The sequence below is a fragment of the Acinetobacter sp. RUH 2624 genome, assembly GCF_000162375.2.
In the GTDB taxonomy this organism is placed as follows: Bacteria; Pseudomonadota; Gammaproteobacteria; order Pseudomonadales; family Moraxellaceae; genus Acinetobacter; species Acinetobacter nosocomialis.
The window spans coordinates 558,270-615,940 of record NZ_KI391939.1 but is presented as its reverse complement, the minus strand read 5'-3'; the positions used below and the strand labels follow the sequence as shown (position 1 = coordinate 615,940).

General features: G+C 35.8%; 54 protein-coding genes, 7 pseudogenes and 1 riboswitch (2 of these 62 cut by a window edge). Of the genes and pseudogenes, 17 read left to right on the top strand and 44 right to left on the bottom strand.

The annotated features are described in order from the left end of the window. Nucleotides 1-319, bottom strand: a pseudogene (locus HMPREF0014_RS26455) (alpha/beta hydrolase); it reaches 757 nt to the left of the window's first position. 101 nt (nt 320-420) lie between these two features. Between HMPREF0014_RS26455 and HMPREF0014_RS09605 the strand changes: the two are divergent. Both HMPREF0014_RS09605 and HMPREF0014_RS09600 read left to right on the top strand, forming a co-directional pair. After that, complete coding sequence (locus HMPREF0014_RS09605) at nt 421-1,452, top strand: AraC family transcriptional regulator (protein ID WP_004887838.1); 1,032 nt, start codon at nt 421-423, stop codon at nt 1,450-1,452. Between the two features lie 129 nt (nt 1,453-1,581). Next, on the top strand, nt 1,582-2,013 hold the full coding sequence (locus HMPREF0014_RS09600; protein ID WP_004887840.1) for an SRPBCC family protein: 432 nt from the start codon (nt 1,582-1,584) through the stop codon (nt 2,011-2,013). 55 nt (nt 2,014-2,068) lie between these two features. Here the strand turns inward: HMPREF0014_RS09600 and HMPREF0014_RS09595 are convergent, their stop codons facing one another. From HMPREF0014_RS09595 to HMPREF0014_RS09500, 19 genes are all read right to left on the bottom strand, one after another. Then, on the bottom strand, nt 2,069-2,623 hold the full coding sequence (locus HMPREF0014_RS09595; protein WP_004887842.1) for a TetR/AcrR family transcriptional regulator: 555 nt from the start codon (nt 2,621-2,623) through the stop codon (nt 2,069-2,071). A 1,465-nt stretch (nt 2,624-4,088) separates the two neighbouring features. Further along, nucleotides 4,089-4,763, bottom strand: a complete 675-nt coding sequence (locus HMPREF0014_RS09585) for a tetratricopeptide repeat protein (protein WP_006580631.1) — start codon at nt 4,761-4,763, stop codon at nt 4,089-4,091. 148 nt (nt 4,764-4,911) lie between these two features. After that, nucleotides 4,912-5,211, bottom strand: a complete 300-nt coding sequence (locus HMPREF0014_RS09580; protein WP_004887849.1) for a hypothetical protein — start codon at nt 5,209-5,211, stop codon at nt 4,912-4,914. A gap of 43 nt (nt 5,212-5,254) precedes the next feature. Continuing rightward, the gene (locus tag HMPREF0014_RS09575; RefSeq protein WP_004887852.1) at nt 5,255-5,566 is read right to left on the bottom strand and encodes a hypothetical protein; all 312 of its coding nucleotides are present in this window, start codon (nt 5,564-5,566) and stop codon (nt 5,255-5,257) included. A 207-nt stretch (nt 5,567-5,773) separates the two neighbouring features. Next, nucleotides 5,774-6,994, bottom strand: coding sequence for a chloride channel protein (locus HMPREF0014_RS09570; RefSeq protein WP_004887853.1), 1,221 nt, complete (start codon nt 6,992-6,994; stop codon nt 5,774-5,776). Nucleotides 6,995-7,296: 302 nt separating this feature from the next. After that, nucleotides 7,297-9,015, bottom strand: coding sequence for a biotin carboxylase N-terminal domain-containing protein (locus HMPREF0014_RS09565; protein ID WP_023188392.1), 1,719 nt, complete (start codon nt 9,013-9,015; stop codon nt 7,297-7,299). Then, nucleotides 9,015-10,598 carry an urea amidolyase family protein gene (locus HMPREF0014_RS09560; RefSeq protein WP_004887858.1) on the bottom strand — a complete coding sequence of 528 codons (1,584 nt, stop codon included), beginning with the start codon at nt 10,596-10,598 and terminating at the stop codon, nt 9,015-9,017. Before HMPREF0014_RS09560 ends, HMPREF0014_RS09565 begins: the two co-directional genes overlap by 1 nt. A 31-nt stretch (nt 10,599-10,629) precedes the next feature. Then, complete coding sequence (locus HMPREF0014_RS09555; RefSeq protein ID WP_004887859.1) at nt 10,630-11,436, bottom strand: putative hydro-lyase; 807 nt, start codon at nt 11,434-11,436, stop codon at nt 10,630-10,632. A gap of 11 nt (nt 11,437-11,447) precedes the next feature. After that, a complete protein-coding gene (locus HMPREF0014_RS09550; protein WP_006580630.1) occupies nt 11,448-12,212 on the bottom strand; it encodes a 5-oxoprolinase subunit PxpA in 765 nt (254 codons plus the stop codon). A 34-nt stretch (nt 12,213-12,246) separates the two neighbouring features. Beyond that, nucleotides 12,247-13,500 carry an NRAMP family divalent metal transporter gene (locus tag HMPREF0014_RS09545; RefSeq protein WP_006580629.1) on the bottom strand — a complete coding sequence of 418 codons (1,254 nt, stop codon included), beginning with the start codon at nt 13,498-13,500 and terminating at the stop codon, nt 12,247-12,249. Nucleotides 13,501-13,846: 346 nt separating this feature from the next. Continuing rightward, the gene (gene mumR, locus HMPREF0014_RS09540; protein ID WP_004887862.1) at nt 13,847-14,758 is read right to left on the bottom strand and encodes a LysR family transcriptional regulator MumR; all 912 of its coding nucleotides are present in this window, start codon (nt 14,756-14,758) and stop codon (nt 13,847-13,849) included. Nucleotides 14,759-14,848: 90 nt separating this feature from the next. Beyond that, entirely contained in the window at nt 14,849-15,028 is a 180-nt protein-coding gene (locus HMPREF0014_RS09535; RefSeq protein WP_004887863.1) for a zf-HC2 domain-containing protein, read from the bottom strand. After that, nucleotides 15,022-15,642, bottom strand: a complete 621-nt coding sequence (locus HMPREF0014_RS09530; RefSeq protein WP_004887864.1) for an RNA polymerase factor sigma-70 — start codon at nt 15,640-15,642, stop codon at nt 15,022-15,024. The genes HMPREF0014_RS09535 and HMPREF0014_RS09530 overlap by 7 nt, the downstream gene beginning before the upstream one ends. Further along, a complete protein-coding gene (locus tag HMPREF0014_RS09525; protein ID WP_004887865.1) occupies nt 15,639-16,400 on the bottom strand; it encodes a putative DNA-binding domain-containing protein in 762 nt (253 codons plus the stop codon). Before HMPREF0014_RS09525 ends, HMPREF0014_RS09530 begins: the two co-directional genes overlap by 4 nt. Continuing rightward, complete coding sequence (locus tag HMPREF0014_RS09520) at nt 16,351-17,214, bottom strand: DUF692 domain-containing protein (protein ID WP_004887866.1); 864 nt, start codon at nt 17,212-17,214, stop codon at nt 16,351-16,353. The genes HMPREF0014_RS09525 and HMPREF0014_RS09520 overlap by 50 nt, the downstream gene beginning before the upstream one ends. 69 nt (nt 17,215-17,283) lie before the next feature. Beyond that, nucleotides 17,284-17,703 carry a DMT family transporter gene (locus tag HMPREF0014_RS09515; protein ID WP_004887867.1) on the bottom strand — a complete coding sequence of 140 codons (420 nt, stop codon included), beginning with the start codon at nt 17,701-17,703 and terminating at the stop codon, nt 17,284-17,286. Next, nucleotides 17,700-18,059, bottom strand: a complete 360-nt coding sequence (locus tag HMPREF0014_RS09510) for an EamA family transporter (protein WP_002048441.1) — start codon at nt 18,057-18,059, stop codon at nt 17,700-17,702. The genes HMPREF0014_RS09515 and HMPREF0014_RS09510 overlap by 4 nt, the downstream gene beginning before the upstream one ends. After that, nucleotides 18,056-18,940, bottom strand: coding sequence for an alpha/beta fold hydrolase (locus HMPREF0014_RS09505; protein WP_004709626.1), 885 nt, complete (start codon nt 18,938-18,940; stop codon nt 18,056-18,058). The genes HMPREF0014_RS09510 and HMPREF0014_RS09505 overlap by 4 nt, the downstream gene beginning before the upstream one ends. Then, the gene (locus tag HMPREF0014_RS09500) at nt 18,937-19,656 is read right to left on the bottom strand and encodes an MtnX-like HAD-IB family phosphatase (RefSeq protein WP_004709628.1); all 720 of its coding nucleotides are present in this window, start codon (nt 19,654-19,656) and stop codon (nt 18,937-18,939) included. The genes HMPREF0014_RS09505 and HMPREF0014_RS09500 overlap by 4 nt, the downstream gene beginning before the upstream one ends. Before the next feature lie 434 nt (nt 19,657-20,090). Between HMPREF0014_RS09500 and HMPREF0014_RS09495 the strand changes: the two genes are divergently transcribed. From HMPREF0014_RS09495 to HMPREF0014_RS09480, 4 genes are all read left to right on the top strand, one after another. Continuing rightward, entirely contained in the window at nt 20,091-20,846 is a 756-nt protein-coding gene (locus tag HMPREF0014_RS09495) for a MipA/OmpV family protein (protein WP_002048463.1), read from the top strand. A 78-nt stretch (nt 20,847-20,924) separates the two neighbouring features. Then, nucleotides 20,925-22,364 (top strand): aminotransferase class III-fold pyridoxal phosphate-dependent enzyme, encoded by a 1,440-nt coding sequence (locus tag HMPREF0014_RS09490; protein ID WP_004887872.1) that lies wholly within the window; start codon nt 20,925-20,927, stop codon nt 22,362-22,364. Between the two features lie 9 nt (nt 22,365-22,373). Further along, nucleotides 22,374-23,441: a GNAT family N-acetyltransferase gene (locus tag HMPREF0014_RS09485; RefSeq protein ID WP_004887875.1), complete on the top strand. Its 1,068-nt coding sequence runs from the start codon at nt 22,374-22,376 to the stop codon at nt 23,439-23,441. Then, a complete protein-coding gene (locus HMPREF0014_RS09480) occupies nt 23,438-24,328 on the top strand; it encodes a hypothetical protein (RefSeq protein ID WP_004887876.1) in 891 nt (296 codons plus the stop codon). The genes HMPREF0014_RS09485 and HMPREF0014_RS09480 overlap by 4 nt, the downstream gene beginning before the upstream one ends. Nucleotides 24,329-24,361: 33 nt before the next feature. On the opposite strand, the gene HMPREF0014_RS09475 is transcribed toward HMPREF0014_RS09480, so the two are convergent. The 8 genes and pseudogenes from HMPREF0014_RS09475 to HMPREF0014_RS09440 all read right to left on the bottom strand — a co-directional run bounded on the left by HMPREF0014_RS09475 (nt 24,362) and on the right by HMPREF0014_RS09440 (nt 30,399). Continuing rightward, nucleotides 24,362-24,679 carry a hypothetical protein gene (locus tag HMPREF0014_RS09475; RefSeq protein ID WP_004887878.1) on the bottom strand — a complete coding sequence of 106 codons (318 nt, stop codon included), beginning with the start codon at nt 24,677-24,679 and terminating at the stop codon, nt 24,362-24,364. Between the two features lie 230 nt (nt 24,680-24,909). Continuing rightward, on the bottom strand, nt 24,910-25,374 hold the full coding sequence (locus tag HMPREF0014_RS09470; protein ID WP_020992204.1) for a hypothetical protein: 465 nt from the start codon (nt 25,372-25,374) through the stop codon (nt 24,910-24,912). 105 nt (nt 25,375-25,479) lie between these two features. Then, complete coding sequence (locus HMPREF0014_RS09465; protein WP_004887883.1) at nt 25,480-25,869, bottom strand: hypothetical protein; 390 nt, start codon at nt 25,867-25,869, stop codon at nt 25,480-25,482. Between the two features lie 96 nt (nt 25,870-25,965). Then, nucleotides 25,966-26,163, bottom strand: a pseudogene (locus HMPREF0014_RS09460) (hypothetical protein); the annotation flags it as partial. A 223-nt stretch (nt 26,164-26,386) separates the two neighbouring features. Further along, nucleotides 26,387-26,922: pseudogene (locus HMPREF0014_RS09455) on the bottom strand (hypothetical protein). A gap of 77 nt (nt 26,923-26,999) precedes the next feature. Beyond that, the gene (locus HMPREF0014_RS09450) at nt 27,000-27,530 is read right to left on the bottom strand and encodes a hypothetical protein (RefSeq protein WP_004887888.1); all 531 of its coding nucleotides are present in this window, start codon (nt 27,528-27,530) and stop codon (nt 27,000-27,002) included. Next, nucleotides 27,503-29,392 (bottom strand): annotated as a pseudogene (locus HMPREF0014_RS09445) (type VI secretion system Vgr family protein); the annotation flags it as partial. The pseudogene HMPREF0014_RS09445 and the gene HMPREF0014_RS09450, both read right to left, overlap by 28 nt. A 446-nt stretch (nt 29,393-29,838) precedes the next feature. After that, a complete protein-coding gene (locus HMPREF0014_RS09440; protein ID WP_004887894.1) occupies nt 29,839-30,399 on the bottom strand; it encodes a helix-turn-helix domain-containing protein in 561 nt (186 codons plus the stop codon). A 687-nt stretch (nt 30,400-31,086) separates the two neighbouring features. Here HMPREF0014_RS09440 and HMPREF0014_RS09435 point away from each other — a divergent pair. The 3 genes from HMPREF0014_RS09435 (at nt 31,087) to HMPREF0014_RS09425 (ending at nt 33,728) form a co-directional block, all read left to right on the top strand. After that, nucleotides 31,087-32,334, top strand: a complete 1,248-nt coding sequence (locus tag HMPREF0014_RS09435) for a serine hydrolase (protein WP_004887896.1) — start codon at nt 31,087-31,089, stop codon at nt 32,332-32,334. Between the two features lie 162 nt (nt 32,335-32,496). Beyond that, on the top strand, nt 32,497-33,174 hold the full coding sequence (locus HMPREF0014_RS09430; RefSeq protein WP_004887898.1) for an HAD family hydrolase: 678 nt from the start codon (nt 32,497-32,499) through the stop codon (nt 33,172-33,174). Nucleotides 33,175-33,299: 125 nt separating this feature from the next. Beyond that, the gene (locus tag HMPREF0014_RS09425; protein ID WP_004887900.1) at nt 33,300-33,728 is read left to right on the top strand and encodes a GNAT family N-acetyltransferase; all 429 of its coding nucleotides are present in this window, start codon (nt 33,300-33,302) and stop codon (nt 33,726-33,728) included. Between the two features lie 95 nt (nt 33,729-33,823). On the opposite strand, the gene HMPREF0014_RS09420 is transcribed toward HMPREF0014_RS09425, so the two are convergent. Then, nucleotides 33,824-34,282 (bottom strand): hypothetical protein, encoded by a 459-nt coding sequence (locus tag HMPREF0014_RS09420; protein WP_002054486.1) that lies wholly within the window; start codon nt 34,280-34,282, stop codon nt 33,824-33,826. Between the two features lie 251 nt (nt 34,283-34,533). After that, a complete protein-coding gene (locus HMPREF0014_RS25295) occupies nt 34,534-34,728 on the bottom strand; it encodes a hypothetical protein (protein ID WP_002054484.1) in 195 nt (64 codons plus the stop codon). A 215-nt stretch (nt 34,729-34,943) separates the two neighbouring features. Between HMPREF0014_RS25295 and HMPREF0014_RS0206175 the strand changes: the two genes are divergently transcribed. Continuing rightward, entirely contained in the window at nt 34,944-35,123 is a 180-nt protein-coding gene (locus HMPREF0014_RS0206175; RefSeq protein WP_006580620.1) for a hypothetical protein, read from the top strand. Between the two features lie 48 nt (nt 35,124-35,171). Here HMPREF0014_RS0206175 and HMPREF0014_RS09415 read toward each other — a convergent pair whose 3' ends face one another. The 3 genes from HMPREF0014_RS09415 to HMPREF0014_RS09405 form a co-directional block, all read right to left on the bottom strand. Further along, nucleotides 35,172-36,497 carry an McrC family protein gene (locus HMPREF0014_RS09415; protein ID WP_004887902.1) on the bottom strand — a complete coding sequence of 442 codons (1,326 nt, stop codon included), beginning with the start codon at nt 36,495-36,497 and terminating at the stop codon, nt 35,172-35,174. 2 nt (nt 36,498-36,499) lie between these two features. Further along, complete coding sequence (locus HMPREF0014_RS09410; RefSeq protein ID WP_006580619.1) at nt 36,500-38,512, bottom strand: AAA family ATPase; 2,013 nt, start codon at nt 38,510-38,512, stop codon at nt 36,500-36,502. A 147-nt stretch (nt 38,513-38,659) separates the two neighbouring features. Next, a complete protein-coding gene (locus tag HMPREF0014_RS09405) occupies nt 38,660-39,571 on the bottom strand; it encodes a WYL domain-containing protein (protein WP_004887908.1) in 912 nt (303 codons plus the stop codon). 271 nt (nt 39,572-39,842) lie between these two features. On the opposite strand from HMPREF0014_RS09405, the gene HMPREF0014_RS09400 reads away from it, so the two are divergent. Both HMPREF0014_RS09400 and HMPREF0014_RS09395 read left to right on the top strand, forming a co-directional pair. Next, nucleotides 39,843-40,541, top strand: a complete 699-nt coding sequence (locus tag HMPREF0014_RS09400; protein WP_004887909.1) for a DUF1826 domain-containing protein — start codon at nt 39,843-39,845, stop codon at nt 40,539-40,541. A gap of 241 nt (nt 40,542-40,782) precedes the next feature. Then, nucleotides 40,783-41,811 (top strand): MerR family transcriptional regulator, encoded by a 1,029-nt coding sequence (locus tag HMPREF0014_RS09395; protein WP_004887910.1) that lies wholly within the window; start codon nt 40,783-40,785, stop codon nt 41,809-41,811. A 78-nt stretch (nt 41,812-41,889) separates the two neighbouring features. On the opposite strand, the gene HMPREF0014_RS09390 is transcribed toward HMPREF0014_RS09395, so the two are convergent. Next, the gene (locus HMPREF0014_RS09390) at nt 41,890-42,102 is read right to left on the bottom strand and encodes a cold-shock protein (protein WP_002054492.1); all 213 of its coding nucleotides are present in this window, start codon (nt 42,100-42,102) and stop codon (nt 41,890-41,892) included. A gap of 754 nt (nt 42,103-42,856) precedes the next feature. On the opposite strand from HMPREF0014_RS09390, the gene HMPREF0014_RS09385 reads away from it, so the two are divergent. Next, entirely contained in the window at nt 42,857-43,579 is a 723-nt protein-coding gene (locus HMPREF0014_RS09385; RefSeq protein WP_004887911.1) for a GMP synthase, read from the top strand. Nucleotides 43,580-43,801: 222 nt separating this feature from the next. Here the strand turns inward: HMPREF0014_RS09385 and metC are convergent. The 3 genes and pseudogenes from metC to HMPREF0014_RS09370 form a co-directional block, all read right to left on the bottom strand. Beyond that, nucleotides 43,802-44,983: pseudogene (gene metC / locus HMPREF0014_RS09380) on the bottom strand (cystathionine beta-lyase). 240 nt (nt 44,984-45,223) lie between these two features. After that, nucleotides 45,224-45,952 carry an AAA family ATPase gene (locus HMPREF0014_RS09375; RefSeq protein WP_006580617.1) on the bottom strand — a complete coding sequence of 243 codons (729 nt, stop codon included), beginning with the start codon at nt 45,950-45,952 and terminating at the stop codon, nt 45,224-45,226. Nucleotides 45,953-45,993: 41 nt separating this feature from the next. Continuing rightward, nucleotides 45,994-46,464, bottom strand: coding sequence for an Lrp/AsnC family transcriptional regulator (locus HMPREF0014_RS09370; RefSeq protein ID WP_004887916.1), 471 nt, complete (start codon nt 46,462-46,464; stop codon nt 45,994-45,996). A gap of 238 nt (nt 46,465-46,702) precedes the next feature. Between HMPREF0014_RS09370 and HMPREF0014_RS09365 the strand changes: the two genes are divergently transcribed. From HMPREF0014_RS09365 to HMPREF0014_RS09355, 3 genes are all read left to right on the top strand, one after another. Continuing rightward, the gene (locus HMPREF0014_RS09365) at nt 46,703-47,023 is read left to right on the top strand and encodes a pyrimidine/purine nucleoside phosphorylase (protein WP_004887918.1); all 321 of its coding nucleotides are present in this window, start codon (nt 46,703-46,705) and stop codon (nt 47,021-47,023) included. Nucleotides 47,024-47,407: 384 nt separating this feature from the next. Beyond that, nucleotides 47,408-49,582 carry a TonB-dependent siderophore receptor gene (locus tag HMPREF0014_RS09360; protein WP_004887919.1) on the top strand — a complete coding sequence of 725 codons (2,175 nt, stop codon included), beginning with the start codon at nt 47,408-47,410 and terminating at the stop codon, nt 49,580-49,582. Nucleotides 49,583-49,630: 48 nt separating this feature from the next. After that, the gene (locus tag HMPREF0014_RS09355; RefSeq protein ID WP_009498856.1) at nt 49,631-50,308 is read left to right on the top strand and encodes a hypothetical protein; all 678 of its coding nucleotides are present in this window, start codon (nt 49,631-49,633) and stop codon (nt 50,306-50,308) included. 53 nt (nt 50,309-50,361) lie between these two features. Here the strand turns inward: HMPREF0014_RS09355 and HMPREF0014_RS09350 are convergent, their stop codons facing one another. Together HMPREF0014_RS09350 and HMPREF0014_RS09345 are read right to left on the bottom strand one after the other, a co-directional pair. After that, nucleotides 50,362-50,832 carry a spore coat U domain-containing protein gene (locus HMPREF0014_RS09350; protein ID WP_004887922.1) on the bottom strand — a complete coding sequence of 157 codons (471 nt, stop codon included), beginning with the start codon at nt 50,830-50,832 and terminating at the stop codon, nt 50,362-50,364. Between the two features lie 395 nt (nt 50,833-51,227). Then, nucleotides 51,228-52,451: an MFS transporter gene (locus HMPREF0014_RS09345; protein WP_004887923.1), complete on the bottom strand. Its 1,224-nt coding sequence runs from the start codon at nt 52,449-52,451 to the stop codon at nt 51,228-51,230. Between the two features lie 205 nt (nt 52,452-52,656). Between HMPREF0014_RS09345 and HMPREF0014_RS09340 the strand changes: the two are divergent. Then, a pseudogene (locus HMPREF0014_RS09340) lies at nt 52,657-53,010 on the top strand (DUF2147 domain-containing protein); the annotation flags it as partial. A gap of 92 nt (nt 53,011-53,102) precedes the next feature. Here the strand turns inward: HMPREF0014_RS09340 and HMPREF0014_RS09335 are convergent. The 5 genes and pseudogenes from HMPREF0014_RS09335 to HMPREF0014_RS09315 all read right to left on the bottom strand — a co-directional run. Next, nucleotides 53,103-54,407, bottom strand: a complete 1,305-nt coding sequence (locus HMPREF0014_RS09335) for an MFS transporter (protein ID WP_004887926.1) — start codon at nt 54,405-54,407, stop codon at nt 53,103-53,105. Between the two features lie 169 nt (nt 54,408-54,576). Continuing rightward, entirely contained in the window at nt 54,577-55,140 is a 564-nt protein-coding gene (locus tag HMPREF0014_RS09330; RefSeq protein ID WP_004887930.1) for a TetR/AcrR family transcriptional regulator, read from the bottom strand. A 636-nt stretch (nt 55,141-55,776) separates the two neighbouring features. Next, nucleotides 55,777-56,001: a hypothetical protein gene (locus HMPREF0014_RS09325; protein WP_004887932.1), complete on the bottom strand. Its 225-nt coding sequence runs from the start codon at nt 55,999-56,001 to the stop codon at nt 55,777-55,779. Between the two features lie 178 nt (nt 56,002-56,179). Next, nucleotides 56,180-56,635 (bottom strand): hypothetical protein, encoded by a 456-nt coding sequence (locus HMPREF0014_RS09320; RefSeq protein WP_004887933.1) that lies wholly within the window; start codon nt 56,633-56,635, stop codon nt 56,180-56,182. Nucleotides 56,636-56,912: 277 nt separating this feature from the next. Then, nucleotides 56,913-57,332 (bottom strand): annotated as a pseudogene (locus HMPREF0014_RS09315) (EAL domain-containing protein); the annotation flags it as partial. Between the two features lie 157 nt (nt 57,333-57,489). Then, nucleotides 57,490-57,671, bottom strand: a riboswitch (yybP-ykoY riboswitch) (it continues 14 nt past the right edge of the window).

Sequence of the window (57,671 nt, the reverse complement as noted above, 5' to 3'; positions counted from 1 at the left end):
TGGTCCCCACACCGTGAAATAAAATCACTTTAATTTTGGCATTGGGATTACGGTAAGTATCCAAATGGATGTTATGACCATTCCAAGACCACCATTCTTCTTTGGGTAACTGGTCTTTAGGAATATGAAATTCTTGAGGAAGGAATTGTTCAATTTGTTGCCAAGCTGCTTGATTTTGATAACCCATGACAGACTCTCCTGATTTTATTTCTTGAGCTGAAGATACACCTGTTACACATACCATTAGGCCAATTACACCTAATTTACTCATTAATTGCCGCATCATATTTATCGGCTTTGCTGGTTGAACGGTATTCATTGTTTTACTACTCGTTGCTATCTGATGAATAAATATTAGGCTTTAGTCTTCTCATCAACCATGCTAGATTGGGACACGCATTTTAGTTTTTAGGCCAACTGATGTTAGAGTTTCAAGATTATTTACGAGCTCCATCTAGCGTACAGCTATTATTAGAACTAGGTGATCAATTAAACATTCAAAGAACACATCTGTTAGCCGGCACTGGTTTAACCCTAACTCGTTTAAATGATACTAACAGTGTTGTTACACCCGATGAAGAACTGGGTGTTATCAATAATTTAATTAAAATTTTATCTGCGCACACCGCAGGTTTAGGTCTCATTACTGGTTTTAACCACCAACTGACAACTTATGGGATTTTGGGTTACGCATTAATGAGTAGTGCAACAGGTTTAGAAGCAATGCAACTTGTGCAACGTTATCTGGCCCTCACCTATACCTTTGTTAAAATAAATTTTCAGCAAAAAAATAAAGAGTGCATGATTTGCTTTACTGAACCTGTGGGCCTAACACAGGAGTTACAACGGTTTGTACTTGAACGTGCGATGGCTGCAACTCTTCGTGTTATTAGCGATATTTATGAAGGTTCATTTCAATTAGATGCATTTCATCTTAAATATGGTGAACCTGAGTCTTGTTTGTTAAATATACCTAAAGAATATTTAGGCGCTCCAATTCAATTTAATCAAAAAGAAAACATTTTAAAATTTAATAGTTCGCAATTACTCCACACTCTACCCCATGCAAAACCGAATACTGCTGCTATGTGTGAAAGGCTGTGTATGGAGCTTATTAGCCAACGCCATACCACCTTAACAACCACAATGATTGTCCGCGATTTTTTAATGAACGCTCCTTCTGGCACATTACTTAATATTAAAGAGATTTCAAATAAGTTAAATATGAGCGAACGGACGCTAAAAAGGAGGTTACAAGACGAGAATATCTCTTTTAGAGCACTTCAAAATGAAACCTTGCATCGACGTGCCGACTCCCTTTTAGCGCAAAATCTAAATTTAGGCCAAGTGGCAGAAATATTAGGCTTCTCAGATTTATCTACTTTTTCTCAAGCTTATAAACGTTGGACTGGCGTTGCTCCAAGTCATTATAAAAAGCAAATGATTAAATAAACTCTATTTAGGATTTTTAGTTTTTATCCGGAGTTACTCCGACGAACTAGAATTCCACCCTAGTGAAAAGCGTGCTAATATCCAAATTCTGACAATTACTCATGTCAAATTTATTTTAGAGGGAACAAGATGTTAAAAACTCAAAAAATCAACATCGTACAAGAATTTGATGCACCCATAGATAAAGTCTTTGCGACCTTAAGTGAACACGAAAATTTAAGCAAAATTTTTGCCCCTGCTAAAGTTACTCGCATTAGTAATGGAAAGGATGCACGCAATGGTGTTGGCTCTGCTCGCAAGATGACTATTCCGTTTACACCTTCATTTGTTGAAACAAATTTAGTCTATAAAGAAAATGAACTGATCGAGTACGCGATCACAAGTGGCATTAGCCCAATTAAGGCACATCGTGGTGTGATGCAATTTACTGACTTGGGAAATAACCGAACTCGTTTGAATTACACTATCAGCTTTAAAGGCCGCGTTCCTTTTATTGGCCCGATTATTAAAGCGGCCTTACAAAATGGCGTGAGCCGTGGACTTAAAAAACTTAAATTTTAAGAAGCCAATATCATAAGAAAGCCCAATGATGGGCTTTCTCATTTTAGATTGAATACTAAGATAGGGTTATTAAAAAATATTCTAATAATTTATCTCGTTCATCTGTTTCCTCTTTACTTAAAAGCTGAACCATTGCCCCATCAATCTCAAATAAAAACATGTGAGCATCTTCGATTAAAGCTGTGGGTTTAATAGTTAAAAGTAGGTCATGTATTTGGGTCACTAACCAGTTTCTATAATCCACCACCACTCTGTAAGCAGTTGGATAAAACTTTTCAATCTCCAAAATGGCCTTAAAAGGCAAACGGTACAGTCCTTCGAGATTGGCATGGAGATAAAATATTTTTCTTAGCTTATCAAATACCATAAGTTCACGATATGAATGAATAATAGATAACACCTCTTCTATTAACCCATCTTTTTGAAAGGTTAAGCACATTTCAATGAACCTTTCTTTTGAATGAAAATGTTTATAAAACGTGGCCTTATTCACTTTGGATTCGGCAATAATTCGGTCAACACCGACTTTGTGAAATCCATACTCCATAAATAAATCTTTTGCTGTATGAAGCACTCTGAGTGCTCTAAATGAAGCTTCTAAATTTGGCATAGTTATACCGTTTAAAATAATTTTTTGTTGTATGTAAAAGAGATAGAAATGCCGTCACTCTTAAATTGAGTGCTAAAAACAGGCATGCAAAAGCGGCACAATAAAGGTGTGCTCGCCTATCTCAGGTTTATTGTTGCTATGATTTTTGAGTCGTAACGATTCTTAAGGTGTAGAAAACCTAGAGTCGATTAAACCGATTTAGAGAGTATTTAAACGGTATAAATAGAGAGATTTTGGCAAAGGCCAAAAATTGAGAAGAATTTGTACGCACGAGCGAACTCCTTTGGCTATAAAAGAAGTTTCACCGCATTACTGCTAAATAATGGTGGCGAAACGAAAGAGGGTTAGCAGACTGGAGCCAAAGAATCCAGCACACCCGAAGGTGTCCCCCTCCCGTTCCGCCGCAGAGGGGGCACGCAGGGATTTCCACAAAAAAGTTAGACTTTTTCGTGTACTTTGGCTTATGGTCTGCTAAAACCAACTGGCAATGTAGGCCAGCCCGCAAAGGATAGTATTCGCTTTTCTTGTCGTCAAGCGCAGAAAATATAGTTTGTATTAAGTTCGAGCATTTCAGTTAGATTTTAAACTTAATTGAATATGGGTATATAGAAAATAGTTATAAAAATTAAAAAATATAAAATTTCGATAGGTAAAAATTTATTAAAAGTAAACTCAGATATAAATGAATATAAAGTTTAATCTCTACAAAATAATGATAGTGATAGATAGAATGAAGAAGGGTTAGCAGACCAGACATCTAGAATCTGGCACATCAAAAGATGTCCCCTTTTCACTCTACCCGAGAAAAGCATAGTATTCACTTTTGTTATCGTCAAGCGTGGGAAATGACAATCGTATTAAAGTAGGGCGGTTGGGGAATAAAATTTATTTAATAGGTTTAAGTTATAATTTAGATCATTATGAAATTTCTAATATTTTTAGTATGATATATTTTCATTACAAAATAATTAGATTCAACTAATGACATTAAAGACTTTATATATCGAGTTCTATTATGGAGAATATTCAGCTCAAGAAAGAACGGAAAAGATTAATAAATACATTAAAGAAAATGAAGATGTTCACATAGATTTTTTTACCGAATTACTACTAACATTTAATGATTATAATTCTTTATTACTGCGAATCGTAAACTTAACAGATCCTATTTTTTCATATAATTGTATTGAAGCAGAAATATTAGCAGCTCGATTTTTTTTTAGATATTTTAAATAATTATCAAGAAAACAACCTAAGCCCAGTTCAGCTATGTACTATTTTCAATAATTTAGAAACAGGTTTTATGGGCGCACCAAGAAATCTTCCAGACAACATAATTTATTACCCTACTTGGCTCGAATCTTTCTACGATGCTTGCGATTGGTGCGATGAAACATGGACTTTAGAGAATTCTCCTCACCTAATTGAAGCCACAAAACAGCAAGTCCATATCATAGAAAAATGGCTATTCTTCAAATAGTGATAAGGCATCCTTATTGCCATTTTCGGCTGCTTTTCTTAGCCACTTTTCGGCTAATTCATTGTTTTGCGGTACACCCTCACCTTTATAGTACATCATCCCTACTGTAAATTGCGCTTCATCATTTTCCTGTTGAGCAGCTTTGCTATACCATTCGAACGCTTTTTTATAATCTTGATTTACACCTATCCCAAGAGCATATACGGCCCCCAAGTTATTTTGTGCTTTTTCATTTCCTTGCTCAGCCGCTTTGCTATATAACTCAAAGGCTTTTTTATTATTTAGCTCTACGCCCTTACCTTGTGCATAAAGTGCTGCAAGATTATTTTGTGCAGCAGCTTTGCTATACCATTCGAATGCTTTTTTATAATTTTGCTCTACCCCTTGTCCAAGAGCATACATTGCTCCCAAGTTATTCTGTGCCTCTGCATTTCCTTGATTAGCAGCTTTACTATACCATTCAAAGGCCTTTTTATAATCTTGAGGAACAACTTCTCCCTCTACATATAATTCACCAAGTTTTGCTTGAGCTCCTGCATCACCTCTTTCTGCTAAACGAGAAATATCTTTAAAATCTGGTTGATGACTACAAGCTAATAAATTGATTGCTACGAAAATAATGGCGATTTTTTGAAGTTTTTTTCTTAAAATAAAAAACATAATAAATATTAAATTGCTTGTGATGAGAAATATATCGAATGAATTTTAGCATAAATTCTCAAACATGAAAAAATTTAAAGTTCTAGTTTAATGGCTATAGTAATTTAATGAAATTATAAATTATCTATAATCCTTTAATTAGATTACTTTAAAAGACATCATGCCGAATAGCCCACACAACCAAAATTAAAATAAACGTAACAAGTGAACTTAAAGATGAAGATATTAATAAAGAAAAAAGTGCTAAGTGATTAGGGCCATCTTTAGTAAAAAATTGCGCATTGGTCCAATCTTTAGGAAATAAAATTGCTAAAATAAATAGAGTGATAATAAAAAATGATAAAAACCATATTGGCACTAAATAGCGAAGCTTCCACCGTGCTTTAACTACAAAATAGCCAACTCCATATAAGCATATAAAAAAAATAGCGAAATCTAATATAGACATAACACCCTCTTTAATATTAATTTTTACATTAACTAGTTACCCCTCATTTAAAATTATTATCTTCCGGATGAAATCCAAAAAATATTGCTCCGACTACCCATCCTGATAGATATATAAGCTTACCTAGTTCTGTTATTCCAGCAAAAAGTATGCCCCATAATATAAACCCTCCCGTTAAAATTAGAGAGAATAAAATAAAGAACAAAACAGCTAAAAGAAAAAAGACAAAGTATTTATTTAAAAATTTATCAACAGCAGATATAAAAATAGATAAAGACTTTTGAATTAAAAATATAGTATATCGGCCAACAAGTAACCCTACAAAAAAAGTAAGTATCATAATAACTATTGACACTGCTTAAGTTATTCCTTTTTTTAATATTAAAATAATTTTCTATTTCTCATTATAGTCCCCAACAAGAGATAGAACTACATTTCTTTTCATTTGCTTATCACTTTTTATTAAGCATTTAATATGCCAATTTTTATCATTTTTATTAAAAAAGAAGATTTAATAGGAGTTAAGCAACCTAAAACCACTCAACTCCTTAGAAAGGCTTAATCAATCCATCAACTTTTTACGGCGATACAACCCACAATTTCCAGAAAATAGCGCTGCCAATAAACAGGTAATAATGGCATAAGTCGCAACATTCATTCCAAATAACTCAACAGCTAAAATAATTGAGGTTAACGGAGCCTTACTCGCCCCTGAAAACAGACTTACTAAACCCAAGCCAGCAAGTAATGAGAGTGGTAGGTTTAAAACTGCGCCTAAAGCATTCCCTAATGTTGCACCCACATAGAACAATGGCGTAATTTCACCACCTTTAAAGCCCGAACCTAAAGTGATGGCTGTAAAAACAGTCTTGTTAAAAAAGTCGTAAAACTCAATCGGTACATAAAAAGATGAAATAATTTTATCTGTACCTAAACCGTTGTACTGCTGATGTGCAGTGAACAACGTAAGCAGCATAATAATAATACCGCCGACCATCGTTCTTAATGGCAAATAACGAATGTATTTATAAAAGAGGTCACTTGCCAAGTGAATGGCTGCAATAAAGAAGCGCGCAGCCAAACCAAAAACTAATCCTGCCGCAATTAAGCTCATGAGTGTGCCAAAATGAATGGCTGGAAACTCGCTAATTACATAAAAAACGTGCGGATGCACAATTTCAAATAGCTCAGGAATGGTCGATGCAATCAGCGCCGACACAAAACATGGAAAAATAGCTGAGTATCTTAAATTACCTAAAGCGGTAATTTCTAAACCATAAATTGCACCCGCCAAAGGCAGACCAAACACCCCAGCAAAACCCGCGCCAATACTGGCGATTAAACAGATTTTTCGGTTGTCTTCCGAGATTTTTAATATATAGCTTAAATGGTCAATTAAGGCACCTGAAAGCTGAACCGCTGGCGCCTCACGCCCTGCCGAACCACCAAACAACTGCGTTAAAATTGAGGTAATAAAAATGATAGGGCTCATTCGTTTTGGAATAAACGATTTGGGTTGATGAATCTCATCTATGAGTAAATGTGTTCCCCGTTCAATTGGCGAACCATATTTTTTAATGAGATAGCCAATACCAAAGCCCACAAAAGGCAGAAAGTAGATGAGCCAGTGATGCAGACTGCGGACTTTGTTTGAAATATCAAAAGCCACAAAGATTAGAGTGGATGCCAGCCCGGCAACGACTCCAATCACAATTGATATGACGAGCCAATAGACACTGTATTTTAGAATTTGATCGTATTCAGATGAAGGTAGAATTTTCATTCGCTTTCTTCAATTCGCCTGTGAGTGAGTGCCAAATTCTCAAATTTTTTTATGCTGCCAGTTCATTAAGTGAGAAATGCTTAAACTGGGCTAAAAATTAAAGCTCGCATAAGCGAGCTTCAAATACAGTGATCAATATTTATACCACCAATCTGTGACAAATATCTCATAACCCGTTCTGGCTTTCAAGTTGAAAATGGTTAATGAAAACCTAAAATATGCCTGATTGAGTTAATTAATAAGCACTCGATTTGACCTGATCAAGCTAAAAACATTCTCAGGCCAAATAACCTATTCAAATTTTAATTAATGCTGGCAATCATGGTTTCAGCATGGCAGGTTGCGCCCTTCTCTGCACTAATCTGAATAACACCACTCCGGTGTGCAAGTACCTGAACTTCCATTTTCATGGCTTCCATAATGGCAACCACTTGGCCTTCTGTCACTTGCTCACCATTTTCCACTTTCCAAGCGCTAATCACACCATTAATAGGCGCAAGTAAATGCTCGGCACCCACTTCTGGCTCGGCAATCTGCGCTTGAGCTGCGGTTACTGGGCCTTGTGCAAACATACCCGCAGGTAAACCTAAACGGTGTAACTTGCCATCAATTTCAATGTAGCTGAGTAACATCGGTTGTTGATGATTTGGAATGCCACGTTTAGTCGGCTTTAACTCTTGCTTAAAGTCATTTTCGATCCAACGCGTATGTACATTAAATTCATTTGTAAAGTCGGGTTCATTAAGTACCGCACGGTGAAAGTCTAAAACTGAAGCTACACCTTCAATTTTAAATTGCTTCAAAGCACGTTTGGCACGGGCAATTGCAATTTCACGGGTTGGACCAGTCACAATCAGTTTTGCCATGAGTGAGTCGAAGTGACTAGACACTAGAGAACCAGTGCGCACACCTGTATCGACGCGTACACCATTACCAAATGGTGCTTCAAATAAACTCAACACACCAAAGGCTGGAATAAACCCGCGAGCTGGGTCTTCGGCATTTATACGAAACTCAATCGCATGACCTTGTGCCTTTGGTGTTTCTTTAATAGAAAGCTCATGGCCCTGTGCAACACGAATTTGTTCAACTACCAAATCGACTTTTGAAGTTTCTTCAGTCACTGGGTGTTCAACTTGCAAACGCGTATTTACTTCTAAGAATGAAAGCTTGCCGTCACGACTCAGTAAGTATTCAACTGTTCCCGCACCCACGTAGTTTGCAGCCTGACAGATATTTTTTGCCGAGCTTAAAATTTGCTGGAAAATCTCATCACTAATAAATGGCGCTGGTGCTTCTTCGACTAACTTTTGGTTACGGCGTTGCAACGAACAATCACGTGTACCAAGCACAACAATGTTGCCATGTTGGTCGGCAATCACTTGCGCTTCTACATGGCGCGGTTTATCGAGATATTGCTCCACAAAACATTCACCACGACCAAAGGCAGCTTTTGCCTCGCGTACTGCCGACTCATAAAGCTCTTTCACTTCTTCGAGTTTCCACGCGACTTTTAAACCACGGCCACCACCACCAAATGCGGCTTTAATAGCAATCGGTAAACCAAACTGCTTGGCAAACTCTAAAGCTTCATCTGCATTGTTGAGTGGGTCTTGCGTACCCTGAACTAACGGCGCACCCACCGAAGCAGCAATTTTACGCGCTTCGATTTTATCGCCTAGTTTTTCAATGGCACTTGGAGATGGCCCTACCCATTTTAAGCCCGCATCAATCACGGCTTGGGCAAACTCAGCACGTTCAGATAAAAAGCCATAACCCGGATGCACCATCGTCGCTTTCGATTTTTTTGCAACTTCAATAATAGCAGGAATATTTAAATAGGTTTCACTGGCGGTCGCACCAGCCAAGCCCCATGCTTCATCTGCAAGTTCGACATGCATGCTACCAATGTCGTCATCTGCATATAACGCGACCGATGAAATTCCCATATCACGGCAAGCATGGATAATACGAACAGCAATTTCACCACGATTAGCAATCAATAATTTTTCTGTATTCATCATTCATTCTCAAAATCTGTAAATTCGGCAATTTTTTTAAATTTGATGTGGCAACCTGCCGGAATCTGTGCCACCAAGTCCCAATGGTGTTTAGCAACAGAGGCAATGACCGGATATCCGCCCGTTAAAGGATGATCATTCATAAACAAAACGGGCTGACCACTCGGTGGAATCTGTAATGCACCAATGCAAGTGCCTTCACTTTCCAGTTCATGGGTAATTTTGCGAGTTAGGGGCTGTTCACCTGAAAGCCTTAGCCCAACTCGGTTGCTTTCATTGGTCACGAGCCATTCTTGCTGACAGAGCAGTTCAATACTGTCTTGTTCGAACCAGTCTGTGCGTGGCCCCATCACAATATCTAGCTCAACCATTTCACCAGCTCGTGGCAAATCGCTTTTGCCCACTTCATTTACATTAATGTTGGCTGTCTTCACCTGCCCTTGGTAAATAGTATCTCCGAGCTTTAATGGTTCTGGTCCTAACACTGCCAAGCTGTCAAACGAAGCACTATTAAGTACTGGTTCAACGTCTATACCACCACGAACGGCCAGATAGTTTCTTAAGCCTGCTGTTGGGGGCTGAATTTGAAACTCATCGCCTTCATCCAAATCAATCGGTTGATAACTTGCAAAGTCTGCGGTTTGACCATCGGTAAATTTCACACGAATGTTTGAAATAGCCCCAGCCACCGCAATAACACCCGCATGCTGCATTTTGGCTTTTAGGCCTCCATTTAAAACTTCAATGACGGGTGCATCGGTTGGATTACCGACAATACGATTGGCACTATGCATTGCAGACAAGTCCATTGCTCCCGCTACGCCAACACCAATATTGGTCTGGTTTAAACGCCCTTCGTCTTGAATAAGCATTTGTAAACTTGGCGCAGTAATCGTAAACAGCGGTACAGATTGTTTCGGTTTAACCTTAGGCGTAATTTGCTGCGGCACAGTCACTGTTGTTGGGTTATGCGTAACATCCTCAAAATGTACAGTCATGCCCGGTAACAGCAATGCAGGATTTTTACGCTCTAAATCCCACATTTTTTCCGAGGTGATCCCAATAAGCTGCCAACCACCCGGACTGTCTTTTGGATAAATACCAGAGTATTTTCCAGCCAAACCCAAAGAGCCTGACGATATTTTTTTACGTGGAACCGTTAAGCGCGGAATATCGGTAAAAGGCTTATCGGGACTGCTCATATACGCAAAGCCCGGCGCAAACCCAATAAAAGCCACATTCCACACGCTTTGGTGATGTTTTCTAATCACATCGGCAATGGACAGCCCTTGCAACTCGGCAACCTGAGCAAGGTCTTCGCCATCATAACGAATCGGCACAATCACTTCTTGGCCGCTACGCTCAAATCCAGAATCAACTTTGAGGCTCTGAATTGAAGCAACTAGCGTTTTAAAATTGGTTTCGATCTCATTAAAAAAAACCAAAATTGTTTTTGCAGCGGGGACTAAGTCTTTAATTCCATTCAATTGCGTATTTTGCAATTTATTGTACAACGCCAAAGTTTCCTCTAAACTCGCAAGCTCAATTAGAAAACAATCGGCGTTTACCGATAAAAAACGCATTTGCTTATCCTTTTAATTCTTCTTTAGCTATTTAGCTCATCCAAGCGCGGTCAGGAATATCGGTAATAAACATGTAACCCGGTGCATGACTAATGGCAAAAGGAATTTTCGAGTTCATCACTGCTGCTTGCGGTGTTACCCCACATGCCCAAAACACGGGAATTTCACCTGCTTCAATACGAGAAGCATCACCAAAGTCTGGCTTATTTACATCCTTAATGCCTAAGCTTTCAGGGTGCCCGATATGGACAGGTGCCCCATGTACACTTGGCATACGTGCTGTAATTTTTACTGCTTCACTAATTTGATGAGATGGAATTGGTCGCATGGAAACCACCATATTTCCTGAAATGCGCCCTGCCGGTTCACACTTGATATTACTCAGATACATCGGCACATTGGTGTCGTCATGAATGTGGCGAACTTCAATACCTGCTTCTTGTAAAGCGGTTTCAAATGAAAAACTGCAACCAATTAAGAAAGTCACCAAATCAGGATGAGCATTATAAATCTCTCTTGCATCAGTCACTTCGTCGACCATTTCGCCATCTTTCCAAATGCGATAACGCGGAAAGTCGGTTCGAATGTCTGAGTCTGCTGCAAGCTTAGTTGCATAGATGCCTTCTTCGAGCACATCAAGCACTGGACAGCTTTGCGGGTTACGGTGTGCATAAAGCAAAAAATCATACGCCCAATCTTTTGGCACCGAAATCATGTTGACCTGTGTCATACCCGCAGCCATGCCCGCTGTTGGTTTATCAAAACCTGCACGGATTTTTAAACGTGCATCTAATGCGGCTTCAAGCTGAGCTGGGTCGACTTTAATATCCTTATACATTGCGCTCTTCCTTATGCTTTATTTACAAATGGGCGAATTTCAATATTGTTTTTTACAAGCTCGGCTTTAATGGCTACCGACATCTCTAGTGCGCCGTCAGTATCACCATGTAAGCAAATCGTATCAGCCTGAATTGGGGTAAATACACCATCAATTGACTCGACCCCACCATTTTTAAGCATAGACACCACACGGCTCGCAACAAATGCCGAGTCGTGTAAAACTGCACCTTCTAAACGGCGGGAAACCAATGAGCCATCACTGTTATATGCACGGTCTGCAAATGCTTCGGACACAACTTTTAAACCCGCAGCTCGTGCCTGTTCGACTAAGTTCGACCCAGCTAAAGCAACTAGTACGAGTTCAGGGTTATACATTTTAATAGCGTCAATCACTGCGGCTGCCTGAGCTTGGTCATGGGCAATGGTGTTGTAGAGCGCACCGTGTGGTTTAACATACTGCACTTTTGAGCCAGCTACTTTAGCCAAACCATCGAGCGCAGAAATTTGGTAAAGCACATCGGCAATAAGCTCGTCACGCGACAAATCCATATTACGGCGACCAAAGCCTACAAGGTCTGGGTAAGACACATGAGCACCTATGGTCACGCCAAGTTCAACTGCTTTACGAACCGTTTTTAAAATGCCGAGCGGGTCACCAGCATGAAAACCACAAGCAATATTGGCACTGGTCACGACAGGTAAAATCTGGTCATCATTACCCATTTTCCATGAGCCAAAGCTTTCACCCAAATCACTATTTAAATCTACAAACATGGCATTATTCCTTTATCAATTCATGTCGTCTGGCTTAAAGTTTGGTCAAATAGTTAAACACTGTCGTAAATGACATATAACCCATCCACCACGTTAACAGACATGTTAATCCACCTAAAATAAGCAACCACTTTGGATAGTTATAATTACCCATTAAATCTTTACGGCACGCAGCTACGTATACAAAAATTGTAAGACCAATTGGCAATACCAAACCGTTAAAACCACCCACAAAAATGAGTAGACCTGCCGGAGTTGCACCCAATAACACATAGAGCAATAAAGCCAATGCGATAAAGGTAATGGTCGTATAGTTGGTCTGTTTTGGCGTTAAGTTCTTTTTAAAGGCGGTAAAGAATGAAACCGAAGTATATGCGGCACCAATCGTACTGCTAATACCCGCGGCCCAGAAAATTAAACCAAATAATTTAAAACCGAATGTACCTGCTGCATATTGAAATGCTTGGGCTGCCGGATTGGCGTCATGGCTGGCTAAATCAATATGGGCACCGCTCACCACCACCCCTAAGAATGCCAAGAACAACACATAACGCATAATACCTACTACAACAATGCCTTTGGTTGCAGCTTTAGCAACTTCATCAATATTTTCAGGACCAACAGCACCTTTATCGAGTAAACGGTGCGCACCTGCATAACAGATATAGCCACCCACTGTACCGCCCACAATCGTGGTAATAATGGCGAAGTCGATATGATCTGGAGCAAATGTTTGATGTACAGCTTGACCAACTGGAGGCATCACAATGACGGCAACAATAATAATCAGGAGAATTTTAAGCAGTCCCAACACGATCATGCTTTTATCCATGGCGAGCGTTGCTTTTTTAGAAGCAAAAATTAAAATCGCTAACGCCCCACTTAAAATACCGCCCCACTTTGTATCTAGACCAAAAAGTGCATTTAAACCTAAAGCTGCACCTGCAATATTACCGACACTAAAGAAAAAGCCACCCAAAATCACCAGAAACGCCAGTAAATAACCACTACCCGGTAAGGCTTTATTGGCAATATCAGATGCACGCATCTGGGTAAGTGTCACCACTCGCCAAATATTTTGTTGGACGACATAATCAATCAGAATAGAAACTAAAATGGCAAAGCCAAATGCCGCACCTAACTTAACTGTAAATACAGCAGTTTGGGTTAAAAATCCTGGCCCCATTGCAGAGGTCGCCATCATAAAGATTGAGGCAACAATGGCCCATTGGCGATCTGATATAAAAGAAGATTTCAGTAAAGACATATTAATGCGTTCCTCATCCATTTGAGCTTAACAACGCTATTTTCAAGTTGAATCAAGAACACCATTTTTGTCCTAAACGATATTCTTTAATCCTTTAAAATGACAAAGATTCCCTATTCCCCAATCAACACAATCGGTGATCAAATCTTGTGTCTAAAATAAAAACATAGCTAATCCCTACGAACAATAAGACTTTTTACAGAAATTTAAAATTTTAAATAATTGATTTTTATAGTTTTATATTCAAACTAAAATACAGGATAAATTTTACTTATCGATGTACATAAGCTGTTTTTATGGTTTTACATATAAAACAGCTTTTTTAAACAAGGAAGAATAAGAATAAATGATACTCAAAAAAAAAAGCTTATTTTTTGATTTGCTCATTAAGCCTTTTCATAGCACTCGCCGAGACTTTAACAGCAACCTCGGTTAATTTTTCTTTCAAGGCAACATCGTTACCGTGAATATAAATAGACGTGAAATGAAAGGTTTTTAAGCGAATAGGTGTATTTAATATTTCCAATCGTCCGTCGGTAATTTCCTTTAATGCCGTTAAAGTTGGCACTACCGCAATACCTAAGCCTTGCTCGGCGAGACACAATAAAGTCGCTAAAGAATAGCTAGTAATTGACAGTGGTTCATCAATCCCTTTTTCTTTCATTCTTGCCTTTAATTCTTTATAGGGGTAGGTAATTTTTGGATAGGTTAAAATGGTATGTGACATCAAGGTTTTAAAAGACATTTGTCCAATTCCACCTTTAAATGATGGCGCTGCCAAAAAACTTAACTCGAAATCACAAAGTGCTTGTTCAATACACTCAAAAGCCAACGTTGGCCCGAGTAAAAAGGCCATGTCCAAGTCCCCAGTACGTACCCCTTCTTGTAAGTTAGGTGTCAGATCCACCACAATTTCGACTGAAACTTTTGGGAACTCTTGTTGAACTTTTTCGATATATTCGACTAGCCATGTATACACAATCGTTTCGGAAACGCCTAAACGTATAGTTCCTGTGAGATGCTGATTTTCAGTAAGCTCTGCAACTAGGTCGGTTTCTAAACGCATAAACTTTTCGGCATATTTAAATAATGTTCTGCCTTTATGGGTCAATTTAAACTGTCGCAAGCTTCGGTCTAAAACTTTAAAACCTAATTCATTTTCAAGAGATGTGACTTTTTGAGATACCGCAGGCTGTGTCGTTTGTAATTTAGTCGCGGCCTTATTGAAGCTATTTAAAGTCACAACCCAATAAAATGCTTCAAGATTCTTTAAATTCACGTTTCATCCTGTCTTAAAAATTCCTTTACTTTTATAGTATGGGAATTTTTAGCGTGTTAAGGCTAGCAATAAATAAATTTTTAACTAAAGTTAGCCATCCAAATTTTTAAATGCTTTAGAAAGCTGACTAATTATTTTGATCTGTTTTGCATAACGACGGCATGATCGGCATGCCAATAAATGTAATTGCAAACTACTTTGCTCACGTAAAAACAAAGGTCTATCTTGTTTCTCAGACAAAAGTTGAGTGGCTTGTCGACATGTCAACATGAACAATCCTCCTTCAATAACCATTTATTTTCTAAGCATTCGCGTAATCGGGTACGACTTCGATACATCAACACATTAAAGTTGGAAATAGATAACTCTAGCTTGCTACAAATCTCATTAGAACTCAGCTCTATCACTTCTCTCATCATAAAAACTTGAGCATATTTGGCTGGTAAATGATCTAAGCAAGCTTCAAAAATTATCCAAAAATCTGACTGCTCTATCATTTCTTCAGGGCTTTGCCATGCTTGAGGTGCTTCATATTTATGCCAGTGTCCTGAAGCATCAAATAATTCATCAACACTGAGTTCACTTTCTTCGTCTTTAAATAATTCAGACATGGCAACCAAGCGCGACTTTTGCCGAAGTACATCAATAATTTTATTTTTTAAAATAGAAAATACCCATGTTTTGAACGCAGCTCGTCCTTTAAATGAATCTAAATGTTGAAAAGCGCTCGTTAATGCTTCTTGCACCACATCTTCAGCTTGCGCAAGTGAGGACAACTGTAAAAAAGCAAATTTAATCATTTGCTGCCTTAAATCTTGTAAAAAGGCTGGGCTATGCAGTTGATCCCCTAGATCGTCATGATGTGATGCCGCGGCTGAAGTCATCCTTGTACCTCTTTAAAATCATGGGGAATTTGAATTAATTGTAGTCGAGTTAAGAGGTTTTTGAGTTCTTGAATTTGTAGATAAATTTCAGGCTCAGACAAGTCAGTAAGTACAGAATGAATGAGTGTGAAAATATCATGGTCAGTTAACGCTATATTTTGCGTTAACTGTTCAATCAGCATAGCAAACAAAGGCGAAAGCTGTTCAATACATACTTTATCTTGTTCATCGCGCCAGACCATTACTGCACCTGGTGCAAGTTCAACTTGTTCTGGCGTCATTAAGGTCGTCCACGTATAAACGGGATATTGATAAACCAATACCCATACTTTGGTGGTTAACTGCCAAGCACAATTTTCGTGTAAAACATCATTTTCAATTTCGACAGTATCTAAATACAGTTCAAGCCATTCAAACTGCAATAACTCAGCCAACCAAGGATATTCTTGCAATATCGGATGCTGTTGCTCTGTTAAATACTCTCTAAATTCTAAAGAAATATCATTATATAAAGGTGAGCGGCTCTTACCTTTTTGAAAGAACTCTAACAGCAATTGTTGCCACTTTAATTCTGGCAACATCGCACGAGCTACCGGATAAACTAACTCAATAAATGAGCTGACATTATTAAAAAGTAAGTCCCGATAAATTTGCATTCGTTGAGCAGGAAGTGCTTGAGGTATTTCCAAATCAGGATCACGAATCCATTCACAAAACTGTCGTTGCATGGTTTGGAAGGATATTTGATTTCCCTTCATAGCCACTCTCCTGTTGTTGAATGAGTTTAATTTTGGCGAGTTCCTCTTCTAATTCTTGCCATGATGGAATATTAAAGTCGCGTTCTAATAAAGTCGGTTTTACTCCACACACTTGATAGGTATATCTCAATAGCTCCCAAACACGGTCACAAACTTCTGCCCCATGGGTATCGATTAATAAGTTCTTCTGAACTTTTTCATGCCCAGCAATATGTAAATAACGGATTCTTTCTTTTGGCATTTTCTGGATAAAACCAAATGCATCGCTACCATGATTGATACTGTTGACATAGACATTATTTACATCAAGGAGCAAATCACAGTCTGCATGTTGCATTACTTCACGGATAAATTCAGCTTCACTCATTTCGGCATTCGGCATTAAATAAGTAGAAACATTCTCTATAACTAATCTTTTTCCTAAAATATCCTGCACACGTAAAATACGTTCAGCCACATATTTAACAGCGGCTTCTGTCATCGGTATGGGCAACAAATCGTATAAATAGCCGCCGTCATTTGTATAACTTAAATGTTCAGAATAAATTGGTACATCATATTGTTCTAAAAAGTGTTTTACTTTACCTATAAATTCGAGATTAAGCGGATGCGGCCCTCCAATAGATAATGACAAGCCGTGACAAATTAACGGCGCTTTTTCAGCACACTGTGCAAGTAGTTTTGCATGTCGACCACCAAAACCTAACCAGTTTTCTGGGGCAACTTCGATAAAGTCCGGATATGTTTTTGCAGCTAGAAACGAATCTATAAAGTCACGTCTCAAACCAAGCCCCACACCATTCAACTCCATCATGGTGATTACTCCTTTTGGAAATGATGCCGACACTTACTAGAAGGCCGACATCATCCATGATTAGATTGTTTACTTGGCGCCACACTTGCCATCAGCAACTTTTTTATCTGCCCGACTATGGCTCTCTTCTTCGTCTTTAGCCAAGAAGCAAACACCTGCAAAAATAAGAATAGCGCCAGTAACTTTTGTAAATGTTAGCGGTTCATTAAACAGCCAAATCGACAAAAACATGACCGTGATGAGTTCTAAATGTGAAGCTGCAAAAGCCGGCCCTATAGGCGCATGCTTTAATAAGTTCATCCAGATAAAAAAGGCACCTATATATCCAATAAAAGCCCCATAAATCCAAGGATGTCCAAAAACTCGGAACAGCCAATCTACATCAAAAGTTAAAGGCATCGCATGAATGGAAGCTAACTTAAAACTGATTTGAGCCAATGTATCGAAGAGCATTAATATTAAAAAACCAATAATATAAAATTTTTTCATGCCCCAATCCCAACAATAGTGACACCGACCGCAATCAGAACTACACCAATTAAGCGATTTCGAGTTAGTTTTTCATTAAAGAATAAGCGCCCAGCAAGCATAATCACGACAATGTTGATACAGCCTAACATGACCCCAATAGAGAGTGGAACTAACGAGAGGAAAGCAAGCCAAACGACAAACTCAAAGATATAGCAAAAAATACCGAGCCATATCCATGGACGTTTCGCCATGAACCACCAATGCTCAAGCCCTTCATTGGTTTTACTTTCATGAGCAGCGGCCTTAAAAGCCAACTGCCCAACAGTATCAATCAAAATGGTTAGCATCCATACACTGAACACCACAATATTCATAAAAGCTCACCAATTTTTTCAGGTGAAGTTTTACGTTCGTGATGAGTTGATGGATGCTCTGACTGCTTTTTTGGATGTTGGTATTGTTCAATAAATCGAATGGATTCTTCAATGACTTGTTTACGGTCATTATCAATCGTGATCATGTGATAGCTGTTATAAAGCCAGATTAAGGTCTTAGGACCCTTCACTTTGGCATAAATTAACTCACTATTTCTTCGGTGAGCAATATCATCGTCATAGGCATGTAATAACAGACATGGAGCCGTAATATTTGATAAGTTTTTACGAACATTACGCGAAAGACGCTGTAACTGGAACAATGAATGCCACGGGTTTCCCGGTAAACCTGCTTCACTACTTTCACCGCTATTCATAGCCTGAACAATACGCGAACGTAATACCTCATTTTTGATTCCGTATGGTTCAGCTTCGTCAAAGGTATTATTACGGCAGATATTTAAATAATGAACACTCGGCAAAACAATAGGCGCAAGCACTTTTGACCACAAAGGAATGCTCCAGCCATCGTATTGAAAGGTTGGACTATAGGCAATTACGCCATCGACAGGATAAGCTGAGGCATACTTTAATGCCAATAAAGATCCCATCGATAAGCCTGCCACAAATAGCTGATCTGTATGCTCTCTTAGCTTTTCTGCGGCTGCAACTACACTATTAAACCAGTCTTCCCATCGGCTATTTACCAAATCTTCGACATCACCACAGTGTCCAGCCAACTGCACGCCATATACACTATAGCCAGCTTGATGAAGTACACGTGCAATTCCTCTCATTTCATTTGGCGTACCCGTCAAACCATGAATAAGTAAAATACCAGTTCGGTTCCCCGATAAAAAGAATGAGTTGTCTTTTATCATGTAATCACCGTCACTGGAGTGTCTATTCCAAAATCACTGCTTAATAGCTTAGCCAAGGGTTGATAAATTTCTACAAAGTTTTCAAACTTTGTATGGAAAATATGGTTTTCTCTACAATGGTCTATCAAAGATTTTTTTGCAAAAACATAATCTGCATTTCCGGCTAGACAATAGTCTGAACGCCCATCTCCAATCAAAATAATTTGATTTTGAGGTTTCTGGTTTGCAATCTTACATTTGCAAGTTCCACTTTGACTTATGCAGCTCGCTTCTTGATTTGGAAACTCGAGTCGCCATGATCTCTCACCTGTCTGAACGAGATGGTTTGCAATTACAGGCAAATGTTCCAAATTATATTTTTTTAGAATATGACGAATAACAAAATCAAGCCCATCACTTACAATCGTCAACGGAATTTTATACTGGGCAGTAATCTTTACTAATTCAATAAAGCCGAGGTCAATTTCAATTTGGTCAAGACATTGCTGCAACTCATCAATAGAGACATCTAATAGCTCAATTTGTTTTTGCATACAGACTTTGGAACCAATTTTGCCTTGCTCCCACTCTTCCTCAATTTCTTCCCAACCAGCTTTTGCATAAGTTTCAAGCAAATAGTCCGTCGTATCTTTTAAGCTGATTGTCCCATCAAAGTCACATAAAATATGCCAAGGTACAGTGTGATCTGTATAGTAATGCTGGTTGACCATGAACATAAAATGCCTCACACGAATAATTTAAGAATTTTTATAAAAAACACCGTCTGACTTTAGGTGGGAAATCTTAAAAATTTCTTTAATTAAAAATATTTCAAAAAAATATGAAAAAATGATTATATTATTCTGTAATTTACAAAATTATAGGTCGTTAATAATTTAACTCAAAAATGTTGAGCCACTTCTTAAAATAAAAAAATAATTAATAAAAATCAAAAATTTAATAAAATAAAATGTATAAACAATCAATCATTATACCTTCTTCAAAAATCTATTTTTATGCAAAATTAAAGGGTTTTAATAGAAAAATACAAAATTAAGATTTTTTTAATTTTTCATTAAGATTTGTATAAGAATTAACTTTTATATTCAAGAAAATTTTGAACAGAACACAACCAGAAAACGATTATTTTTTCACCCTAGAAAGACTGATTATGATTAAACCATTGAAAAAAATCTCCATAGCAGTAGCAATAACCAGTAGTTGTTTTTACTGCCCTGCTTATGCACAAGAAAGCTCCTCACCAGATTTAACAATGGGTTTTAACTATTCTGTAAATTTTCAAGCTTATAAAGGTCATAAAACCTATCAAACAATTTTACCTGTTTTTTTCTATGACAATGACAAATTCTATATTGAAGGCGACGATGCCGGTTATTACCTCTTCAAAGATGACAAAAATCAATTACGCCTCGATGGACACTATGATGGCAACTCATATGATCCAAGTGGTGAACTTTACTTATTAGATAAGCGCAAATGGTCTGTTCTAGCGGGTGCAAGTTATATGCGTATTACACCGTATGGCGGATTTAAAGCACGGCTTAATACCGATGTCCTGTCCCGTAGTAAAGGTACTATCTTAAGGGCTTCTTATCTTGCTGAGCTAGACAAAGGCAATTTGACCGTCTATCCGGAAGCTGGTTTCCAATGGAACAACGCAAAATATAACCAGTATTACTACGGCGTCAGTGATGCTGAAAGTAAACGCAGTGGTATCGCAGCATATGAACCGGGCCAGAGTATATCGCCTTTTGTGAGCATGACAGCCAACTACAAACTTTCCAAACACGTAAACGCTTTTAGTTCTGTTGAATTTAACTATCTATCAAACGAACAGTTTAAAAGTCCAATGGTAAAAAAACGCACAGATATTACACCTGCTGTGGGGCTTACCTTTACTTTTTAACTCTAACCAATTTTTTCACTCAGCCTCTGTATCTAAAACATACATACTGAAAATACCAACCGTAAAAGGAATAGAAGTATGAACAACAATCATACATTCAAGCAAGAAAGCGCTTCTGCAACTAGTTCTAATAATCGCGTTCCACTTAATGAAGCGCAACTTCTAGCAGATGAGGCAAAGTATTGTTCACACGGCGATACAGTACACTATGTAAACCCACCTAAAATTTTTACGGATTGTCAGGGCAGCTATATTTTTGATGACCAGAATATCCCCTATCTAGACTTACAAATGTGGTATTCAGCGGTTAACTTTGGTTATAAAAACCCACGTTTAGATCAAGCGCTCATCGACCAAATTCATAAACTTCCTCAAATTGCCAGCCAATATTTGCACCCAACTAAAATTGAACTCAGCAAAGTCATTGCTGAAGACATGCTTAAAAAAACAGGTGTACAAGGTCGTGTTCACTATAACGTAGGTGGTTCTCAAGCAATTGAAGATTCATTAAAGCTTGTACGTAACTTCTGCAAAGGCAAAAGCCGTATGTTTGCCTTCGAAGGTGGTTACCATGGCCGTACTTTAGGTGCATCTTCAATTACTTCAAGCTACCGCTACCGCCGCCGCTATGGTCATTTTGGTGAGCGTGCTCAGTTCATTCCATTCCCATATCCGTTCCGTCGTCCTAAAGGTATGACACCAGAAGAATATGCAGATAAGTTAGTTGCCGAATTCGCACGTCTTTTTGAAAATGAATACCACGGTGTGTGGGACCCTAAAGTTCGTGAAAGTGAATTTGCGGCTTTTTATATTGAAACAATTCAGGGTACTGGCGGTTACGTTATTCCACCGAAAAACTTCTATAAAGGCCTGAAAAAAGTTCTAGATGACCACGGTATTTTATTGGTTGTCGATGAAATCCAAATGGGCTTCTACCGTACCGGTAAACTTTGGTCTTTCGAACATTTCGATATTACGCCAGACGTTGTTGCATTTGGTAAAGCGTTGACCAACGGATTAAACCCACTTGCCGGTATTTGGGCAAAAGAAGAAATGATTAATCCTGAAACGTTCCCAGTGGGTTCAACTCACTCAACGTTTGCTTCTAACCCGCTTGGTACGGCAGTTGGTCTTGAAGTCATGAACATGTTGGCTGAAAAAGACTACGAAAAACAAATCATGGAAAGTGGTGCTTATTTCCTAGAAGGTCTAAAAGACTTGCAATCACGTCATCCAGAAATTGGTGATGTTGATGGATTAGGACTAGCATTACGTGCAGAAATTTGTCAGGCTGATGGCTTTACTCCAAACAAAGAATTGTTGGATAAAATGGTCGATATCGGTCTTTCAGGTACCCTTGAATACCAAGGTCAACAATGTGGTTTGGTGTTAGATGTAGGCGGTTATTACAAGAACGTAATTACATTCGCACCTTCACTAGAGATCTCAAGAGCCGAAATCGATCAAGCGATGGTATTACTTGACCAATTATTAGTTCGAGCTAAACGGGAAATATAAAATTAATTTATGACTATAAACCTGAATCAGTTAGAACCTCAGGCGGTGGTGGATGCTTTTTTAAAGCATCCACCTTTAAGTTTTCAGGTTCATTCGCCTAGCGATTTTTTACCTTATTTTTATACAGAGTTTGATTTATTAACGACTCTAGATACAGACCTTCTTAAAAAAATTAAATCATTACCAGGCTATCAAATCTGGGGAAAACTCCTTCATTTTAAAACGTGTTTTATCGGGACAACGGTCACAGAATACAGCTTATTACCTAATGGACTTCCTCTGGACTCAATAGCAGATTTTTTAAAAAATAATGACCAGAAAATTAAGTTAGGTATTATTAAAGATCTTCCTTTAGACTCACCTTTGCTCAGCGATCTTGAAAATAATTACAGTCAAACTTTTATTCAAGAAGCAGAAAAAAAAGGTTTTCTATCTGTAGAAGGACAAGCTTTAGCTTATGTTCCTATCGATTTTTTAAGCCGTGAAGAATATCTTTCTCGACTCTCTAAACCACGCCGTAAAAACTTTAAACGTAAACTCAAAAGTTTAAATGAATTAAACATTGAACAGTTATGTACGGGCGATGAACGCTTTAATGATCATGAGTTTAGAACATATTTATATGAACTCTATCTGGCCGTTTATCACCAAAGCGAAATACATTTTGACCTACTCAGCCCTGAGTTTTTTTCAGAAATTCTTCAAGATGTACACAGTGGCGGTAAAGTCTTTTTATATTGGGCAGATACAACCCTAGTCGGTTATAACATTTGTTATGAATACAAAGACAATCTGGTTGATAAATATATTGGTCTCAATTACCCGCTCGCAAAAGACTACAATTTATATTTTATTAGCTGGTTCGTAAATTTAGACTATGCCCTAGCCAACAACCTCAAATTTTACATCGCAGGCTGGACTGACCCTGAAGTCAAAGCTCAACTAGGGGCTAAATTTACATTTACTCGACATCTGGTATGGATACATTCACCTGCCTTACGTTTTATTTTAAAGAAATTACGTCCTTTATTTGAAGCAGATCATCAGTGGCATGTTAAACAGGAAACACGATCATGAGTTCAGTAAATAACAGAACACCTGTCGTTTTAAACTTTGATGATTCTGCTGGTGATCCTGATGATGCTGTACGCGTTGATCTCACCTCATGGCAAGAAATCATTCGCTTTGGTTGTAAATTAAAAGAGTTCGACGAGTTACGTACACATCTAAACCAACATTTACATTCAAAGTTGGGTTGTGTCCTGTTAGGTAGTGGTGATTATCACCATGTTACCCAGCTTTTACTGGAAAGATTGCCATCTGCTGAGCCAATTCATCTGATTGTCTGTGATAACCACCCTGACAATATGCGTTACCCTTTTGGTATTCACTGTGGCTCCTGGGTGTATTGGGCAAGTAAACTTCCACAAGTTGCCAGAATAGATGTACTTGGAATTAGCTCAAGTGATATTGGATGGCTACATGCAGTAGAAAACCATTGGTCACCGCTCTATAAAGGAAAGCTGCATTACTGGAGTATTCAGCAAAATGCATCATGGGTGCGTTTTACAGGCAAAAAGAAAGCATGGCAAAACTTCGATCATCCAGATGAGTTACTAACTGCATTTCTCACAGAAATAAAAGCATCGAACTTACCTGTTTATTTATCGATTGATAAGGATGTGCTGTCGAGCGAAGTCGTCATGACAAACTGGGATCAAGGTAAGTTTCTAGAGAAGCACTTACAGAGCTTGATTGAAGCGTGTAAGGGTCGATTAGTAGCTGCGGATATTACAGGTGACGTTTCAGCCTATCATTATAAAAACTACTTTAAACGGTTTTTAGCAGCTTCGGATGGGCAACAAGAACCGACTGCCGAAGAACTCTCAAACTGGCAATTAGAACAGAAAGCTCTGAACCTACGGTTAATTCATGCCATAGATTCAGCTTGGTCAGATCAATAAGAAAAATCCCACAAGCTGTGGGTTTTCTCTTAATTACTTCGCTGCGTTTACGCCAACGATAAATTGGCTACAATTCGAGCCTTCAGAAGCATTGCCTAACTGCTTTTCAGAAAACTTAAATTTTGATGCCACAGAAGCATAATCTTTCTTAAGGGTTTGACCTGTAAGCTCACCTAACTCTTTTACTTGTTCAGGCTTTAAAATCTCGTGTTTAACTGCTTGATTGACCATTACACATGCAGTGGTCATCGCATCATAACGTGCGGCAGTTTTCGAATAACCTAACGCACCGATCACACCACCAACAATTAAACCGACTACTACAGCCAAAGTTACATGCATTTTATTCATTTTAAATACCTAAAAATCAAACTAAAAACGAGCACTTTAAGAGTTTGTGCTCAAGTAGAATTAAGATAACTTCTTTTATTTGATATAAAAAGTTAGATTCTGTCAGATTTATTGATAGTTGAGTTGTCGTAAAGACATTACCATGCTCTCTGTAAGTATGGATGTTTACTCTTTCTATTCAATACATAAGAAATATCCGTGTTTGGACTTAAATTTAAAAATTAATCACATCATTTTTTGTTAGTTAGAATATTCCCATAAAAAAAAGTTTCCTCATATGAAAAAATAATTTTTCCTTTGTTAACTAGATAAACAATACAATCATCATCACTGGGATAAAAAAAATCACTCCATGCTTTTATAAGTATACTTGATGGAATAATTGCACAATTACTCCTTCCCCAAAAAAAAATTAATAATTCAGTTGGTTGCAATTTTTGAACAAAAAAATCTCTCGACTTATCATCTTCATCAAAATCCAAATCTTTTTTTTCAGCTAGTAAAAAATAATTTTCTTTAATTTCCATCAGGTTATTAAACGAAAATAAAGAATCCCAAAGTTTTTTTGACTCATCTTTTATCAAGAAAATAATTTTATATTTATCCTCATCTGATAAAGAACAATCAACTGAATTAAAACGCCATGTTATGGGATATTTCTTTTCATCAAAAATTAATGTTTGATTATTCATCATAAAAACACTCCACTCCCCAATCATTTAGTGCTACTATCTTTAATGTAATCACTAAATTTTACATATAGAATATTATACGGAGTTTAGATATCTTTTAATGATGCTCTAACCCTCTCCATCATAATAAACAGAAATACCCTGAAATATCAATCCACTCAATTCTACAGAAAAATTAAATTTCCCATTTTTTGACTTTATAATAATGCCATTATCAGTCTTTTTAACATTTAATTCTTTATAACCATTAAGCAACCACTCAGTTATCAAAACATCTCCGGTTATTTTCCCTTTAGTTTTAATAACAATAGTATTATAATCAACACCCCAAACTCCATATTTCTCAACAGAAATATCTGGTTCTTTATTCACATGAAATTCGATATCACAGTACCCTGACAAGTCAATACTAAATCTCCCTATTAAGATAGAGGAAGTTATATCACCAGAATACAATTTCTTTAAAAAAACATTATTAGTCATTTCATCAATAATCATAAATTAACTACCACCTTTAGGTTTAAAGTATTGTAATACCTATATCTTAGGAGGATGGATATTTAATTGATAATTAAAGTTGATTTCTAACTTTTCATAACCGAACTCATGACCATTAACAATATTTTGCTGGGTTAAACGTCCCATCGTATCGTAATGTTGTTCTTGGCTAATTCCGTTGGCATAGTGACGTACAATTTCACGGTGTAAATCATCACGCTCAAAGCTAATAAGGTCTTGACCATTCACTATTAAACTTTGTACATGACCGCTACCATACGAAACACTATTAATGTTTTGGTATCCCAAGAAATTTATTTCAAGTTCAAATTTATTAACAATATCTACAATTTTTTGTTTACTACGTAGATATAAGTTTTATCAGTATCTCTAACAATATAATTAGACAAGTAGATTTTTTAAGAGCTCAAAAATCATTCTATTAAACATCTTATTTTAAAGTAGTACTTCAAATATATAGAAGTACTACTTTTAATTTTGGAATACCCTTTATACCTTAACCATAAAAAAATTCTAAAAAATAGTCTACATCCAATACTACATTTTCTTTTATAAGGGTTTTCTTTAGTTCTTCTAAGAAACCTGTCTTATATCCTCCATTTTCACCTCTAGGGTTAGAGTCATATAAATCAATAATTAAATTTTGTATAACATTAATTTGCAAAAAAAATCAAATAAATTTTTAGCAATGATATGTAATTCATCGCCTGAAATACATGCTCCTATCTCGCCACTATTATGATTTATGTATACAATATTTACATCATGCTGTGTTAAGAATACTGTAGCACTTTCCCCATCGAATATATCTTCAAACATATATTGAATATTGTCTAACGAATCTTTTCCTAAAAAATCATTTATATTCCCTCCTAGATCAATATTAAAATCATTTTCAGGAATACAACTTAAATAGCTTTTAAACAGATCATCATTAACAGAATTAACCTGATTAATAAGGAATCCTTCACCATAAATTATTTCATTACATTCACCAACTTCCTCTAATAATTTTTTAAAACAAACTTGCACTATTAAGACTCCCTATTTAATACAATTAAATAGTATCAAATATTTTATCTAAAAATCATTAAAACCCAACACAAAAACTAAAAATATTTAAAGGGATATCTTTCATATAAACCTTCATTAATAGAATTGACTAATTTCTTAAATTGATCTTGTTCAACTTTATTAAGCTCTTCGTTTATATCCAATTCTTCTTCAAGTTGTTGATAAGAAAATGCCATTTTAAGAAAGTCTTCAAAAGTAATTCTCATATCTATAAACTGATTAATATTCAAATACTCCCCTTGGTTATGGTCATAAAACAAGATATTATTTTTTTCCTTACCTATAAACCATTCATCACCTTGACCGGTACGACCAATTATCCAAACTTTCTCACTAATTTCAGGATAATTTTCATGAAGATATTGATTTTCTTTTAATGCTGTTTCGTACCCCAAAATTATAATATCAGGTGTAATTTCTATTTCTCTATATTTACCTAAAAAAGATAAATAATTATCATCGAGCTGAGGTAGTTTGCCAAATTTCTTTATTTCGCTAGTTCTTTCAAATAATTTCGCTTTAATTTCTTGATCTGTCAACCTTGTCCCGCGCGCAAAGCTCCCCATTGGTCCGTACGCAGTTCAAAACCCTCTCCGCGGTCTTCACCTTCCGCTTTATCTTTAGGATGACTGAGTTTCCCCAGATTTAACTGGCTTGCACCATGACTGCTTTGTAGCTGGGTACTAATTTGGCCCGGGGTATCATCAAATCTGAGTTGTCCAAAACCACCACCCGACACTTCTTTGGAACGGATACCACTCAGCTTTTTAGTATCGGGAAGTTTACCTTTGTTATCAAACTTGGTTGGATGACGCTGTGCCTCATGAATTCGGCCCATCACAAATGGTCGGTCTATATCACCATTAAAGAAGTCAATAACGACAATTTCACCAACACGCGGTAAAAAACGCGCACCATAACCTTCTCCAGCCCACGGCGTTAAAACGTCAATCCAAGCTGAATCGGTGTCATTATTATTGGCTCCTGCACCCCCATCATGGCTATGATCATCACTACGGGTAAACAGGAAACGGACTTTAATACGTCCCCATTCATCTACATAAATTTCTTCACCTTCAGGACCCACCACTTTTGCGCGTTGTGGATGAGTAACCGGACTATGAGTTTGTGGGTTATAAGCTGGCGTTGTTGGAATATGACGACGTTGTAAAATCAACTGATTCGCTTGGCGTTCATCACTGTTCTCGGGGTTTTGTATTGACCAGTTACTTTTCGCCAATAGACCATTAATTTGGTCATTTAAGTCTTTAGGTAAGTTATTCTGATTAAAGAAATTTTTAGAAACAATCAAAAAGCTTTTATCTGAGCCTTCATGCTGGTCTATTTCTGGGTGTTCATTGAGTTCGAAATAGTAACCCACATAGGCATCGCGGACTGTCGTTTGCGCAATAAAGCGTTTAGACTGTGCATCGTAATAATTGTTGAGGTTCTGGTTTAAGCGTTCAACTTGTTGATTTCCAGATTTAGTTACACCATCCTCACCCTTTAAGTCACCAGTCCATGCAGGCGCATAGTTCCAAGCTTGCTCTAAGCCAAGTGTAGCATTGTCATATTGTTCACTATGCTGATGCTTACTTTGAACGCTTCCAACTCCTTCTTCTTGTTCTAATATTTCTGCTTGCCAACGTTGTATATGCATAACGTTCGGTTGAAGAGAACGTTCGGCAGTTAGGCGAGTCATACTGTCGTATTGCTCCACTGCACTACTACGATGGTAACGAATCGTTTTACGGTCTAAGGGCTGATATTCACTATTGGCATCAATCAACCTGAGTTTCTGAGCTTGAATAGATGTATCGGTACTTGGAACAATATGCTGAGCTTCATCAATCAGCCAGTTAATCCCTTCACTACGAAGTAAGCGTGTGAGAAAGTCCCAATCACTTTCGTTATGTTGCATAACAAAAGGACGAACATCATAAGTTTTTGTTAAACCACTTAAATCTAAACTTAAACTTGCAGCAAATAGCGGATTTTTAACTTGCCATTCTTTAAAGAGTATTTCCCATATTTCAACGACGCTTTTATTCATAAATACGCGCGAATTGCGACGATATTTCCATAATGCGGTTGGGTCTTCTAAGGTCAGCTTATATAAAGTTAGACTGCCATCTGACTGGCCCTGTTGAGCATGAGTAATAATGCCTGTAACGCGAGTTAATTCACCTCGCTCCGTCACTATATCTACAGCGGCCTGACTGCCAATGAAAGATTTTAGTTGAATCGTTGCATTAGTTGATAGGCATAAAAGTTCTGCTTTTAAACCATCATTGAGTGCATGTACACCATCAATTCTTTGCAGAAATACTTGGTCATTCAATATCGGAGAAGTAAATTGAATGTGAATAGCACGTTTCTGTGGGCTAATGCCCAAACTATCTAAAACTTGATGAATACTGTTCAACATCTTTATAGGACTGAATTATATTTAGCATTATTTTACAAAGCACGTACAGATCTGTCCATTTAATTAATAATTAATTTTACATTTAAATTAACTATAAAAAATTATTCTATCTACTCGAATATTTTTCTAACGGAGCAAGATCAAATAATTTTTTAATTTTTCTATATTAAACCTTATTTATAAAGTATTAATTATTAAAAATAGAACAATAAATCAATTACTTAAAAATGTATAAGCAATAAATAAACTTATACATTTCGTTTGTTAGGTCAGATTGCAAAAATATCACAATCCTATGTTATATATAGCATTTTTTAATTTCAACATAAGTATTCTTTTATAAAAAAATACATCTAAAAATATTTTTACTGATAGATTTATTCTAAAATAATTTAGAAATTTTAAATTATAATTAGAAACAATTTTTAACATTTCTTAACACTCCTTTAAGTCTGACTAAAATGTATTAAAACTCGCTCAATTCTTCCTTCTCTTACATCTGAATTATCTGAACTTAAAAGCTGAATAATGGCGCCTTCAATCATATATAAAAACAATTTGGCATCATGAAATGAAGCATCAGTGTTAACTATTCTAAGCTGGCTATAAATTTCATTGGTCAGCCAAGTTCTGTATTTAATAGCGATTTGGTAAGCGTTTGAATAAGTATTCTTAGTTTCAAAAATGGCTTTAAATAATAGATAGTACGGCCCTTCTAAATCGATATGTAAGTTATATAGTTTGTTGAGTTTATCTGTCACGCTTGTGTTGTGGTCATATTCAACCATTGCAACAACTTTGTCTTGTAGCCGTTCTTTTTGTACTAGTAGACAGATTTCAATAAACCGCGCTTTAGACTGAAAATAATGATAAAAAGTCATTTTTGTAATTTCAGACTCTTTCACAATTCTATCTACACCGACGAGATGGAATCCGTGATGATGAAATAAATCAATTCCCTTATTTACAACTTTTAAAGCACGTGTAGAAAGTACTAAAGGTGACATAGTTTTACCGTTATAAATTCTTGTTGTTTCTAAATGAGATACTTTTTTGGGAGAAAAAAGGCACAGCAAAGCCGTAAAGACTGTGCTTGGCACATCTCAAGTTTTATTGTTGATACAAATTTTTGAGCCGTAATGACTTAAAGTCTGAAAACCCAAAAGGCTATCAAACTGTTTAAAGATGATTTAAGTGGTGTCGTTATAGCTTTTGGCATAGGCTGCCAAGAAATAATGGATGTGCAAAGCCAACTCCTTTTTATTGGGAGTTCTGCCAGACATTAAAATTATGGTGGCAGAACGAAAGGGGGTTAGCAGACTGGCCGAAAAAACCCAGCACACCCGAAGGTGTCCCCCTCCCGTTCCGCCGCAGAGGGGGCACGAGGGTTCGTCACTAAAAGATTGCTCTTTTAATGCTTTTCGGAACGGTCTGCTAAAACCGACTGGCAATGTGGCCAGCAGGCAAAGAATAGTGTCCAAGTCTCTTGCCGTCAAGCACACAAAATGACATTTGCTTTAAATTAGATCATTAAAAAAGTAAGGCTAAATAATTTAGCTTTATTATTAAAATTTGGTTTATAAAATCGAAGAAATTTATATAGATATATGATTTTTGATAGGTCAAAATGAACGTTTATTTTTAAAGACATTTATAAAAAATTATAGATGAGACCGAGTATAAGAGGACATTGAATGAAGAACTTTCTAACTAAGAAAATGTACGCGTCTAGAGCTTTATTTTTTGCTGTAGGCGTTATGGCTTTAAATGTGTCCCCTATTGTTGTTTCTACTGCTCATGCAGCAGCAGAACAAAAAATAGATACTTTATCTAGTAAGCTTTCATCAATTTTTGCAGATAAACCCATAGAAGCTTCTTTATTTAGCTCTCAATTTTTAGGACAAGTTTCCATCACACAAATTCAAAAAATCGTTGATGACTTAAAAGTATCTTTAGGCACTCTTAAAAGTATTAATGTTTCTAATGGTTCAGGAACGATTGATTTTGAAAAAGGAGAATTACCTGTTTCAATTAGCTTAGATCAGCAAGGGCAAATTAGTACCCTTTGGTTTAGCGCACCTCATTTTAAGATAGTAAGCTTAGATGAAACAGTCAAAGGTTTACATGAAAATGCAGTCGGTAAAACCTCTCTTTTAGTTGTTGTAGATAACAAACCTGTGATTGTTGAAAATGATAAAACCCCTATGGCTGTAGGCTCGACTTTTAAGTTACTCGTTTTAAAAGCATATGAAGATGCGATAAAAAAAGGCGAATTAAAAAGAGAAACTATTGTTTCTTTAAAAGAAAAAAATCGCTCATTACCAACAGGAGTTTTACAAAACCTACCTGCTGGTACACCTGTAAATCTCGAGCTTCTCGCGCAGTTAATGATACAAATTAGCGATAACACAGCGACCGATAGCCTTATAGAGGTATTAAAAAAGCCTCGTATAGAAGCGTTGTCACCTAGAAACTCTCCTATGCTGACCACACGAGAACTATTTCAACTGATTGATTCGAGTAATGAACAGCTCAGAAATAAGTTTAAAACAGGTACAAAATCGGCTCGTTTAGAAGTGCTCTCTGAGCTAGATAAACTGCCATTACCAAGTGTGAGTAGCATTGGAAAATCGGCTACTTGGCAAGATGCTGAATGGTATATGTCAGCCAATGAGATTTGTCCTCTTCTTGAAAGTGTTCAAAATGCCCCTGCTCTGAACAGTTCTTTAAATCCACTGTTTAAAAATTTAAATTGGCAAAAAATTGGTTTTAAAGGTGGTTCCGAATACGGCGTGATTAACTTTTCAGTAATTGGAAACACTCAAAAAGGCCATAAAGTTTGTGCAGTATTTACCGCAAATGGAAATGAGCCACAACCTGAGTCAAAACTAGCAATATTATTTACAAGCTTACTTCAAGCAGTTGATTCTATAAATCCTTAACTATAAAGACCCATCATGACTAGAAGACTTTTAGTAACGCCTTATGAGGGGTTGTTTTTGATTTGGAGTTATTCAGAAAAGAATCGTAAAAGTATTTTAATTAAACTGAACAATAGATAGAAATTCGCTATAAGTATTAATCTATTTCTTAAAGATTTTAAAATGAAAAAAGTACTTTTGTTTGACCTAGACCAAACCATTCTTAATCGCAATGAATCGCTTATAAAATTTCTAAATTGGCAAGTAAACTTCTTCAAATTAGTACCACAAGAATTAAAAGAGTCTTTTATTAAAAGCTTCATCAAGTTAGATAACAATGGAAGTGTTTGGAAAGATATTGTTTATGATCAATTAATTAAAAACTTTAATATCAAAAGATATGATACAAATGAATTGCTACAGTCTTATATTAATAATTTTAATAAATTCTCTACAGCTTTTGAAAATGCTCAAAAAATCATTCAAAACCTTCATGCTCAAGGATATACATTGGGCTTAGTATCAAACGGAAAAACACCGTTTCAAGAACATAATTTTTATGCTTTAGGAATAACAGATTATTTTTCAACTATCGTGATTTCTGAAGCCATAGGTTTAAGAAAACCTGACCCAGCAATTTATCTATATACTTGCACTCAATTGGGCTGTAACCCATCCGATGACATTTTTATTGGAGACAATCCCAAAGCAGATATAGAAGGCGCCAAAAAAGTGGGTATGCAAACAATATTTTTCCACCCAACTCTCACTCTTGAACACCCTCTTTCTGATGCAAGTATTCATCATTACGATGAACTTGAAGAAACAATTAAGAGATTAGTTACTAATCCCCTTTATTAAGCCAATCAATATTATAAAAAGCTTAATTTAAATGCTTTGATAAAGTATTTAGCCTATTTTGAGTTTTATAGCTATCATCGAAAAGCCAAACTTAAAAATTACAGATAGTACTTATAGGAAGAGTAATGGAAATTTCATTAAGACTTGCTAACGCTGCCGATCTCAAAGCTATAAACGAACGTTATGCCGAGGTTGATTTTGTACCATCACATGAAGATGAACTTATTGTACTAGCTTCTATTGGCGAGAAAACTGTTGGTCAAGGTAGAGTTGTCTCCATTGATTCGAACAGCGGTGAACTCGGTGGAATTTATGTTTTTCCTGGCAATGAAGGGTTAGGAATTGCTCGTAAAGTGGTCGATTTTCTAATTAAAAACTCGGAATTTTCCAAGCTTTACTGTTTACCCTTTGCTGAACTGGAAGGCTTTTACGGATCAATGGGTTTTAACCCTGTAAAAGATATGGTTCAGGTTCCCAAAGCTGTACTCAAAAAACATGAGTGGTGTAATAGTAATTACGACAAACCAGTTTTACTTTTACAAAGAAGTGAATGAGGCAATACCCATAAAAAAAACCGCCCCAGAAGGCGGTCGCTGAGTATAACCAGCAGGTATATAGAAGTATGGTGGACGAATACTTCTATATTCTTTTATGAAGGAGCTTTATTAGATTTCATAAAATCTTCAGATTTAAAATAATTAATGATCATATCTGCATGCTCTTCTTTTGGAGGAGCAACTGTCACAGGAAGCGATTCTTTAGACATTTTAAATCCGTGTGGGATTAACTGTGAAATTGGCGGGAATTTAGGTTTTCCTCCTTCTGTAACCCGTTCAATAAAACTGGCTAACCAGAGTAAATACTCTCCTTCATTTTCAAACTTTGGCATTACACTTACATCAACTTTAACCTTGCACTCACTAAGCGGTTTAGTTAATTGCTCATCAAAATCGATATAATTAAACTTAAGTTTGAATTCAGTTCCTTTAATGGCCTTACGAATCTGACTGATTAAACAATTCAGATTTTGTGTAAGGTCATTGGTGAATAAGTCATCTTTTTTAATATTCTTATAAACCTTTTCAGCCACGGCTAAATATTTTGGCATTTTTAACCTCCTCAATCTCAATTGTTATAAAGTTTTGATCTTAAAATGATTTATGGTTCTGATTATGGTGAAACAAATGTTAAGGAGTGAAATGTTATTATTGTTGAATGTAAGTAGTTAAAGCTTTCTGTAAGTTGCACCAAAAAAACACCGAAAAAAATTATGGTTTTGTTAAATCCTCCGCAATATTTTTTAAATTATTCTCTTCTTTTGAAACATTTATTTTCAATTAAAATTTACCATTTGGTAAATTAATACGATCTCATTTGCTGATCGCGTCTTACCAGTCCTAAAACTGATCTACGCACCCTAATTTCTTCTTCAGAAAATGGCAGATGTTGTTTCAACTCATCAATAGAAAGAGAATTATTTTCTATTAAAAAACAGTCTTGTTCGGTCGTCCATTGAGAAACTACCGATTCAGTTTGCTTGTAGTAACGTTTCATATGTCCTAGTAAATTGATGAGGCTAAAAAGCTTATAAATAGAACAGGCTTTTTAGTTTTCGAGCAGAAAGAAGAGTAAGAATACTACCGAAATACACAACAATAGAAAAGCCAAACATCACTGTAAAGCATTGTTTGGCACCTGTTAAAAATTAGCTTAATCCAAGTTTAATTGCTGTCATACCTGGCAATGATTATGATGTACATGTAAACCAGATGAAATTCTCTGTCCTTAACAATGGGTTAGTTCGGGCTAAAGGAAAGAACTTTGGTGAAAACTCTCAAGTAGATTTTAAAGTTCAGTGTGATGGGAAAAATTGTCAAATTGATGATATTTACACTCCTGATAGCTATAAAAAAGAAGTAATAGCGATTGTCAAAAATAATCAGTGTTAATAAATATTATTCAGAAGTAAAAGCTACGCTAAGTAGCTTTTACTTAATTTAAGAATGTAATCCAGCGATCATCAAATTATCTAAAATAAGTTCACTACGTTCTAAATCAAATGGAATTACCCAAATTTTTGGTTGTAGTCCAGTCTTCAATAAGTCATGAAGTTTAAACTCAAAAGGCTTTAGTGCTATCTGGAAATTTTTATGTTTTGGATAGATTAATACGATATCTGATGTGTGGCCCTGATACATATGATTATAGGCAAACATCTGATACATATCGCTTTGTTTTATCCCAAATTTTTCCTCAATATTATTGCTATTAATAAGTTTCCATTTAGTATCAAGTATCAAATATTTTTTAGACTTTGATTGTTCACAATAATATTGGATAGCTAAATCTGGTATTAAATTAAATATATCTTTTGAATTATATTGAGCTAAATATTTACTAGATTTCTGAGTCTCAAGCTTTGCTCCTTTTACAAGTTGCTTTGATAATTGTATTTCTACATATTTTTCAAATAACTTTTCCATAGGAAATAGAATACTTTTTGCCTGATTAATACCTTTTACAGCAAATGGGATTTCATTGCCTAAAATCAATTCACACCAATACCTTATATCGGAATAATGCGACATTAGTCGATCATTTTTCCATTTTTTAAAATCTTCCCTATAATTTGTAGATTGAGGCACTTCTGAGAACAGTAAATGAAACTCATGTGATGTTCGCCACAAATCAGCAGTCTTAGCTCTTTTACAGACCACATCAATACATGACCGAATCAACCGATTCTCTGCCCGATTTGACGTAAAAATATCATGTTTTATACTTAATTGATGTTGCCTTGTTAAAGGTTTTCGCATTTGTTGTGCTGTATCTAACTGTCCTCGTAAGAAGTTTTCTTCAGCCTCTACTCGCTGATAATCAAATCGTATCCCTGTACGATAAAGTTTCTGCAAAGCATCTAAAAATTGTGCATAGAACCAGTCTGTTAGAGGTACTTTGAATTTTTCAATCGAGGCAAGACCTGTATCACGCTGTGGCAACTGTAAAACCTGTTTCAAGATTTTAATCAAGATAGCCCTAGCATTACCATTATCCTCTACTGAATCAGCATGTTTTGGTAAGATCTCAATTTCAGTGCCGCATGGGGTTTCAATAACTCCAACAAAATTCTGTACTTGAATTTCCGATGCTGTTCTACCTAACTTTAAAATTCGCTGCCCATTTCTGAGCAGTTCCTGATTCAGTTGAAATAGGTAATCAAAACCACTCTGTGAAATTTCTGCAAAATCCATTTTCTGATTCTGCTGAGGAGGATTTTGTGAAACTCTTAAATATGCATATTCACGGATAGTGATATTCGACATAATCACAATCCACTTAACTCATTTCTGACTTCGGATGTTTCATCATAAATTGCAATATACTTCTTCACATCACTGAATGCTTCAGCCTTAATTTCCCAAATATTACGATTAATCAAGCTTTGATCTTTAAATAATCTATTTTGCGAACTTAGCTCATACTTTTTATGAAGCATTCCATTCCCATTTAAAACCGCATCAATCTTTTCCCAATCGTCAAAGAAATATTCCTGTAATTGTGGAATGATTTTTTGCTGAAAAATTTTAGCTAATTTTTGGATTTCTGGTTCTACTATTAAAGGCATGAAATTGGCATGTCCAATACAGTGGTCTCTATCTAATAGTATTTCGATGCGTTGATTTATTACAGTCAGTAATTTCACAATATTAATACCATCAATCTCTATGTCGTTCTCTTCCTGATCTCTTAACAACTCAGGTTTTGGTGGCATTTCAATAAAATCAAAACGTCGACGTAACGCAACATCCAGCCCAGTTAGAGAACGGTCTGAACTATTCATTGTCCCAATAATATAAAGATTATTAGGAATACTAAATTCTTCTTTTGAGTAAGGCAAAATTGTACTTAACTCTTCATCATTACCTTGACGTTTAGAATCTTCAATTTGGGTAATCAACTCACCAAAAATACGGGAAATATTCCCTCTATTAATTTCATCAATAATTAATACATAAGGTTTAGGTTTTGCATAAGCAGATACACTAGCTTTTAGTTCAGCTCGAAGAGCTTTTGCTATCGCCCATTCATAACTTTTCTGATCAATAATTTCCTCATTCTGTAATTTTAAGTAATTACGAATATGTCTTAACGACAAACTGATATCTATATCTTTTTGAGTTAAGGCAAATAAAGTGCCTTGCTGATTTGCAAAAACTCGTATTTCTTTGCCTGCTTTAGTATGAAAAACAAGTTTTTTCTCTTTTGCTTTCCTTATTAATCGTTCAATAGCTTGATTAATACTTTCATCTTCTATTTGAATACTATTTGAGCGCTTAGCTTCATACTCCATTCGAGCATCATCACAAAGTTCTTTAAACAAACCAGGTTTAACATCATAACTTAGTCCTTTATCATTAGCCTCAGCTCGAATACCCTCAACAAAATCTTCATAACTAAAACTTTGGTGAAAAGTTATAAATTTAATTTGTCCAATTTCTTTATAGTGATCAAATATTTTTTTTAGCTCAGTACGATCTGGATAAAGTTCATCTAACTCTTCAAAAGTTTTATTCAATAAAATACTGAGTGAATGATTAATTGTATGGTAAGTTTTACCAGTACCAGCTGCACCAAATAAAATACGATTTAATGGTCTAATCAACGAATCTTTATCACATTTTGTTTCGTTATCATCTGAAGTAATTGAGTCATGCTGGCTAAATTCCTCCATAGCACTCTTTTTAGGGTTAGCATTTAAATATTGTTCAGCTAATTTATTTCCATATTCCTGAATGGGAATATTTTTATCCTTTTTTCCTAAAAGATACTTATATGCTTGGGAATAAGTAAAATTATTATTTCCACTCAAAAAATCCAACCATGTCTTTGAAAAGATAGGAACAATATTTGGATTTTTTTGATCCTGGTATAAATATGCAATTTTCCATTTTAATACTGGAGAAAAGTCAATCTGGTCTATAGCTTCCATTTCGCCTAATTGACTTGCTTTAATAGTTTCCAATATTCTTTTCTTAACTTCATCAAATGCTTTTTCTTTAGTTTGACCATATTTTTCTAACCATGCATAGTCAGTCTCATAAATTTTACCTTTACCATTCTCTTTCTCATCAGAAGCATTTCTGTGGTAAATACCAAATTTAAATGCAGACCCACCTAAAATATTAGCGATAAGTTTAGTCTTATGTTCAAGCCAATAGCCAAATGTATCAATATTACCTACCTGGGAATACTCTGGCAGAGTCATTTTCTGAACTTTTTCTACTGACCATTGATTTAAAAATTCATTCCAAAGAGTTTGGATTTGCTGCTCACTCATTTCACTTACATCACTTCTATAAGTTGTGCTTAAAATTAAAGCTGACTTTTAATAAAAAATATTTAATGCCTATACTAAATGATAGTAATTAGGACAGTTGACAGGTTATGTCCTATATAGTGTTTCTAATGCAAATTTACTTATAGATTATATCTCTAGATATAGCTTTAGATCATTTTCCACACTATATTGGAGCTCAATAGGTGAGATTACCTTAACATGAGGTATCCAGAATCTAATTAGTGATTTAATCTGATCTTGATGTACTATACGACTTGAAATAATCAGGCTTCCATCATCATTTTTTTTCATAATTTGTTGCTCAGGAAAAAGCTGTCTTTGTTCGAAATGTTCAGCAGCTTGATATTGAACTGACAATACTATTTCTTTTTTTTCCTTGCCAAACCAAATACTCTCCTCATTTTCTAATTGTTTTATTATTTCTATATCAGATTCAAATGGATCTAAATGATGTTGTATTTGGCAATCTTTGCCAATTCTACTCAAGCGATACGCTCGTAGCCCTAACTGATCATTTCTTACCGCTGCTAAGTACCAACTACCGTGGTGATGTATAAGTTTATATGGCTGTACTGTACGTAACTTGCTGTTGTATTGAAAAGCTATATGTTTTCGACCTTGTATTGCTTCGCGAATTAATTTAAATAGCTCTGAAAAATGAGTTGTGTTTTCAAAAAAATAACCTTTTGCCGCATAAACTTCAGATGAACGGCTATCGAGTAATTCTCTTAGAAATGATAGATCCAAATTCGGATATAAACCCGTAATTCCAGAAAGCTGAGCAAAATTTTGGATATCTTGAGGGCTAATTTTACCAACATAGTTTGCTCCTAAATAAAACTTCTTTGTTTTTTCATCTATAACTAAAGGTAAACCTGCGATTGATAGCCTTTCTATATCTCGTTGTATAGTTTTTTTAGATACACTAAAATCTAAAGTCAATTCATAAGGGTCTAAATGCTCTCCTCTATTTAAACGGGTTATAATATTTGCAAGTCGCTCTGCTAAACGCTCATGAGCTTTTAAACTTTTTGACATCTTTTGAACTAAACACTTTTAAGTTTACTAATTTAATTATATTGTAGGATGTTATTCCCTTGATATACTACAAATAATTATAAATTTTATATTTTTCAATAGATAGTGAAGATAATTTATCAATATTTTACTTAGATCTTGCTATCCAATTTTCTTTTCTAAAATAACTATTCATAGTAAATAATTTATACCAAGTACAATTCAAAATCTTGGCAATATTTTTATAGAATTACGTGTATATTATATGACTAATTTATACGTTAATTCCAATATGACCAATACACTTTCTGAGCACAAACAAGTTGAAGTGGTAACTACTTTTGCTGAGCTTGTAAATACACAGTTTCAGGGGGATAAGAACGCTATTTGTTGGGTCAGAAATTTGGCAGGCGACTTTAAAGAAATTGTGGCAAAACTTCAGTTAAAAGAAAATATTACTGAAATTTCTATTGAAGATTTATTAGCACTGCCGCTTTCAGAACAAGGTGATTTGGCTCGAGACATTATTTTAAAGGACATACAGCTCTTAACTGATATGGGTGCATCACCTGTACTGAACTTACTTAAATATTATGAGCGTGATGATGAGCTAGATTTTATTTCAACAGATGTCTATTCATTTCACGTTGATCGCTCCCCTATTGAAACCGATACGTTCTTATGTACTTATCACGGTGCAGCTAGCGATATTGTGCCTAATGATCAAGTTGAACAAAAAGTTTTAATTCCAGAAATTAGAGAAAAGCTTAGAGCTTTACACGACGGGTCAGAAGCCGAATTTGAAAGCTTTTTAGCAGAGTATTTCTTTGATTTACATTATCAACCTAAATCCAATGCACAACCTATAAATTTAGGTACGGGACACTTGTGGCGTTTGGCGGTAGACCATCCCACTCAAAAGGTTTTACCGTGTGTGCATAGAGCACCTGTTGAAAATGACGGTGAATATCGGTTGCTACTTATCTGTTAATTTCCGACATGTTGCTAATTTTAAAGACTTAAATATCTGTTCTTTCATTATTAAATTGGCTTAAAGTCAATTTATATTAAAAAGGATTTCTAATTTCCCGTCGTTCAGTCCAATAATGAATAAAATAAATTTGAATATTTACTAAACCGAAAAAAATTAAAAATATTGAGCTAAAGTAGTTGACCCTCACGTAACGTAAGCCCCTAGCATAAAACACGCCTAAGGAAGAAGGAGCAAAAAGATGCTGTTAAAAGTTGGTGAATTGGCTAAGCAAACAGGACTTACTGTCCGTGCTCTTCATCACTATGACGATATCGGTTTACTTCAGCCTTCGGTCCGTTCTGATGCTGGTTATCGACTATATACCCGTAAAGACATTACCCGTTTGCATCAGATTCAAGCATTACGGGGACTGGGAATGTCGTTAGCCGAAATCCATACGGTTCTTGAAGACCCCAATCTTGCACTTCTACCAATTATTGATCAGCAGATTCAAGCAATAGATCAGAGATTGAACGAGCAAAAGAATTTGCGAAATCAACTCAGCAAATTGAAATCTCAAATTATAAGTGGTGAAGAGCTTGGATTGGAGGATTGGCTAAAAACACTGGAGCTTATAGCAATGTTTGAGAAATACTTTACAAAAGAAGAGCTTGAAAAACTTACTTTCTTACAAGCAGGTACTAAAAGTCATCAAGAGTGGCAAGAATTAACACTGGCAGCAAATGCATTATTTAATGCAGGTGAACCATTTAACAGTGAAGCAGCTCAAGATTTAGCACGAAAGTGGATGAAAACTCTTGAGCATAATACGAGGGCTAACCCAGAATGGCTTGTTAAATTAAATACCATAAATTCAGCCGAGCCTGAATTTCAGGAAAAATTAGGGGTAACACCCGAAGTTGTTGAGTTTTTACTTCAAGCGTTTTCTGAAAGTAAGCTGAGTATTTTTGCCCGTTATTTATCTGATGATGAGTTTAATTTTCTCAAAGAAAATTACATTCGTGAGATGAAAAAATGGCCTCAATTATTGGTCGATATTGAAAAATTGATTGATGCCGAGGTCAAACCAGATAGTGAAGGCGCGCAGCGTTTAGCAAAACAATGGCTTGCTATGTTACAAGGCTATGCTGGCAATAACCCAAGTACTCAAACAAAAATTCGTACTGCAATGCAAAATGAACCAAGCCTTGCTGACGGTACTTGGCTCAAACCAGTTACTCTACAATTTCTGGAAAAAGCCGTAGCAGCCTTAATGCGTAGTGCCTAGTTATAAGGAAAAGCTAAATCTTATTGACAAAAAAAAAGCCCTCTTTAGAGGGCTTTTTTATTTATTCTACAGAAATAATTACTGTGGAATAATGTTAGTAGCGCTAGGGCCTTTTTGACCTTGCACAACATTAAAAGTCACACGTTGACCTTCATGTAAAGTTTTGAAGCCAGAAGATGCGATTTCTTTGAAGTGAGCAAAAACGTCTGGACCTGAATCTTGTTGAATGAAACCGAAACCTTTAGTTTCGTTGAACCACTTAACTGTACCAGTAGCTGTGTTGTTAGACATGATATACATCCTATTGAATTTTAAGAACTTAAAGTCATGAGACATGACGGGTTTAACTTGGAAAAAATAACGAATTGAGCTTAAGATCTTAAAAACGGAGGATTATGAATAAAGCTTCGATACTAAAAGAGGATTTACTAAACTAATAAGTCTTTTTTCTAGTTAAGCTAATTATACACTAAAAAATCACTTATACAAACATTTTATATGAATTATTTATTACGGTTATTCTAAATATTTGTTTACATCTGTACAAATAATTACACATTATTATCTAAACATATAACATTTTATTTGTTATGTAGACTTTTAAAAAATGATATTTATAATCATTTGAAAGTTTGTTTTACACTCTCGGTATTTATTAATTACAATAACTTAGGCTATCTATCCGCCCTCCTCTATAAAATGCATTAATATTATTAGTATTTAGATCTATTCCATATCTTTTCATTTCACAAATATAGGACAACATAATTATCTTTTAAAACTCTATTAGAATAAATATAAATTACATTAAATTTAAAATAAAAAATTCTAGTTTTTAATATATTTTAACCAATTCGGTTAAAACTATGTTTAAAGCATATAGGCTCCTGCCAAATTTATTTAATTTAAACACTCCCTACTCTCACTGGACCATATAACTTTAAAAAACTGGATGTATTCATTAGACCATAGGCTTCGTAACCTATAGATGGCTTAAATCTAGCAATGAATCTATCACTACACTCTTTAAATTTTGAGGACTATTATGCGCCTACATTTTATTGTTCATGAAAATTTTGAAGCACCGGGTGCATATGAAATTTGGGGGCAAACTAATAACTTTGAAATGACATATTCAAGAGTGTATTTAAACGAACAATTACCCTCTACAGTTGAAAATATTGATTTTCTTATTGTGATGGGTGGTCCACAAAGTCCTGATACGACAGTTGAAATGTGCCCTCATTTTAATTCGCTCGCAGAACAAGCTGTCATAAAGAAAGCTATAGAGGCGAATAAAGTTGTGTTAGGTATATGTTTGGGTTCACAACTCATTGGTGAAGCTTTAGGTGGTCAATTTGAACATAGTCCTGAAAGAGAGATTGGTAAGTTTCCTATCATGCTGACTGAATATGGCGTTAAAGATTCTCTATTTTCACACTTAGGAAAAATGACAGAAGTTGGCCACTGGCACAATGACATGCCCGGGTTAACAAGCAATACCAAAATTATTGCTTTTAGTGCAGGTTGTCCGCGGCAAATCGTGGAATATTCGAAATTAGTCTATGGCTTGCAGTGTCATATGGAGCTAACGCCTGAAGTCGTTGAACTACTCATTCAACACTCAGCAACTGAACTCGACCAAGCCCCTGCTTATAAATTTGTTAATACCCGTGAGGAATTGAGAAATCATGACTATCAAGAAATGAACCAAAACTTGTTTATTTTCCTAGATAAATTAAAAGATGAGTATTTAAAACTTAACTAAATCACGGCAAAGCCCTTTTAATAGGGCTTTCTTTCATAAAATTAGATGATCTATAAAGTTTAAATTCCCTTTTGCACTGACAGTAAACGAACATAATTTCGCAGCAACAAAATCCCAAGTAATAGATGGTCGCACTGGTAGCCAAGGTCTAACAAAATAATAGCGTCTGTCACACATGAAACAGCTGACGTGCAGAAAGTTAGCTTTTAGGTTTTAAGACGGCTATATAACATTTTCAACACGCATTTGTTCTGCACACTGTAGGGCGTATTGCAAATCTTTTTGTAAATCGACCACAGATTCCAGCCCAATATTTAAGCGCACTAAATAGCCATCTTTAGGTAAATTGGTATGTGTTCGATAAGCTTGCCCAACAGGTAAAATCAAACTTTCAAACCCTCCCCAAGACAAACCAATATGAAATAATTGCAACGAATCAAAGAATTTTTGCACATATGAAGGTTCAGATTCTTTTAAGTAAAAAGCAAATACTCCAGATGAACCATCAAAATCTCTCAACCACAAATCATGATAAGGACTTGTTTCTAAAGCAGGATGAAGCACTTCTTTAATAGCCGGATGTGTTGCTAGAAATCGGGCAATAGTTAAAGCACTATCTTGATGCTGCTTTAACCTTACCGCCAAACTTCGCAAGCCACGTGATGCCAAATAAATATCGTCTGGGCTTGTGGTCTCACCAAACAAATGACCTGTTTTAGTGAGTTGTTGGTATGTTTCGGCATTTGCAGTAGCCACACCCATGAGTATGTCAGAATGGCCACCAATGTATTTGGTTACGGACTGAATAGAAATATCAGCACCGTGCTTTAATGGTTGAAAAAGTAATGGCGTTGCCCAAGAGTTATCGACTAATACTTTTGCGCCGTATTGATGACTAATTGCAGAAATCGCTGCAACATCACTCAATTCAAATGTCATTGAACCAGGTGACTCAATAAACACCGCAGTGGTACGATCATTAATTTTTTCGGTTAATGCTTCAAGATTGGTAGAGTCAAAATATTCAACACTTACCCCCATTTAGACCAATATATTGTCAGCAAAATTTCGTGTTGGACCATAGATATTATCGGCAATCAAGACATGACTATTTGCCTCTACACAAGCCATAAGTGCATGTGTACAAGCCGACAACCCAGATGGAAATACCATACTACCCGCACCGCCTTCAAGCGCACTGATTGCACTTTCAAAAGATTTAGCTGTTGCGGCGCCGAAACGGCCATAATGTCGATATACCCCACCATTTCGCTTAAATTCTTCCCACTCACTAAAGCTATTTACAACAATAGTAGAACCACGAAAAACAGGTGTGTTGACTAGACCATCAAAGCGCTCGGGTGTTCGTCCTAAATTAATGACATCTGTACTGAATTGATTCACTTTTATATTCCGAGAAACATATCAACTTTATTACCAATTCATGATAGTGAGGTTTCCATGGATATAAATTTTAATTTTTTCTACTTTTTATCTTTAAATTAGATTTATATTTCCTATTTTTACTTAAAATTAGAATTTAAATCCAATACTTATTTCTTAGGGTAAAATATTATTTTATAACGCTCTATGCATTGATCTACTTGTTGTTCGAACTAGCTCTTATGAAAGGTACTTCTCACACTATCCTTCATCTATGATTTGCTGGATACGCTTTTGGTAATTATTTAAAAAATCATGTGTCACACGGAAATGTTCCGTTTGTTCATACTGGATTTCACGAATCCCTGTGTCAGAAAATTGATAGATTTTAGCGTTAGGGTAAGCTAGTAAAATTGGGGAATGCGTTGCAATAATGAGTTGTGACTGGCTTTTGCATAATTCATGAATAGCCGACAAAGCTACAAATTGCATGGTAGGTGAAAGAGCAGCTTCAGGTTCATCTAATAAATAAAGCCCCTCACCTTGTAATTTATGAGTGAGCAACTTTAAAAAACTTTCACCATGAGAACAAGCATGGATATTGCCACCATAACTTTTTACATAGTTCAATTCATTCATATATGTGCCAATATTGTAATAACTCTCAGCTCTTAAAAAATAATAGTCTTTCGGCTTTTTAAAGCTTTTAATCATTCTTAAATACTGAAATAAATTTGATGAACTACTGGCTGAATTAAGCCGCACGTTTAGAGTGCCGCCTTCTTCGGAAAAGCCAAGTGCCAAAGCGATGGCTTCCATAATAGTCGACTTACCAGAACCATTTTCGCCAACAAAAAAAGTAACGTCTGGATGGAAGGTTAATTGTTCAATATCATTAACGGCTGGTATCGAAAATGGATAAATTGACCAGTCTGCCTGCATATTTGCTTTAATTTGTACCGAACGTAAATAAGGTTTAGCTTGTAGCATTTTGGCTGGTCCTTAATTTTTAATAGTATCTTCAGTTTTTATTAGAAAAAATTTAAAGGAAGTTCTGTCGTATATTTAATTTGCTCCATGGCAAAACTCGAACTCACATCTGCCAACCCTTTAATTTCAATTAATTTTTTATAAACTTTATCGTATTCAGCAACATCCGATACGGCGACTTTAAGTAAATAATCTGTTTCACCTGCCATTCTATATACTTCAATCACCTCATCTATGTTATAGATATGAGAGTGAAATTTCTCAATCCACTCAATATTGTGTTGTGCAGTTTTAATAAACACCATCACAATCACATTAATGTTGAGTTTTTTACGATCTAGCAAAGCGACTTTTGCACGAATAATACCTTTTTCTTCCATCTTATGTATTCTGCGCCAGCAAGCCGTATTGCTTAATCCCACTTTTTCAGCAATATCACCGATTGCCAATGTGCAGTCCTTCTGTAGAAGATCTAATATTACACGGTCATATTTATCTAAATTTAACTTCATACCTTCAAGCTTCTCTGCACAATGTATTTGCAATAAATCAAATCAATAAACAACATATTAAATTATTATTCTAATTTTAATAAAAAGATATTTGCCCTACATTTTAAACAATCACCTCATATTCGAAATGCATTTATTTCTAGTGTCCATCTAACAATCTATTTTTAAAGCTTGAAAGTTGAGATGAGCTTTTATTATTATCTTGTACATATTCGGTACAATAAAAGAGACAAGAAAAATGCCAAATCAATTTGATGCTGTTTCTATAACAAAAAAAGCGAATGTTCATTACGAGGGACACTCCATTAGTCATGTTATTGAACTTGAAGATGGTACAAAAAAGACTTTAGGGGTGATTCTTCCAACAGAAAAAGCTTTAACTTTTAAAACCCACGTTTCAGAACGCATTGAGATCATTTCAGGCAAATGTAGTATTCAAATTGGCGATGATCCGGAGACTAAAATCTATTCAAGTGGTGAATCTTTTAAGGTTCCAGAAAATAGTAAATTTAAAATTATTACAGATGAAGTGATTGATTACGTCTGTCATTTAGAATGAATCAACATTACAAAGTTATAGCTTTCATAGGATGTGTTTTTTCTATGAACCTTCCTATCTTTTTTTAAATTAGGCAAGATGAAGTTTAAATTTTCAGTACCTAAGCATTGTTACGATTATCTATAAGCTTCCACCACCATCAACATTGAGAACTTGACCAGTAATAAAACCTGCATGATCTGACAGTAAAAAGATAATCTAATTAAAAAGTTAAATTATTATTAATTTTTCCCACCCCTTTATTCACTCCAAACCATTGCAAATGAGTCTCATTTATATATACTTTACTCACTTTTTTTGAGTCTAGTCAGCACTCTTGTTTGTTCGCTTGAATAGTCGCTCTTTTTTAGCCTTTCACGATTTTTATATCACTTAGGTATACTTATGTTTGCTTTCTCCCCGCGTAAAAATTTAATTACTGTTGAAATTTTAAAACATAGTAGCCCCTTACTCTTATCCCTCATTCCAATGATGTCTTGGGCAGAAGCAACCGCAATTCAACCGGCACAACTAGAAACGATTAAGGTTCAGGCTGAAGCAGACACAAGTTATATCGCAACACAAACGGCGTCGACGCTAAGAGGCAAACAAAAAAATCTAGAAAGCCCGCAAACTGTAAACGTCGTATCTAAGCAATACATGAAAGATTATTTACCTGCGAACTTGGACAATGCACTGACCCAAGTCAGCGGCATTACACAGGGTAATACTTTAGGGGGTACACAAGACACCGTAATGAAACGCGGTTTTGGTGATAACCGTGACGGTTCAGTTACCGTAAATGGTATGCCAATTGTGCAAGGCCGAACCATGAATGCGGCCGTTGAACAAGTTGAAGTCTTAAAAGGTCCTTCTTCATTACTCTATGGCATTATGGACCCGGGTGGTGTGGTCAATGTCATTACAAAGAAACCTGAGACGACTCAGAAAACTGAACTTTCCGTTTACGGCTCAAGCTTTGCTGCGGGCAAAAATGGTTTAGGTGCAAGCATAGATACTACGGGTGCAATTGGTGACAGTAATTTTGCTTATCGCTTTATTGCCGATCATTCTGATGCGGACTACTGGCGTAATTTTGGTAATCTCAAACAGACTTTAATTGCTCCGTCTGTAGCATGGGATAATGGTCAAACTAAAGTGAACCTGAGTTATCAATATCGTCACTTTGATGTACCTTTTGACCGCTCTACCGTTTTTGACCCGAAAACCAATAAAGCCCTACCGATCTCTAAATACCAACGTCTAGATGAAGCTTTTAACCAAATGAAAGGTGAAGATCATTTGGCGCAATTGTTAGTTGACCATCAAATTAATGATAACTGGTCAGCTCACTTTGGTTATACCTACAACTACGAAACTTATGATGCCAACCAGTTACGTGTGACCAAGTTAGATACAACTAAACACACCGTGACACGCCGTACCGATGCGACTTTAAATGCACAAAGCGTAGATAGTAATGCTCAAGCTTATATTAATGGTTCAACCAACCTGTTCGGTTTAAAGCATGATATTCAATTCGGTTCAGACATCGAATATCGTAAGTATTTCCGTCCAGATATGGTTCGTAGTAAAACTACTTCCACAATAGATTATTTAAATCCAAGTTTTGGAACTGTCGAACCATCTCGTGAGATTAGCAAAGATGATAGTGATCAAACCGATAAACTGCATACCTATGGTTTTTATGTACAAGATGCAATTCACCTAAATGAAAAATGGATTGCAGTGCTTGGTGGACGTTACCTGAACTATCAGCAAACTGCTGGCCGTGGCAGACCATTTAAAGAAAATACCAACACCAATGATGATGCTTGGCTTCCACATGCAGGTTTAGTTTATAAATGGAATGACCAGCTTTCATTCTATGGTAGTTATACCGAGTCACTTAAGCCGTCTTCTTCTATTGCACCTTTGGGTGGCGATGCTGTTATTAACTCTGATGTTCAACCGGAACAAGCCAAGTCTTATGAAGTTGGTGCGAAATATGAGTTAAATGACCGTGTTAAAGCAAACTTTGCACTCTATGATATTAAAAAACGTAACGTTTTAGCTAAAGTGACTAACTCATCAACTGGTGAAGTTGAACTGCATACTACAGGTGCAGTACGTTCTAAAGGTGTTGAACTCGACCTAACAGGACGTGTAACCGATCAGCTTGATGCGACCCTTACCTATGCTTATACAGATGCGAAAGTAACTGAAGATGAAAGTGGCCTTGAGGGCAATCGCTTAAATAATGTAGCGAAAAATACTGCATCTTTGGCACTAGCGTATAACTATGGCGAACTTTACAACGGTAATTTACGTTTTGGTATAAGCGGTAATTATGTTGGTAAACGTGCTGGGGATTCGGAAAATACCTTTGACCTGCCCGACTATACCCTTGCCAATGCTTTTGTCAGTTATGACACGACCATTGCCAAGCAAGCAGTTACGTTCCAATTTAATTTAAATAATATCTTTGACAAAACCTACTACACAGCCAGTGTAAATAATTTGGCCGTGTCTCAAGGTGATTCTCGCCAAGCGGTATTACGTGCAACCTTTAAATTTTAAAACATGGGATTAGAGCAGTGCCTAAATCGCTGCTCTTTTGAAATCAATATGAAAAAGCTTCTTTCTATCGTAGTGTTGATTGGCACATTGTTTAGTTCTGCTGTTTATGCTCAAACGCGAATTGCCTTGATCTCTCAAGTTAAAGGTGCCTCGGCGAGTACAGATATTGCCATTCAAAAATACTTGCAAAGCAAGGGCTATCAAGTTGAGGTGTTAGATCAATCTGTTTCACCAAACAGTTTAAAGAACACAGATTTAGTCATTATCTCTTCTACTGTTGCTTCTAAAAACCTTCAATCTGGTTGGCGTCAACTTCCTCTTCCAATCATGACATGGGAAAACGACTACCTTGATGATTTGGCAATGACCGGTAAACGTATTAATACCGATTTTGGCGAAGTCGAGAAAGAACGTTATTTGTGGCTAGTCAATGCACCGCATCCCCTCTCTGCACAGCTTCCTGCTGGAACTCGCAATGTATATAAGGCTCAAGCGCCTATGAGTTGGGGCAAGCCCGGTTTAGGTGCCACCATTATTGAAACGATTTATGGACAACCTGAAAAAGTAGCCATTTGGGGATATGAGAAAGGTGCAACAATGGATTATGAATCTTTAGCGCCTGCAAAGCGTCTTATGTTCTTCCTTAACAATGACACCTTTACCAATCTATCTGACGATGGTTTAAAGCTGTTTGATGCCTCAATTCAATGGCTTACCCATAAATAAAACCATTTATGATGCAGCTCTCAAGGTTTTTATAACACTTTGGCGAGCTGCAATTAATAAACAACATTTACGCGCACCCAATCCTCATACTTTGTAGCCTGAACATTGGTACTTGATGTAATTACCCCATGTATAGGAATATTTTCTTTCATTCCCGTTGCAAAACCTGAGTGTATTTTACTTCCTGCCCCACCCCAAATTTGGGTATGACCAGCATCCTGATACAACACATATGCCACAGAAGCCGTGCTTGCAGCAGACTTAAGCTCAAAGTTATTGTCTGAGGTGACGGCGACTTGATACGGTGTATTTTTGCTGCATTGGACAGAGACATCGGTTCTTGTGGCTGAAACTGGCTGCGCACGTACAACTGTACCAAAATCTAGATTTCCTTGGGTTGAAACTTCGCAAGTGTCTACAATGGTTAAACTCACCTTTAATGAAGTAGATGCATTTCCAGCATGTGCGCTATTTATTATCAGCATTCCCATAAGGGAAAATAAGGCGTACTTAATGACTTTCATTTCTTCTCCTTATCTTTTTTTGTTCTATTTTCTACTCATCTTTATATTGTCATTTTTCTGTTTTACTAAAGAAACAGTTTCAGGGTCTTTTAGTTATAAAGCTTAATATTGCCTACTGTCAATCGATAATAATCACATGATTTTCATATTAAACTTATAATTTGTGATGAATTAAACGTAATTTATTTAGTTTAAAAAGTAGTTAATATTTTTTATTTCTATTAATTGTCTACACCAATCTATCTAATGATGAATTGAAAATTTTAGATGTCTCAGTTCAATAGCTAATTAACAAATAAGACCTTTTGTACAGCTCTACCTGTTTTCATTCAATGTATCGTGTTGAGGCGCACAAGAAACATTTCATTCACGACAAAACAATTAAGAGAAAAATATTATTTTATTTTAAAAACAGATATATAACTTAATACTTGAAGAGCAAATATAAAGGTAAAAAATGAAATCCAGTTATAATTATCAACTAAATAAGATGCAACTGGTACAGATACCAAAATTAAAAGCATAGACAAAGATGTTAAAATAGAAAATTTAAATGATGACCTAGCACTATTAACAGCTTGCATTAAATAATTGGAAAAAGAATAAGTAACAAAGCTAGATGAAACAATATTGAGTGAGAACAAGACAAGTAAATAAACTTTATTAATTTCATTATAAAAACTTACATAGATAAAGAACAACAAGGTTAATGATTTCAGTAACAAAGAAAACAACATTATATAATTTGCTGGAAATTTACTACTCATCCGTCCCCAAGCATAACCACAAAATACAACAGCAAGTAGCGGTAAAATAGTATTAACCACACCAAAAAACTCAAGAGTTAGCTCAAACTTTTTAATAAAAAATATGATCACAAAAGAAGATAAGGTTAAATCAAAAAGCTTATAAAATGTTGAATAAAAAAACAATTTACTTATATCAGAAAGAACAGAAAACGAATCTTTTAAATTGTATAGACTAGTTTTCACAATAAAAAATAAAGAGATCGGTGGTAAAAACATTAAAAAATAGAATAAGTTTTCCCGACTAAATTTCCAAAAATCGCTTAACTTATTAACAGTAAAAACTATAAAAAAAATCAGAAAAATCAAAGAGGAAAATACAAATAAGTGGCTTAAACTTCCTTGGAAGATTTTATTAAAAATAAATAGAACTGCCCCACCTGCAAAAATAGAAGCAATTCTCCACCCAAAAATGTAATAAGACAATAAAGAGCTACGCTCTTCATCTGTAAAATTTTTAATTAAGTTTGCATCTGTCAAGATATCAAAACATGCTCCTAAGAATGCCAAATTGATTAACATTATAATAAAAACAATACTATATAAATCCGAAAAGAGGATTAATAAAAAGAAGCTAAAGCTGATTAAAATTATAAATATGGATATTAAAAATTTGATAGATGATTTATCAACTGAATCGGCAAAGCCACTCCATAAAAATTTAAAAGAATAAGGCAGTAAGGCAAATACCATCGTAGAGATAAAAGAAACTGGATAGCCCAAATGTGTGAAAGCTGCTTGAAGTGTAACTGTTAAAAAGCAATATATATAACCAGACAAAAACCCGAAAAATGCTAACTTTAAATTATTCATAAAATACAACCAGTTAATTACTCCATTTAACAAAGAGAACTATTTAAAAATAATTCTTTTTTAATTTTTTAAAAATATATTTATATCCACATTTATCAACTTATATTATTTTTTTAGTTTTTTTAAATTTTTATATTATATTTTTGTATTTCTTTAAACATTATAAATTAATTTTCTTCGGGTTTTACTTTTCTAAATATTTTAGAAAACAATTGATGATGAAACCAATCAACCTAGAGCTTTGGTAAAGTTTAGCGAAGATAAAAACGGTCTTCTCACTGTAAATATTGAAAAAATCCTTGTTACAAGTGAAGCCAATAAATGTACGATGTGTGAAGGTACTTATAAAAACAAATCTTTAATTGGTTTAACCATTGTCAAAAATTTAAAAAATGTTGGTCAAAATAAATATGACAAAGGGTCTATTCTTGACCCACAGTCAGACACAACCTATCGCTTTAGTGTAACTGTATCACCAGATGGCGAAAAACTTACTGCGCGTGGCTATATTGGTATTTCTGCAATTGGTCGAAACCAAACATGGTACCGAGTTAAATAATTCATAAAGTAGCTTTTGACCAACGCCCTGTAGCTACTCACCGATCATAAATACGGTCTATATGTGATGTAAAAATTATGTAGTAGACAGTGTTATGATCGGTATTTAGCCTGAATGATCAGTGTGATAATCACGAATAACGAAGGGATTGCAGCAATCACAAATAAATGGGTAATGACCAAAAATTGAGAGAGATACCCGCCAAATAACGGCCCAATAACCGAACCCAAACGGGCAATTCCAATACTCCAACCCACCCCTGTAGTACGAAGTGAAACTGGGTAATAACTGGCAGACAAAGCATTAATGGCAGGTTGTCCGCCAACAATGGCAAAGCCAGCAATAAAAATAATAATAAACAATAAAACGATATGACTAACAGCATACCCAATTAAAGCAACACTCATCACTGCGACAAAAAAAACAGGAATTAATACTTTATAAAATCCAGTCTTATCAATTTTAAGGCCCATCACAACACTACCAATCGTACCGCCTAATTGTAGGGTGGATCCGATCATTAATGCCTGATTCAATGAAAGTCCTGACTCTTTAGCCAAAGTCGGTAGCCAGTTCGACAGGAAATAAAGGCTGATCATATTTAAAATACTGATGATCCAGATGGAATAGGTAAAAAACGCACGCTTATTTTTAAACAACTCTAGCGGCGACTTTTTAACCTCAACTTCAGTGTTATTAATGATTTTTATTTCTGAATTAAACGTTAGTGCGGGATAAAACTTCTTTAACCAAAACAAAATTTTAGGGTTGTTTTTGTTGTCTTCACTCAAAAAATATAAAGACTCTGGCATTTTAAAGAATGTAATAAAGAAAATAATTAAAGGGATAATTCCGCCAAAATAGAAAATCGACTGCCAACCGCCCCAAGGAACCAATAAGGCTGATATACCGCCCCCTAGCATTGCCCCAACCGTATAACCACAAGATATAACCATCATGGTAAAAATACGAGATTTATATGGAACAATTTCGGAGCTATAAGCCATCACATTTGGCATGATACCGCCTAAAAAAACTCCTGTAACAAAGCGAATTACGGTCAATTGCTCGATATTGCCTACATGTGGTGTTAACAGCATTAATATCGAGAACATAAAGGTCGAGATGAGCAGTATAGGACGGCGGCCAAACCGATCAGAAAGTGAACTTAATAAAAATGATCCGACAAATAAACCAAATAAGCTTGCGCTAAACACAACGCCGAGCATGGTTTTTTGAACGCCCCAGTCTTCTATAATCATTGGAGCTGCGTAAGCCATGGACTGGATGTCATAACCATCCATAATCATTAGCAATAAACAAGTGACCAGAATAAATTTTTGATAACGCCCAACTTTCTGCTGATTGATCAAATCACTTAATGCAACTTCTTTCATGGTATTCCTTTCTCCATGACGCGCTTTAAATTAATTCCATTTTTACGATATACGTAATCGATTTACGATTAGCGTAAATAAAATAACACACCTCATCTCACGGCGTCTATGGTCTGCTCATCTGATAACAATCAAGCAAACCATATTCCCCTTTATTTAAATAACTCGTTTACTTCAAACAAATAGGTTTAAAAAAGCAGTCCATCGCTGCATCCCTGTTTTCCACACTATCTGTACTTAAAAACTCAAACATTAAGCCATCTATTAAGTTTAAAACCATGTCGGCATCGGGTTTTAACACACTCATTTCTAAGCTAAAAATCAGTTCAAAAATTTCACGGGTCAGCCATTTTCTATACTCAACTGCCATACGGTAAGCCTGCGGGTAAACCACTTTAATTTCAAAAAAAGCCTTAAGTAATAAGTGGTACAGGCTATTAGAATTAACATGTAAAACCACGATTTCTTTGAGCTTATCAATGGGTGTGCGGTAATGGCTTGAGTAAATAATGGCTAGTACTTCTTCTTTGAGTAAACTTTTCTGAAAGGCAATACACATTTCAATCAGCCCTTCTTTTGAGCGAAAATAGTTATATAGCGTCGCCTTGGGTACTTCGCACTGTTTGGCAATCAGGTCTACACCTGCGGTGTGAAATCCATAAGTGGTAAATAGACCAATAGCCGTTCGAATAATGTGTAATTTTTTGGAAGAGATTTCTAAATAATTTGGCATAGTTTTACCATTATAAATTCTTGTTGTTTCTAAACGAGATACTTTTTTGGGAGAAAAAAGGCATAGCAAAGCCGTAAAGACTGTGCTTGGCACATCTCAAGTTTTGTTGTTGCTAAGTTCTAAGTAAAAATGACTTACGGCCTGAAAACCTGAGGGCGTTCAAGCTGCTTTAATTTTTAAGCTGTGTCGTTATAGCTTTTGGCAGCCGCTGCCAAGAAATAATGGATGTGCAAAGCCAACTCCTTTTTATTGGGAGTTCTGCCAGACATTAAAATTATGGTGGCAGAACGAAAGGGGGTTCGCGGACTGGCCTTAAGATTCCAGCACACCCAAAGGTGTCCCCCTCCCGTTCCGCCGCAGAGGGGGCACGAGGGTGTACACACTAAAAGTATAAAACCTTTAATGCTCTTAAGGGGCGGTCCGCGACGACCGACTGGCAATGTGGCCAGCAGGCAAAGGATAGTGTCCTAGCTTCTTACAGTCAAGCACACAAAATGACATTTGCTTTTAAATAACGCATTAAAAAGTAAGGATAAATAATGAATAAGATATTGTTAAATTGGAGTTTATAAAGTGGTGAGATCAAGCCATAAAAAATCCCGCAGCCTATTGCGGGATTTTTTGTAGTGAGTTGAATTACATATGACCACGTCCGTGGCTATGCATATCAGACCCATGATCGCCATGGGCTTTATTATGATAGTAGCCCTTACCATGATGATTACCACGATAAGCATAAGCTTTACCATAATGACTGCCGTGATAACCATGATGTGAGCCGTGGTAAGCGTGACCTTTTGCAAAGGTTGGAGCAGAAAGCGCGATAACTAATGCGGCGAAAATATACTTAATGTACTTCATAATAAATTCCTTTTTATTGTAGTACTGGAATTTAAAGTAATACATAAATGTATAACTCGTATCAATAGATGATCTGTACTGGAGTGTAAAGTTTACTAAGCAAAAATAGGCTTACTTACTCGTTTTTAACTCAATAAAAAAACCGCGATTAAACGGTTTTTATAAATACACTCAACCATTACTTTTTCACAGTTTTGGTAAATGCTTCTGAATTAAAATAGTCGGTAATTTCTTCACCTTTATTTAAAACCTTTTCCTTTGGAACAGTTAAAAAATCTAGTTCTGATTCGAGGCTAATAAATTCAGGAATATATTTCTTAATTGGTGGTGGCGGTTTGGGCCCACCCTCCGTAATTTTTTCAACAATTCCAGCTAGCCATAAAATATATTCGTCTTCCATACTATGGTGTGGAATAAGACTAACATCTATTTTTACTTTACATTCACTTAAGGGTTTTGTTAAAGCTTCTTCGAAATCAATGTAGTTATACTTTAATTTGAATACACTCCCCGTGATCTCTTTACGTATAAAAATCATTAAATTATTAAGATTTTCAATAGTGTCATCTGAAAAAAGCTCAACTTCTTTAACTTTCCTATACACACTTTCTGCAATAGCTAAGTATTGTGGCATTAAGGTTTTTTCCTTATCTTTGAAGCGGTATTAGGTGTCTTTCAAAGTAAGTATGCTTCAAGTTATATTTCAACTTGTAATCTTATGTAACAATAAGTAACTATTGTTAATTATTTGTTAAAATTAAGCCAATAAATAACCATTTTTTGTTTTGCTTTAAGCTTTTTTTAATTTTGTAATATAAAAAAAGCTCATATAACATTGGATTGCGTGATTTTTATCATTAATAAAATAATATACCTTTATCTTCTATACTTTCTATTAATTAATTTTTCAACTACTTATGAAAATATGGCAACTGTTTAATAAAGTCATTTAAAGGCATCGGACAACCCCATAAATAGCCTTGAAATTCAGTACAGCCATTACTTTTAAAAGCGTTAAATTGTTCAATCGTTTCTATTCCTTCTACAAGCACACGAAGGTTTAAGTCTAAACCGATTTTAATAATACCTGTGACCAGTTTATTGCTACGCTTATCATCCAAAGCAGCTTGTACAAAACTTCGATCAATCTTGATTTGACTCATAGGCATTTTTTGTAAATAGCTTAAAGATGAGTACCCTGTACCAAAATCATCAAGTGAAAGCTGAATGCCATGTCTAGACAAGAAATTCATTTTTTCGATCATGCTTGCACAATTATTTAAGGCAATATTTTCAGTAATTTCTAAAATGAGCCGAGATGGATTTATGTCTGTACCGAAAGCTGCGAGTACGGAACCTACTGCAGTTGCACCTAGATTAAGGTGCTTACCGAACCATTCGATACCATTGACGAAATATTCACAGGCGAGATAAATCGCTGCGGCGGACACAAAGAATAAGATAAAAGTGAGGAGCATAGGAATAGTTCCAGCCGGGCGAATAAGAAACCATTGGCGCGTCAACACGCCTCGCCCGACTAGCAAAGCACGTTGCGGCCAAAGGTCTCGCCTAGCTCATACTGTATATACAGTGGCTGAACACGCCATGAGATACTCATCTCAAGTTTGTTGACGTGGTCTTCCTAGCTGGGTACTAGGAATGGCTACTCC

What these genes read in the sequence shown, in the direction of transcription:
- HMPREF0014_RS09605 (WP_004887838.1), top strand. Translation starts at nt 421, where the DNA reads ATGTTAGAGTTTCAAGATTATTTACGAGCTCCATCTAGCGTACAGCTA.
- HMPREF0014_RS09600 (WP_004887840.1), top strand. Translation starts at nt 1,582, where the DNA reads ATGTTAAAAACTCAAAAAATCAACATCGTACAAGAATTTGATGCACCC.
- HMPREF0014_RS09595 (WP_004887842.1), bottom strand. Translation starts at nt 2,623, where the DNA reads ATGCCAAATTTAGAAGCTTCATTTAGAGCACTCAGAGTGCTTCATACA.
- HMPREF0014_RS09585 (WP_006580631.1), bottom strand. Translation starts at nt 4,763, where the DNA reads ATGTTTTTTATTTTAAGAAAAAAACTTCAAAAAATCGCCATTATTTTC.
- HMPREF0014_RS09580 (WP_004887849.1), bottom strand. Translation starts at nt 5,211, where the DNA reads ATGTCTATATTAGATTTCGCTATTTTTTTTATATGCTTATATGGAGTT.
- HMPREF0014_RS09570 (WP_004887853.1), bottom strand. Translation starts at nt 6,994, where the DNA reads ATGAAAATTCTACCTTCATCTGAATACGATCAAATTCTAAAATACAGT.
- HMPREF0014_RS09565 (WP_023188392.1), bottom strand. Translation starts at nt 9,015, where the DNA reads ATGAATACAGAAAAATTATTGATTGCTAATCGTGGTGAAATTGCTGTT.
- HMPREF0014_RS09560 (WP_004887858.1), bottom strand. Translation starts at nt 10,598, where the DNA reads ATGCGTTTTTTATCGGTAAACGCCGATTGTTTTCTAATTGAGCTTGCG.
- HMPREF0014_RS09555 (WP_004887859.1), bottom strand. Translation starts at nt 11,436, where the DNA reads ATGTATAAGGATATTAAAGTCGACCCAGCTCAGCTTGAAGCCGCATTA.
- HMPREF0014_RS09550 (WP_006580630.1), bottom strand. Translation starts at nt 12,212, where the DNA reads ATGTTTGTAGATTTAAATAGTGATTTGGGTGAAAGCTTTGGCTCATGG.
- HMPREF0014_RS09545 (WP_006580629.1), bottom strand. Translation starts at nt 13,500, where the DNA reads ATGGATGAGGAACGCATTAATATGTCTTTACTGAAATCTTCTTTTATA.
- HMPREF0014_RS09535 (WP_004887863.1), bottom strand. Translation starts at nt 15,028, where the DNA reads ATGTTGACATGTCGACAAGCCACTCAACTTTTGTCTGAGAAACAAGAT.
- HMPREF0014_RS09530 (WP_004887864.1), bottom strand. Translation starts at nt 15,642, where the DNA reads ATGACTTCAGCCGCGGCATCACATCATGACGATCTAGGGGATCAACTG.
- HMPREF0014_RS09525 (WP_004887865.1), bottom strand. Translation starts at nt 16,400, where the DNA reads ATGAAGGGAAATCAAATATCCTTCCAAACCATGCAACGACAGTTTTGT.
- HMPREF0014_RS09520 (WP_004887866.1), bottom strand. Translation starts at nt 17,214, where the DNA reads ATGATGGAGTTGAATGGTGTGGGGCTTGGTTTGAGACGTGACTTTATA.
- HMPREF0014_RS09515 (WP_004887867.1), bottom strand. Translation starts at nt 17,703, where the DNA reads ATGAAAAAATTTTATATTATTGGTTTTTTAATATTAATGCTCTTCGAT.
- HMPREF0014_RS09510 (WP_002048441.1), bottom strand. Translation starts at nt 18,059, where the DNA reads ATGAATATTGTGGTGTTCAGTGTATGGATGCTAACCATTTTGATTGAT.
- HMPREF0014_RS09505 (WP_004709626.1), bottom strand. Translation starts at nt 18,940, where the DNA reads ATGATAAAAGACAACTCATTCTTTTTATCGGGGAACCGAACTGGTATT.
- HMPREF0014_RS09500 (WP_004709628.1), bottom strand. Translation starts at nt 19,656, where the DNA reads ATGTTCATGGTCAACCAGCATTACTATACAGATCACACTGTACCTTGG.
- HMPREF0014_RS09495 (WP_002048463.1), top strand. Translation starts at nt 20,091, where the DNA reads ATGATTAAACCATTGAAAAAAATCTCCATAGCAGTAGCAATAACCAGT.
- HMPREF0014_RS09490 (WP_004887872.1), top strand. Translation starts at nt 20,925, where the DNA reads ATGAACAACAATCATACATTCAAGCAAGAAAGCGCTTCTGCAACTAGT.
- HMPREF0014_RS09485 (WP_004887875.1), top strand. Translation starts at nt 22,374, where the DNA reads ATGACTATAAACCTGAATCAGTTAGAACCTCAGGCGGTGGTGGATGCT.
- HMPREF0014_RS09480 (WP_004887876.1), top strand. Translation starts at nt 23,438, where the DNA reads ATGAGTTCAGTAAATAACAGAACACCTGTCGTTTTAAACTTTGATGAT.
- HMPREF0014_RS09475 (WP_004887878.1), bottom strand. Translation starts at nt 24,679, where the DNA reads ATGAATAAAATGCATGTAACTTTGGCTGTAGTAGTCGGTTTAATTGTT.
- HMPREF0014_RS09470 (WP_020992204.1), bottom strand. Translation starts at nt 25,374, where the DNA reads ATGATGAATAATCAAACATTAATTTTTGATGAAAAGAAATATCCCATA.
- HMPREF0014_RS09465 (WP_004887883.1), bottom strand. Translation starts at nt 25,869, where the DNA reads ATGATTATTGATGAAATGACTAATAATGTTTTTTTAAAGAAATTGTAT.
- HMPREF0014_RS09450 (WP_004887888.1), bottom strand. Translation starts at nt 27,530, where the DNA reads ATGGGGAGCTTTGCGCGCGGGACAAGGTTGACAGATCAAGAAATTAAA.
- HMPREF0014_RS09440 (WP_004887894.1), bottom strand. Translation starts at nt 30,399, where the DNA reads ATGTCACCTTTAGTACTTTCTACACGTGCTTTAAAAGTTGTAAATAAG.
- HMPREF0014_RS09435 (WP_004887896.1), top strand. Translation starts at nt 31,087, where the DNA reads ATGAAGAACTTTCTAACTAAGAAAATGTACGCGTCTAGAGCTTTATTT.
- HMPREF0014_RS09430 (WP_004887898.1), top strand. Translation starts at nt 32,497, where the DNA reads ATGAAAAAAGTACTTTTGTTTGACCTAGACCAAACCATTCTTAATCGC.
- HMPREF0014_RS09425 (WP_004887900.1), top strand. Translation starts at nt 33,300, where the DNA reads ATGGAAATTTCATTAAGACTTGCTAACGCTGCCGATCTCAAAGCTATA.
- HMPREF0014_RS09420 (WP_002054486.1), bottom strand. Translation starts at nt 34,282, where the DNA reads ATGCCAAAATATTTAGCCGTGGCTGAAAAGGTTTATAAGAATATTAAA.
- HMPREF0014_RS25295 (WP_002054484.1), bottom strand. Translation starts at nt 34,728, where the DNA reads ATGAAACGTTACTACAAGCAAACTGAATCGGTAGTTTCTCAATGGACG.
- HMPREF0014_RS0206175 (WP_006580620.1), top strand. Translation starts at nt 34,944, where the DNA reads ATGAAATTCTCTGTCCTTAACAATGGGTTAGTTCGGGCTAAAGGAAAG.
- HMPREF0014_RS09415 (WP_004887902.1), bottom strand. Translation starts at nt 36,497, where the DNA reads ATGTCGAATATCACTATCCGTGAATATGCATATTTAAGAGTTTCACAA.
- HMPREF0014_RS09410 (WP_006580619.1), bottom strand. Translation starts at nt 38,512, where the DNA reads ATGAGTGAGCAGCAAATCCAAACTCTTTGGAATGAATTTTTAAATCAA.
- HMPREF0014_RS09405 (WP_004887908.1), bottom strand. Translation starts at nt 39,571, where the DNA reads ATGTCAAAAAGTTTAAAAGCTCATGAGCGTTTAGCAGAGCGACTTGCA.
- HMPREF0014_RS09400 (WP_004887909.1), top strand. Translation starts at nt 39,843, where the DNA reads ATGACCAATACACTTTCTGAGCACAAACAAGTTGAAGTGGTAACTACT.
- HMPREF0014_RS09395 (WP_004887910.1), top strand. Translation starts at nt 40,783, where the DNA reads ATGCTGTTAAAAGTTGGTGAATTGGCTAAGCAAACAGGACTTACTGTC.
- HMPREF0014_RS09390 (WP_002054492.1), bottom strand. Translation starts at nt 42,102, where the DNA reads ATGTCTAACAACACAGCTACTGGTACAGTTAAGTGGTTCAACGAAACT.
- HMPREF0014_RS09385 (WP_004887911.1), top strand. Translation starts at nt 42,857, where the DNA reads ATGCGCCTACATTTTATTGTTCATGAAAATTTTGAAGCACCGGGTGCA.
- HMPREF0014_RS09375 (WP_006580617.1), bottom strand. Translation starts at nt 45,952, where the DNA reads ATGCTACAAGCTAAACCTTATTTACGTTCGGTACAAATTAAAGCAAAT.
- HMPREF0014_RS09370 (WP_004887916.1), bottom strand. Translation starts at nt 46,464, where the DNA reads ATGAAGTTAAATTTAGATAAATATGACCGTGTAATATTAGATCTTCTA.
- HMPREF0014_RS09365 (WP_004887918.1), top strand. Translation starts at nt 46,703, where the DNA reads ATGCCAAATCAATTTGATGCTGTTTCTATAACAAAAAAAGCGAATGTT.
- HMPREF0014_RS09360 (WP_004887919.1), top strand. Translation starts at nt 47,408, where the DNA reads ATGTTTGCTTTCTCCCCGCGTAAAAATTTAATTACTGTTGAAATTTTA.
- HMPREF0014_RS09355 (WP_009498856.1), top strand. Translation starts at nt 49,631, where the DNA reads ATGAAAAAGCTTCTTTCTATCGTAGTGTTGATTGGCACATTGTTTAGT.
- HMPREF0014_RS09350 (WP_004887922.1), bottom strand. Translation starts at nt 50,832, where the DNA reads ATGAAAGTCATTAAGTACGCCTTATTTTCCCTTATGGGAATGCTGATA.
- HMPREF0014_RS09345 (WP_004887923.1), bottom strand. Translation starts at nt 52,451, where the DNA reads ATGAATAATTTAAAGTTAGCATTTTTCGGGTTTTTGTCTGGTTATATA.
- HMPREF0014_RS09335 (WP_004887926.1), bottom strand. Translation starts at nt 54,407, where the DNA reads ATGAAAGAAGTTGCATTAAGTGATTTGATCAATCAGCAGAAAGTTGGG.
- HMPREF0014_RS09330 (WP_004887930.1), bottom strand. Translation starts at nt 55,140, where the DNA reads ATGCCAAATTATTTAGAAATCTCTTCCAAAAAATTACACATTATTCGA.
- HMPREF0014_RS09325 (WP_004887932.1), bottom strand. Translation starts at nt 56,001, where the DNA reads ATGAAGTACATTAAGTATATTTTCGCCGCATTAGTTATCGCGCTTTCT.
- HMPREF0014_RS09320 (WP_004887933.1), bottom strand. Translation starts at nt 56,635, where the DNA reads ATGCCACAATACTTAGCTATTGCAGAAAGTGTGTATAGGAAAGTTAAA.